Origin of the sequence: Shinella agrisoli (genome assembly GCF_046557955.1) — a bacterium.
Lineage (GTDB): Bacteria > Pseudomonadota > Alphaproteobacteria > Rhizobiales > Rhizobiaceae > Shinella.
The window spans coordinates 1-53,219 of record NZ_JBJIEP010000029.1; the positions used below are offsets into that span (position 1 = coordinate 1).

Below are 53,219 nucleotides of genomic sequence, written 5' to 3' on the forward strand. Positions count from 1 at the left end.
TCGCGAACCATGACGGTGCGCTCGGCATCGGAGATCGCCTGCATGGCGCGCACCCAGCGCTCGTCCTTGATGTCGTATTTCCTCAGATCGAGGATCTTCTGCCGGTCGAGCTTGCCCTTCTTGTCGACCTCGAATGCGCCGAGGACGAGCGTCTTCAACTCGGCCGTCGCCTCCGATGTGATCTCGCGCAGGTATTCGTCGATAAGGGCCTTGGCCATGTGGATTTCAGGGCCTAACTCCATGAATTTCCCGACCTTGAGCTCTACCCGCTGCAAGTCGTCGAATGTGCGGAGCGTGAAGTTCCCGCCTGGCCCGCCGATCGTCACGCGATATTCCTGCTCGAGAAGCGCGATGACGCCGTCGAGGTCCGCCCCGGTATGGCGGCGGAAGCGGGATACCTGCGCGGATAAGTCCAGGGCATAGGTCATGATCTTGCGCACGACCTCGTCAATGAGCTGATCCTTCGGCTTCACCAGGGACCAATCGATCCAGCGGCCCTCGGCGTCCTGGACGTGGGGACGGCCGTTGATCTCGACAATCCCGACCGGGGGCGAGAGCTCCTCGTACTGGTCAGCCGGAATGAGGCGGCCGCGAATGTCCTCGATGTACGTCTTGCCGTTGACCTCGAAGGTCGGCCGGGCGGGCTTCTGATCTGCGATGATGCAGGCTTCCATGTTCAAAGTCCTTTCAAAGCTGGTTTGAAGGGGCGGCACGGCGCCGCCCTGGTGAAGTCCGGATGTCGGGGAGATGGCGGCGATCATGCGCGGCCGCCTGGAAACTTGACGATGTTGCTGCCCGGCGCGTCGATGGCGTTGGCGAGCTCTTCGCGGGCCTCGCGCTCCTGGCGGGCGCGCATGTTCCACCGATGGCGCGAGACCTCGCACTCAAGCAGGACGGATGCATCGGCAAGGTGGCGCAGGCGCCGGGCGAGTTTTCCCACCTCGTCTCCGGACATCACCAGGCCCTCGTGGTCATGATCGCTGAGGCGCCGGGCGAGCGCCTTCAGCTCTTCGGAAAGATAGTCGCTCACGATGCGGTCTCCTCGGTTGCGATACGGCTGTGGGGGCACCCGTCACGGCAGGCGCGAAACATCGCTACGCGGTGCGACGAGGTCGCCGCGTAGGGCTTGGCCTGCCATTCCAGGCATTCCTTTTTCGAGAGCGGCCCGAGCATGGGGCAGGACACGGTTTCGCCGATCAAGGCCCACCGCACCGCCGCCTCGACGCGCTGTAGGTTGCCGAGATAGGTGTTGCCGAGGACGGCGCTGATCGTCGGCGCCGAGTAATCGACCTTCCTGGCGACGGCGCTCTGGCTGGATTTCGCGCAGGCCTCGGCCAGCACGAGCACCCAATCCGGGGCGCTGTCGCCCCAGGCGGCCCTGACCTTGGCGACATAGTCGATGACGGGACGAGCGGTCGGGATAGAGGTCATGGCGAAACCTCCTCGGCATCGACGCGCCCGAGGACGCAGCCCTTGTTCTCGTCGAAAACGAAAGTGCTCCGGTAGCGCCGCGGCGGTTTCGGCCCCGTGTTGCCCGAGCCCAGCAGCACATAGACCATGCGCCCCGTGCTTCCCTTGCCCGCCGGCAGCATCTTCAGGACGCCTGCGCGGTGCAGGACGCGGCAATAGCTGTAGGCGTTTTCGTAGCTGACCGCGCAATCGTCCGTCGACGCCTCGATCGCGAGGTCCGATACGGTGAAGCCGTTCCGGGCGCGGCGCATGACGTTCCACATGTTCTGCAGGCCAAGCCCCGCGGTGCTCGGGCCTCGCCCGTCCGTCCGCAGGACTGGCGTGTCCGTCTGGCGCTTCAGCAGGCGGTAAGGCCGGGCGCTGGAAGGTCCGTCTGCGGTGAGCCGTTCCAGAAAACCGCAGGAAACGAGCTTGGCGAGATCCTTGCTGACGCGGGTGCGATGCGCCGGGTCATAGCGGCCAATGACATCCCCGTAGCTGAACACATCGCTCTCACGCGTGAGATCGAGGATCAGGGACCAGAGGTAATCCATGCCATGGCGCACCGGCTTGGCGCCGGAAATGTTGAGCTGCAGCACTTTCCGCATCTCACTTCCTCCTCGGCGCGCGGCCGGTGAAGATCGGGCCGCTGTACTGCTCGCGGCCGATCTCGGATAGCTGGTGCGCCCGCGCGAACTGGCCTACCTCGGCAAGCGTCGTGACGACGCGGGAAGTGACGCCGTTCGTCTCTTTGACGATGTAGGAAAGCAGATCGTCATGGATGCGGAGCTGACGCTGGTAGATTGCGGCAAGCGCCTGGGCGTCCCCGAGATCGCAGGGATTGGCCATGCCGAAAGCCGTCACGCGGTTCTCGCACCGCTCGTAGGCCAGCAGCTTGTCCGGCAGGCGTTCCTCACCTACGAGGAGCACCGGAATGCGGGCGCCCTTGTAGATGTCGCGGATGTATTCGATGAACCCCTTGTCGACGAGCTTGTCCGCCTCGTCGACGATGAGAAGCCGGTTCGGGTCATCCTGGAGCAGCCGGAGGACTTGCCGCATCATGTCGGCGATCGAGCCCTTCGGCTTGTCGACGCCGAGCTCGGCGAGGATGCTCTCGACGAGCACCTTCTTCGTCCAGAAGTCGAAGACCTCGATATAGACGGCCTTGTGCTTGTTCTGAACGTACTGGCTGGCCTTGGATTTGCCATAGCCGGAAGGACCGTAAAAGAGGCCGAGCCCGTCGACGCCGGGCGGCCGGTCGATGATCTTCTGCGCGACGGCAAGGCATTCGGCCACGTTCTTCAGGGGCGCGACCGAGCCGCAGCCGGGATTGACAGGTTTCGTCATTGCATTCATCATTCAGTCCTCATTTCTTTTCTGACGTCCCGCCCGCTGATTGCCGCCAGCGGGCGTTTTCCTTTCAGGTACGCAGTCCCGGCGCCTGATCGCCGAAGTCTTCCCACATCACCCGCTGCGCCTTGTATTCCGCGCTCTCGCGGTAGGAGCCGAGCCAGATGAGCTCGTCTGCCTCGACCGGTTCGCCGGCCGCGTGCCGCCGCTCGATGTCGAGGGCGGTGCGGAAGCGTTGGGCCGGCGTCGGCTCGCTGCGGATGGGGGTCACGTTCTCGTACGGCCGCTGCGGCATCAGGTCGGCGAGCACGATCTCGCGCTGTGCGTCGCTGGCTGCGGACGGGGCGGTTCTCGGGCCGGTCCCGACATCGAGGGCGGCGGCGATCTGCGGCGTCTCGTGGCGCTCCTCGCGCCTCGGCAGCGGCACGACGTTGGGAACGTTGCGGGCGGCGACGGCGAGCGCGCGCTCGTGCAGCGCCGGCCCGCTGGTGATTTCCCGGATGCCCTTGCGGATCTCGGCGATCTTCTCGCGGATGATCTCCGCCTGCAGCTCCTTCTGCGCCCTGACCCATGTTTCCGGGTGGATGCCGGCGAGCTCGGCGCAGATGGCCTCGCCGAGATAGGTTCCGGCATCCAGCGAGAAGACATGGACGCGGCCCATGTCGTTCGGATCGCGGCGGACAAACACGTCGGTGCCCGGCAGGATCGAGGCGGCAAGGTAGTGGTTGTGGTCGATCCGGATGCCGAACTTGGTGACACGGCGGTGCCCGTCGTTGCCGGCGACCGGCATCAGGAGGACGTCGAGCGCGCGTTCGTCCACCATGCGAACCGGCGCGCTCGACGATGCGGCAACCTGGAATGGCGTGCGGCCGCCGAGACCGGCATGCGGTTCGTGCTCGTACATGGTGGTGGCCCACTGGTCGACGGCATCCTGCAGATCCGCGCCGGAGAGCGACACGCCGAAGGTCTCGGCCGTGTCCTGGCCGAGGCGCTCGGCGAAGCTCTTGCGGTCTTCGATCGCCTTGCGGTCGGCGACGGAGTGGCCGACATAACCGGGCAGCAGGACGGCAAACTTGTGCTGGAAGGTCTTGATCATCCGCTCGACATGCCCCTTCTGCTCGGGGCTGTAGGCGTCGGAGACGTCGGCCTCGATCGCGAGCGATGCGAAGAGGCGCTTGGTGTCGCGGGCGACGAAGTCGGAGCCGTTGTCCGTCTTGATCGTCGCAGGTACGCCCCAGGAGAGAATCGCCTTGCGGATGAGCAGGGCGACGGCCGAGGCGCGCGGCGTGCGCGAGACATACCAGATGGACCGGCGCGTCGCGATGTCGATGCAGCAATAGATGGCGTGCCGGCCATCGGTGCAGAGCGCGTCGACCGGCGAAGCGTCGATTTGCCAGAGCGTGTTCGGCTCCGTGATGTGGCGGAGCGTGCCGACGCCGGACAGCGCCATCGTCGAGCGGAACTTGTCCGGGTTCGTCAGCTTCGTGAGCTCAACGGCGTGGCTTGCCTTCAAAGCCTTCAGGAAATGCTGGAAGGTGCGAATCGGCGGCAGGTCGACCGTCCTTAGAGCGCCCTTTGAAACCACTTCGAGCGTGTCGCCGAAGGTGTATTGGCACTGCGTGCGGATTTCCGAGGCGGCAAGTTGCGGGGCCTTGGCGACCAACGCCAGGATGAAGCGGCGGACCTTCCCGTCGTTGGCTGTGTCGAGCACGCCCGTGCCGGCGCGCGCCTTGGAGCGATCGACGGCAAGCGCCTGCTCGGCGCCGTTCGACTTGAGGGATCGCCAGCGGGCAAGCGAGCGCTTCGAGACGGACGGGACGAGGTCCTTGACCCAATCGTCCACCTTGATCATGCCCATCTCGTACCTGTCGCAGAAGATCTGCATGCAGGCTCGCTGGTGAAGGCGCATGCCGCGGGCGAACCGGTCGAAAGCGCCGAGCACCGCAAGGCGCGCATCGCGTTCCATGGCGGCGCGGTTGCTGACCGTCGCGGGAGACGGGACCACGGCCCGCATTTCCATCTCCGCCGTCTCCTCGCCAACGACCATGTGGCGCTGGACGTAGGCGACCTGAGCGAGGGTCGGCAAAAGGCGGTAATCATATTCGAGGCCACCGCCGGCCGCTGCGCGGTTGCGGACGAAGCAAGGGTGCGTGTTCCAGCCTTCGCGCTTTGCGAGGCGGATGACGGCGCTTTCGGTTTTCGGCAGATCGGGGAGCTGCTGTTCGGCGATTTCGCGTGCGGTAAGCCAGGTCTTCATGCCGCACCTGCCTTTTTGGCGGCGAGATACTCCTCGAAACCGGCTTTGTGCTGCTGGCAGAATTCCAGCGTCTTGAGGACAGCATGGATACGCTGCATCAGCATTTCAGCCTCCTCGCGGCGCATTTTCCCGGCGTTCACGAGCTGGCCGTAGCGCTGCTCAAGATCGCCGATCAGGCGTCTGACCTCCGCAATCTGGCCGACGATGGAGATCTTGCTCATTCTTCCCTCCGGAAGGTGCGGCGGACATCCTCGATGATCCAGCGGATGAAGCTGCGCCGGCCGGTAAGGTGGACCGCGATCAGCGTGGCGCTGATCGCCCACACGGCGGTCCAGAACAGCAGGGTGAGGAGAAGGATGTCGCGCTCGCTCATCGGCCGGCCCTCACGGCGTGGATGATGTCGGCAATCTCGGCCGCATAGCCGAGGAACATGATGAGGAAGGCGACGATGGCGGCGAACGCCACGATGTCGCGAAATTCGAGGTATCGGAAAAGCTGCATTAGCGTCTTGCCCTCCATTCGGCATCTGCGGCCTTCTCCTCGCGGTCGAGCATTTCGCGCATTTCCCGTGCGCGCTCGCGGCGGAGGAGAGCCTCGTATTTCTTGGGAACGACGATCAGGCCGGCCTCTTCCAGAAGGACATTGAAGGCGCGGGCATCGCCGGTGACGGCCACGAGTGCGGCCAGGCGCAAAGCGGAAATCGAATGCTGTTCGCGGGCCTGGCTGGCATAGGCGTCCAGCATGGCCTTGGAGACGGAAGCCTTGGTGATTTCCGACATTTCAGCGGCGAGCTGCTCGCGCGGCTTGCCGCTCTCTTCCATCGTCAGCGCGACCGCCTTCGCCAGTCGACCGGCCAGCGACCACGCCTTGACCTCGTCCTCGTCGAACCTGTCGACGACGGGGGCCGGCGTGTAATCGCGGAAGAGGTCGACCGTGAAGGGGTCGCGCTTGCGGGCCATCAGTTGCTCCGCTTCGCGAGCCAGCGCTCGATCGCTGCTGCGTGGAGATCGAAGAACCGTTCCTGATCAGGCTCCTTCATCAGCGTGAAGCGCTGGGAGAACCGTTCCCAGGGTGCCAGCGCTGGCGTCGGCAGCTTGCCGTCGATCACGTAGATCGCACCCGCCACGCTGCTGGCGCCCGCTGGCTGAGACAAAAGCAGGTCGGCGATCGCCGCCTGCCGGTCCGCCGCCTCTGCGGCGAGCGCCAGCAGCTCCGATTGGTTGTCGGCGATGGCATGGAGTGCAATGCGGTCGATGACGGCGGCGTCGATCCTGGCGATCCGCAGGTAGCGCTTGACCGCGTCCTTATTCAGCCCGAGCGCGCGTTGCGCCGCCTCGCTGAACGTGCCCGTGAAGATTTCCGCGTGCTCGTCGAGCGCTTCATCCGAATTAGGGGCAAGTTTGCCCCTAATTGCCTTTCGGCCGGGGCGGATGACGCCAGCCGTGGTCTCGTAGATCGATCGCCATGCCGCGACATTCACGGCGCGGTCGAGCACGGACAGTTCGCGGCGCATGATCTGCGCGGAAATCTGTTCCATGCGCAGCGCGGCTTCCGAGCTGAATTCGGAAGCGGACTGGACGAAGGCATCGACATGGATCAGCCCGAGCTGTTCGACCGCGAGCATGCGGCGCAGGCCCTTGATGAGGCGGAAGCGCTCGCCGAACTCGACGACCTGAATGGGTGTATGCTGGCCGATGCGGGCCATATCCTCGCGGAGGGCCACGACCCAATCCTGATCGGGCTTGCGGTGGGTCGGCGAGACGTCGATGGAAGCAATCTCGATCTCCCGCACGCTACCGCTGGTCGGCTGCGGAACGATGTTCACGGTGCGGGCGAGATTTGACACTGCAGTCATGCAACGCTCCTGGCGTTGTCGACGGCGCTGCGCGGCTTTTGACTATCTACCGGTCCCCATTTTTTGCTATCGAAGACTCGGGAAGAATTCTTAGGGTAGCGATCCGGCCACAACTCTTCGGCCGAGCACCCGATGAAGCTCGCTACGATAGCTTCATTGATGGTGTTGGGTCTTTTCCAGATGTGGCGAAAACTGTTCGGGTTCCGGCCGTGGCGACGAGCGAGTTGTTCGAGCGTCATTCCACGCTCGTGAATCTCGCACAGGATACGCTTCGGGGTCCATTTGCTGGACTCACTCATATGAATCTCCTGTGAAAAGCGGATGTTGGCGCATCCGCTTTTCATTGATGGTGTTTGAACAATCGCGGCCCTCTGATGTGGGCCGCCAACAGGGATAACGATGATTTGTCGTTTTGTAAACGATGAATTGTCGTTTTACGGTATGGCGCGACCTTTTAAGCCCCGGACGGCCCTTGCTCGACGACTAATCGAAGCGCGGGAGAAAGCTGGTTTTTCCAGTCGGGAAGACTTTGCAGCCCTTCTCGGCGTTCCGACTGACACGCTCGGAACATACGAACGAGGCGTCTCGGAGCCTAAAACAGAGCTACTGGCAAAGTACCACGAGGTAACAGGGCTCAATTTGACGTGGCTCATCACCGGGATAGGAGAACCCTTCCCGCTGCTTGATCGTGCCACCCCTTCTGCTTCAGGCCGCTCGGAAACCCTTAGGGAGGTGATGGATCAGGAGCGAAGCACGCAGGAAGTCACAGTGGGACGAATTGCGTCGCTCATTGAGGCGGTACATGAGGAATATCGGGTGCGGCTGCCCACTGAACGCAAGGTTGCGCTTGCGTTGCGCTCTTACAACCGCATGATTGCCGAAGGTGCCGATTTCGGTGATAGTGCCGAACTGGTGGCACGGTTGGAGGTCCTAAGAATTAGGCTGAGAAAGTACCTCAGTAATGCCGTCGATGAGCCTGGTTCCGGCAAACACTCGGCTTGATGATCGTCAAAGGTTTCATTGTGCTGCCGGTTGCGGCTTCTAGGTGTATCGATGCTGTTCGTCAACTATGCTTTTGTTCCTTTTCGTGGTTCATTTAACGTCAGTCCTGGCTACGCCATAAAGCAAGCTGGAAATGCAGAATTAACGCGTAAAATCAATAACGTAAATCATAATTTCACCGGTGCCCGGCGCTCTGACGGCGCGTCAGACTTCTAGTATCTCGCGCTGGCGGGATAGGGCATCCCTACCTCGCCCACCGCGTCTATGGTTCGTCATACGTTGTAAGGAGGGAATGGTGGCAGTATGCAAGGAGTGCAATCTGCACAAGCCGGACAATCAAATGCAGCTTGGCGTTTGCTATGACTGCTTCAACTACGGCGCTTCGAAGGCGACAATGCCGGTTGTTGGAAACAGAAATGCTGTTCCTGATCTTATCCTCACGACTTCTATTAATGTTCCCAAGCGAGAGATTGAGGCGATCTTGGGTATAGTCGCGACCGAGGTCGCGTTAGGTATGAGCATTTTCCGCGATATCGCCAACAGCTGGCGGGACTTTATCGGTGGCAGGTCCGCTACATCAGAGCAGTCCCTCAACGAAGCAAGGGTTGCCTGTCTGAACAAGTTGAAGGCGGAGGCTGCGGCCCTCGGCGCTCATGCGGTGATCGCTGTCGATTTGAATTATAGCGAGATCAGCACTAGCAGCGGTGGTATTCTTCTGATCGCAGCGTCGGGAACGGCCGTCACGCTCGCGCCCTGGAGTGCCATTTGATCTTGCGCGCCGTTATTGCCAGCTGTCGCCGTTCCCGCGCGCCGAGCGCCTGATTTTTCGGGCCTCTCCCGCCTGTTCCCGTTAAATCCCGGATATTCCCGGCTGTGCCATATGATCTTGCGGGTTACACCTCGTTCCGGCCGGCGGGGTGATGGCATGCGGCCGGGTATGGGCCTATGAAGGGCGGACACACGCTTGGAATCACCCGCATGAACTCCTCCGGAAACGCCAGGGGCGCGCTCTTCATGGTCATCGCCATGGCGGCCTTCACCTGCAACGACGCTCTCGTCAAATCCGTCACCCACACCATGAACACGGGCCAGATCCTGTTCGTGCGCGGCCTGATGACGAGCGTGCTCGTCCTCGTCATCGCCCGGTGGATGGGAGCGCTCGGCTCCTGGCGGGTCATTCTGCAACCCGCCGTCGCGCTGCGCCTTTCCGCCGAGATCGTCGCCTCGCTCGCCTATGTCTCCGCGCTCGGCGCCATGCCGCTCGCCAACACCTCGGCCATCCTCCAGTCCCTGCCGCTCGCCGTGACGCTGGGCGCCGCGCTCTTCCTCGGCGAGCAGGTCGGCTGGCGGCGCTGGCTTGCCATCGCCGCGGGCTTTGCCGGCGTGCTCATCGTCATCCGTCCGGGGCCGGACGGCTTTTCGCTGGCGGCGGTCTACGTCATCGCCTCGGTCGTCGGAGCGGCCGCACGCGATCTTTCCACGCGGAAGATCAGGCGCGACGTGCCGTCGATCTTCATCAGCGTCGTCACCGCCATCGCGATCACCGTCGTCGGCGGCGCGCTGGTCGCGCCGATGGGCGGCTGGCAGCCGATGTCGCTCGAAGTGCTCGCCCGGCTGGCGGGGGCGAGCGTGCTGCTGCTCGTCGGCTACCAGACGATCGTCAGCGCCATGCGCCTCGGCGAGATCTCCTTCATCGCGCCCTTCCGCTATACGAGCCTCATCTGGGCCATCGCCATCGGCCTCTTCTTCTTCGGCGAGGTGCCCGATCTCTGGATGACGGCAGGCGTCGCGATCATCGTCGCCTCCGGCCTCTACACCTTCTATCGCGAGAACCGCCGCGCGGCGCAAGCCGTCGCGCAGGAATCCAAGCCCGAATCCCCGTGACATCATAAGCACTTGCGGCCGCAAGCCGCAGCGAATAGACCGGATGCGGACACTGTCTGTCCCATGCGGCTGCGGAGGCGAGATGGCACTCAAGGAGGCGATACCGGGCGTGATCCTGGCCGGCGGCCTGTCCTCCCGCATGGGGCAGGACAAGGCGCGCATCCGCCTCGGCGGCGCGTCCCTGCTCGATCGCGCCGCGCGGCGCCTTCGCCCGCAGGTCTGCGCCCTCGCCGTCAACGCCAACGGCCCGGTGCTTTTCGAGGCCGGCGGGGAGCTGCCGGTCTTCGCCGACCTCGACGCCTCGCGGCTGGGACCGCTCGGCGGCGTGCTCGCGGCGCTCGACTATGCGAGGCGCGCGCACCCCCGGGCGAGCCATGTCGCCACCGTGCCGACGGACAGCCCCTTCTTCCCCGCCGATCTCGTCGCGCGGCTTTCCCGCGCCGTCGACACGCCCGAGCGCATCGCGGCGGCACGCTCGCCGGGCGGCCTCCACCCCGTCTTCGCGCTCTGGCCCGTCGCGCTTGCCGGCGACCTTGCCGACTGGCTCGCCGGCGGCGGCGCCTTGCGCGTGCGCAGCTACCTCGAACGCCATCAGGCGCGGGAGGTCGCCTTCCCGATGGTCGAGACGCCGCGCGGGGCCCTCGACCCCTTCTTCAACATCAACACGCCGGACGATCTCGACGCGGCGGAAAACTGGCTCTGGGTGCTGGAACGATGACGCGACCGAAGATCTTCGGCATTGCCGGCTGGAAGAATTCCGGCAAGACGGGCCTTGCCGTCCGCCTCGTCACGGAGCTGGTCGCCCGCGGCTACCGCGTCTCGACCATCAAGCACGCCCACCACGATTTCGACATCGACAAGGTCGGCGCCGACAGCTACCGCCACCGGCAGGCCGGCGCCCACGAAGTGACCATCGTCTCCGGCACGCGCTATGCCATCATGCACGAGTTGCGCGGCGCGCCGGAGCCTTCCTTCGAGGAAATCCTCGCCCGCCTCGCCCCTTGCGACCTCGTGCTCATCGAAGGCTACAAGCGCGAGCCGATCCCGAAGATCGAGGCCCGCCGGCTGGAGGCCGCCAACCGCACGCCGCTCGCGCCCGGGGACCCGCATATCGCGGCGATTGCCGCGGACCATCCCGTGACGGACACGGCGCTCCCCGTCTTCGACCTGGACGACACGAAGGCCATCGCCGATTTCGTCGTCCGCATCACCGGTCTTGCATCCCCGGCCTAGTTGAACGCGACGAGGCCGCGGGATTTCTTCCGCGGCCTCGTCTCCGTTCAGGAGCTTTGCGGTCAGTTCGCGCTGGCGACCGGACGCACCAGCGTCGTGACGCGGCGGATGGTGACGCGCCGGTTCTGCTGTTCGGCAGCCTCGGTGCGGACCTTCAGGAAGCGCTCGCCGTAGCCCTGCGTCTGCAGGTTCTCCGGCGGAATGCCGTAGACCTCGGTGAGCAGGCTTGCGACCGATTCGGCCCGCTCGTCGGAGAGCAAGAGGTTCGACTTGTCGGAGCCGACCGCATCCGTGTGGCCCTCGATCAGGAAGGTCTCGCCCGGATCCTTGTCGAGCACCTTCTGCATGGCCTCCGCGACCTTGCGCATGGTACGGGCCTGCGACATCGGCACCTCGGCGCTGCCCGTGGCGAAGGTGATCGTATCGAGGTCGATGCGGCGTACCTTGTCGCGCAGGCGCGCGGAGTGCTTCACCTCCTCGATCGTATAGACGCGCTCGACGCGCTCCACCGGCGGCTCGGAGAGGAACTCGTAGTAGTCGCGGTCCGGATCGCTCGACGTGTCGACGATATAGTCGCGGATCGGGATGCGCAGGCGCATCGGCGGCAGTTCGTAGCCGACGTCGACGATGGCCGGACGCGGCGAATCGTCTTCCAGCTCCGGCGCGTAGACGAGCAGGTGCTCACGCCCGTCCCGGCCGATGCGCGTGCGCTGGATGATGTCGCCGTAGCGGTTGTAGATCGTCACGAGCCGGACACCGCCGGGCCGCACGATCGTTTCGCGCGTGCGGCCGCGGGCGAGGTTGTCGTAGTAGACCTCCTCGGAATCGCGGCGCAGGCGCGGGCGCTCGTCGCCGCGCACGATCAGCCGGTCGCCGACTTCCAGAACCGTGCGGTTCTCGACCTGCTCGACCACGTTGACCTGCGTGACGTTGTTGTTCACCGTCGTGTTGTTGACCGTGTTGTTGTTGACGACCGTGTTGTTGATCACGGTGTTGTTGACGATGTTGGTCGTCTCCGGCACCTCGAAGGTGGGCGCGGCGTCGAGACGCTGCCCCTCCTCCTTGATCGCGGCCTCGATCTTCTGCGGCGCGGCTTCCCGCACCTCTTCGGAGATGGCGGCCTGGGCCGAGACGTCCGATTCGGGCAGCGGGGCGGCCTCTTCCTCGGCGCGCAGCTCCTCGCGCTTCTTGCGGCGCTCCTCGCGGCTCGTCTGGCCGCCGACGTTGTCGGCGTCCTTGTCGCTGTCGAGCACGGCCGCACCGTTCTCGACCGGCAGCACGACCGTCTCGTCGGTCTGGCTCGGGTCTTCGGCGATCTCCTGCTTCTGCTCTTCCGTCAGCGTGTCGACCACTTCCGGCACGGGCTCGCCCGCCGGCGTCTCGCCGGTTTCGGCCGTGGACGGCTGCTCGCCCGTTTCTCCCGCGGCGGGCTGGTCCGTGCCCGTCTCGGCCGTGGAGGGCTGCTGCTCGCCATCCGTTTCCGGCGTCGCAGGCTGCTCGGTGCCGGTTTCCGCGCTCGAGGGCTGCTCGGTGCCGGTCTCGGCCGGGGTCTCCTCGCCGGCGACCGCCGGCTGCTCGCCCTGTTCCTCGCCCGGCTGCTCGGCCTGCTGCTCTTCGGCCGGCTGCGACGGCTGTTCTTCGGTCTGCTGCTGTTGCGGCTGCTCCTCGGCGGCCTTCTGCTCTTCGGCCTGGCGCTGTTGCTCTTCCGCGGCGCGCTGGGCTTCCTCCTCGGCGGCCTTCTGCTCTTCGGCCTGACGCTGTTGCTCTTCCGCGGCGCGCTGGGCTTCCTCCTCGGCGGCCTTCTGCTGCTCGGCCTGACGCTGCGCCTCCTCGTCGGCGGCCTTCTGCTGTTCTTCGGCCTGGCGTTGAGCCTCTTCTTCCGCAGCCCGCTGCTGCTCTTCGGCCTGACGCTGGGCCTCTTCCTCAGCGGCACGCTGCTGCTCTTCCGCCTGGCGCTGCTGTTCCTCGGCCTGGCGCTGCGCCTCTTCCTCGGCCGCGCGGCGCTGCTCCTCCTGCTGCTGTTGCAGAAGAAGCTCTTCTTCGCTCGGCTGGCCCTGGTCGGAGCTTTCCTGCGCAACCTCGAACGGTTTCATCAGCGCATCGGCGAGGGCTGACGTCGCGACCAGCGACGTCGACAGCACCGGCAGCGCCACGGTTGCGAAAAGTCTTGAGCGGAAAGTCATCGTTTTGTCCTCACGGTGTCCCGTCTTGTTGTTGAAGGCGCCGCCTTGCCGGCTCTTGCGGCCGGTCAGCGAAGCACCCGTCTGTCCCGAAGGCCTAGCCATCGTCGCCTGAACCCCGGCTGAACGACCTTCGGGTGACCGGCGAGATAGGTCACGCCATCGGCAAAGCCAGAGGCGGGCAAAGAAATTGTCGGGGAAACGGGGCGGAATGACGGCGGAAAACCAGTTGATTTTTGGGCAGGAACCAGTCGATTATCCGACCCAAGCGGGCAGGCCTGCCCGCTTTGCTTCAAGGCCCGGACAACAAGAAAAACCGGAGAGCCTTCAACTGAGAGGATCAAAATGCGTATTTCCAAACGTCTCACGCTCGCAGCCTCGGCTGCGGTCATCGCGCTTTGCGCCTCGTCCGCCGCGATGGCAGAGGGCGAGAAGATCGTGATCGGCACGGAAGGCGCCTACCCGCCCTTCAACACGCTCGAATCCGACGGCACGCTGACCGGCTTCGACATCGACATCGCCAAGGCGCTGTGCGAGGAGATGAAGGCCGAGTGCACCTTCGTCACGCAGGACTGGGACGGGATCATCCCGGCGCTCATCGCCAAGAAGTTCGACGCCATCGTCGCTTCCATGTCCATCACGGAGGAGCGCAAGCAGCAGGTCGACTTCTCCAAGAAGTACTACAACACGCCGCCGGCCATCGTCGTGCCGAAGGATTCGGAGATCGCGGAAGCCACCCCGGAAGCGCTCGCCGGCAAGACGCTCGGCGCACAGGGCTCCACGACGCACTCCAACTATGCCGAAGCGCACATGAAGGACGCCGAGATCAAGCTCTACCCGACGGCCGACGAATACAAGCTCGACATCGCCAACGGCCGCATCGATGCCGTCATCGACGACGTGGTGGTGCTTTCCGAATGGCTGAAGACCGACGACGGCGCCTGCTGCAAGCTGCTCGGCACGCTGCCGATCGACCCGGTCATCAACGGCGAAGGCGCCGGCATCGCGGTGCGCAAGGGCGAAACCGAGCTTGCCGACAAGTTCACCAACGCGATCGCGGCGATCCGCGCCAGCGGCAAGTACCAGGAAATCAACGCCAAGTACTTCCCCTTCGACGTCTACGGCGACTGATCCGCGGCCTTCGGGTGTCATGCGGGTTTTTTCTGACCCCATCACCAGAATGCACGGGCGGGAGGGCTTGCCCTCCCGCTCCTTTTGCTTGAGAACTTGCAAACAAGAAAAGACGGGCGCACAAGGCGCCTGAACAAGAAGCGTAAAACGCGCATCGGGGGTTCTTTTGGCATGAGCGGGTTCTTCACCGCCATCGTCGAGGCGGTATCCGCATTTCTCGGGATCATCGATCCCCTCTGCGGTCCGGTCGGCATCTTCAATCTCTTCGCGGGCAACACGCTCCTGGCATGCGGCAGCGCGGGCTGGGGCGACGAGATCGCCTTCGGCTTCCTCGTCACCGCGAGCCTCGCCGTCGCGACCCTGCCGGTCGGCCTCGTCGCGGGCTTCTTCATCGCGCTGGCCAAGCAGTCGGACGAAAGGTCGCTGCGCCTCTCGGCGAACATCTACACCACGCTCTTCCGCGGCCTGCCGGAGCTCCTGACGCTCTTCATCGTCTATTACGGCCTGCAGATCCTCGTGCAGAACCTCATGGCCGCGGTCGGCTATCAGGGCGCGGTCGAGATCAACGCCTTCTTCGCCGGCATGATCGCGCTCGGCGTCGTGTTCTCCGCCTATTGCTCGGAGGTGCTGCTGTCGGCCTTCAAGGCCATCCCGCGCGGCCAGTACGAGGCCGGCTATGCGCTCGGCCTGCACCACGGCCGCACGATGCAGCTCATCATCCTGCCGCAGCTCATCCGCGTCGCCCTTCCCGGCCTCGGCAATCTGTGGATGGCGCTGCTCAAGGACACCGCCCTCGTCTCGGTCATCGGCCTGCCCGACATCCTGCGCCAGACGGGCGTTGCGGCGCGCGTGACCAAGGAGGCCTTCCAGTTCTACGCCATCGCCTGCCTGCTGTTCCTCGTCCTCGCCTTCCTCTCCTCGCTGGTCTTCTCCAGCATCGAGAGCTGGGCCAAGCGCTCGGAGGCCGCGCGATGAGCCACGCCACCACCCTCATCCCGCCGCAGGCCCCGCCCCCGGCGCCGCCGAAGCCGTTCACCGCCGGCCGCTTCTTCGGCAATATCTTCATGGGCGTCTGGCTGGCGCTCAGCGTCGGCATCTTCCTGATGATCGTCGGCGGCTGGGACCCGGAGAAGTTCACGCGCTACGGGCCGAACTACCATTCCGGCCTCGGCGTCACGCTGCTTCTCGTGGGGCTTTCGATCGTCCTCGGCGCCATCCTCTCGCTGCCGCTCGCCTTCGCGCGCATGTCGAAGAACCCGGTCTTCTCCTGGTTCGCCTATGCCTACGTCTATTTCTTCCGCGGCACGCCGGTGCTGACGCAGCTCTTCCTCATCTATTACGGCCTCGGCAGCTTCTCCGCCGAACTGCGGGCCTGGGGCCTCTGGTGGTTCTTCCGCGATGCGTGGAACTGCGCGCTGCTGACCTTCACGCTCAACACGGCCGCCTACCAGGCGGAGATCCTGCGGGGCGCGATCGAGAGCGTGCCGCGCGGCCAGCACGAGGGCGCCGCCGCCCTCGGCCTGCCGAAGAAGATCGCCTTCTTCAAGGTCGTGCTGCCGCAGGCGCTCATCGTGGCGCTGCGCCCCTACGGCAACGAGATCATCCTGATGATCAAGGCTTCGGCCATCGTCGCCATCGTCACGGTCTTCGACCTGATGGGCGAGACCCGCCGCGCCTTCTCGCGCACCTTCGATTACCAGGCCTATCTCTGGGCCGCGCTGCTCTACCTGCTCATCGTCGAGTTGCTGCGCAACCTCTGGGCCTGGCTGGAGGCCCGCCTGACGCGCCACCTGAGACGGTGAACATCTGGCAGCACTCATATGCAGGTGCTGCCAAACGCCTGATTTCAAAGAAATATTCCCGCTACGGGCCGGAATTTAACATTTCGTTAACCCTGCAGGCGCTCAATCATAGGGACCATCATTCACCACGCAATGAGGTCCCTATGACGAACGACATGGCAATGCAGCTCAAGGGCTACGGCGTGACGACGGCCCAGATCCTCTATCGCATGCCGGATCACCCGCAACTCCTGCAGACCTATATCTGGCAGCACTACGATCTCGCCCCGGATTTCCCGGAGATGCGAAGCTTCCTGAAGTTCTGGCAGGAGAAGCTGGACGGCCCGCTCCACTCCGTGCGCTACGTGCACCGCCGGCTGATCTCGGCGACGGAATGGCGCGCGCTGAAGGGCGAGTTCATCATCAACTGACGGTCAGACATGGACCGAGCCGTGCGCGAGTTCGGTGTCGGACATGTCCACCTTGAGCGAGCAGTAGGCGATGCCGGCGTAGAAGAGCGCCACGAAGCCGAGCACGAAGCCGCCGGGTACGGGCCCGAGCGCCGCATTGGCGACCACATGCTCGAAGGCGAGCGCGATGTCCTTGCCGGAGCCCGCCTGGGTCTGCATGGTCGAGGACGATATTTTCAGCGCCCAGGCCAGGAGCAGGATGAGATACATCCAGCAATAGTTCCGCCGCAGCCGCCGGCAGGCCGCGCCGCGGTAGCTGATCAGGAATTCCGGCTTGCGCAGGCTCTTGGCGATCGGCGCCGCCCAGTCGAGCGCAAGCTGCTCGCGCGGATTGAGGATCTCCGCGAAATAGAACCGCTCGAGCTGGCGCACCCGCGCCCGGTAGACGTCGAAGAAGCGGTAGCGCCGTGCCTCGATCATCAGCAGCAGCGTCACCAGCAGCATGGCGAAGAGCAGCACGCCGTGATGCGACGTCGGCGTGGAGAGCGAAACGGAAAGCAGCGCCGCCACCACCGTGATCGCCCAGTTCGTCGTGCGGTCGATCCGGTCGCGCCAGCCCGCCATGCGCCCGAGCTCGCCGCGATAGTAGTGCACCATCGTGTTGATCGTCTCCACCGGCGTCGCCGGCAGCGCGGGGCTTGTCGGACGCCTGGCTTCGGGGGAAAGCGACAAGGGGGTCATGTCGGCGGGCATGGATTCCTCCAAATGGTCTTTTTGGTCTTGGCAAGATCATGCTCCTCTTTCGCGGATTGATAAACGGCTATTTCGCTTTCAGCGCCTCGCCCGCTCATTTCTCTCTTGCATCTGCTTAACTTCCGGACAGAGAAGCACGGCCTCCGGAGCGCCCATTGCCAAACCCGCGCCCGGACCTTAAGAGACCGCCCATGAAGAAGATCGACGAAGACGCGCTCGCGGAAGCCTACAACCGCGCCCTTTCGCTGGAGAAGTCCGGCGATTTCGATGCCGCCGCCAAGGCCTATGCGCAAGTGCTGGCGCTCGATCCCGACGACCACGGCGGCGCGGCCGTGCGCCTTGCATCGATGGGCCGCGGCGACACGCCGGAAAAGGCGCCGGACGCCTATGTCGCCACGCTCTTCGACCAGCATGCCGAGGTCTTCGACAACGTGCTCGTCGACCAGCTGGGCTATTGCGTGCCGCTCCTCGTGCGCCAGCGTTTCCAGGCGCTCGGCCTCGGCCCGTTCGGGCGCGTGCTCGATCTCGGCTGCGGCACGGGCCTCACCGGCGGGGCGCTACGCGACATGGCCGAGGACATCACCGGCGTCGACCTTTCGGAAAACATGGTCGAGATCGCCCACGACAAGGACCTCTACGAGACGCTCTACGTCGCCGAGGCCGTCGACTTCCTCGACGACAACGACGACGAGCCCTTCGACCTCATCACCGCGACGGACGTGCTGCCCTATCTCGGCGCGCTGGAACCGCTCTTCTTCGGCGCCGCCGACAATCTCGCGCCCGGCGGCCACTTCATCTTCTCCTCCGAGACGCTGCCGGACGAAACCTTCGCCGGCCGTCCCTTCATGGTCGGCCCGCACCAGCGCTTCGCCCACGCCGCCGCCTACGTGCGCCAGCGCCTCGAGGAGACCGGCTTCGACCTCGTCGAGATGACGGACATCACCGTGCGCATGGAGGAAGGCGAGCCCATCCCCGGCCACCTGGTGCTGGCGAAGTACCGCGGCTGACGGAGAGGTTTGCGCGAAGGGGCGGATCCTCGGATCGGGCCCGAGGGTCCTCCCTCTGCACTACCTCCCTTTACGGGAAACACTTTCGCCGCAACCGATCATCCGCTACATCTCCTGCCAGAATTTGCAGGAGATTCAGCATGGCAAAGGTTGCGTTCATCGGTCTCGGCGTCATGGGCTATCCCATGGCAGGCCATCTCAAGGTCAAGGGGGGCCATGAGGTGGCGGTCTACAACCGCACCTTCGCCAAGGCGGAGAAATGGGCCGCCGAATTCGGCGGAAAGGCGTTCCGCACGCCGGCGCAAGCCGCCGGGGATGCCGATTTCGTCTTCACCTGCGTCGGCAACGACGACGACCTGCGCTCCGTCACGACGGCCGCGGACGGCGTGCTCGACGGCATGAAGCCGGGCGCGATCCTCATCGACAACACCACCGCCTCCGCCGAGGTCGCCCGCGAGCTCGACGCCGCCGCCAGGGCCAGGGGCTTCGGCTTCGTCGACGCGCCCGTCTCGGGCGGCCAGGCCGGCGCGGAAAACGGCGTGCTCACCGTCATGTGCGGCGGCGACGAGGCGACCTTCGAAAAGGCAAGGCCCGTCATCGGGGCCTATGCGCGCATGGTCGGCCTGATGGGCCCGGCCGGTGCCGGCCAGCTCACCAAGATGGTCAACCAGATCTGCATCGCCGGCCTCGTGCAGGGCCTTGCGGAAGGCATCCATTTCGGCCGGAAGGCCGGCCTCGACATGGAGAAGGTCATCGAGGTCATCTCCAAGGGCGCTGCCGGCTCCTGGCAGATGGAGAACCGCCACAAGACGATGATCGCCGGCACGTACGATTTCGGCTTCGCCGTCGACTGGATGCGCAAGGACCTCGACATCCTGCTTTCCGAAGCCCGCCGCAACGGCGCGAAACTTCCCGTCACGGCCCTCGTCGACCAGTTCTACGCCGACGTGCAGGAGATGGGCGGCAGCCGCTGGGACACGTCCTCGCTGCTCGCCCGGCTGGAAAGGAAATAGGGTGCCGCTCCGCCGCGCCGTCCTTGCCCTCGCCGCGTTCATCCCCCTTGCCGCCCCGGCGGGCGCAGACGATGCCGCCCGCCTGGCGCTCGCCTCGGCGCTGCACCGCAAGATCGCGCAGTGCTGGATGGTCCCGGCGGACCTGCCCGCCCATGTCGGCACGGTCCGGGTGAAATTCTCGCTGACGGAGGCGGGCGAACTCGAAGGCTCGCCGGCGGTCGAAGGCCCGCTCGGCGGCGATGCGGCGACGAAGGCCTTTGCGGCAAGCGCGGTGCGCGCCGTCGTACGCTGCGCCCCCTACGGCGAGCTGGCGCAGCTTGGCCCCTACGCGGCCTGGAAGACGGTCTTCGTGAACTTCAAGCGGCCGGACCTGTAGAACCCGCTCAGTCGTCGCCGCTCTTCTGGTTGTCCACGACCATGTAGTCGAGCGGCAGCTCGGTCGTGTACTTGATCTGCTCCATCGCGAAGGCGGAGGAGACGTCGCGGATCTCGATGCGGGCGATCATGCGCTTGTAGAAGGCGTCATAGGCGGCGATGTCCGGCACGACGACGCGCAGCAGGTAGTCCACCTCGCCGCTCATGCGGTAGAACTCCACCACTTCGGGGAACTCGACGATCACCTCGGAGAAGCGCTTCAGCCATTCCGTGGAGTGCGAATTGGTGCGGATGGAGACGAAGACGGTCACCTTCGTGTTGATCTTGCCGGGATCGAGCAGCGCGACGCGCTTGCGGATCACGCCGTCCTCTTCCATCTTCTGGATGCGCCGCCAGCAGGGCGTGGTCGAAAGCCCCACCTTCTTGGCAAGGTCCGCCACTGCGAGCGTGGAATCTTCCTGCAAGAGACGCAGGATTTTGCGGTCCAGACGATCCATCGAACTCCCCTAAAACAGGTCCGGCAAATGTGCGAAGCGGTTCTGCGCCCGGACCTGCGTGAAACAAAAGAAATTTAATTCCCTCATATACCGAGATAGCAGCAAATTGAAAGAATTACATTTCATTCCGTAAGCGTTTTCACCCGCTTTCGCAACTCCGGCAGAACCTCTTCCTCGAACCAGGGGTTTCGCTTGAGCCAACCGGTGTTGCGCCAGCTCGGATGCGGCAGCGGCAGCACGGCCGGCCGTTCGTTGCGCCCGAGATGCCGGCGCCAGCCGCGCACCGTCTCCGTCATGCTCGACGCCTTGGCCGCGCCGAGATGCCAGGCATGCGCATACTGGCCGATCGCCAGCACCAGCTCGACCTGCGGCATGGCGGCGATCGCGCGCGGGCGCCAGAGCGGCGCGCATTCCCGCCGCGGCGGCAGGTCGCTGCCGTGGGCGTCGTAGCCCGGAAAGCACAGACCCATCGGCACGATGGCGAATTTTTCCGGATCGTAGAATTCCTCCCGGCTCACCCCCATCCAGCTGCGCAGCCGGTCGCCCGAGGCGTCGTTGAACGGCAGGCCGCTCTCGTGCACCCTGAGCCCCGGCGCCTGCCCGGCGATGAGGATGCGGGCGGTACCGGAGATGACGGCGACCGGCCGCGGCTCGTGCGGCAGTGTGTCCCCCGCCCGCGCCGGCGCGTCGCGACAGAGCCGGCAGGCCGCGATCGCCGCGCGCAGCGCGGCAATCCCGCCTGAAGGGTTCCCGTCGTCCATCGCACCGCCCGTCACGTCAGTCCCAATGCATCCAGAATGCCGCCGAGAACGCCGGGTTCCGCCTCGTGGACGTCCTGCGGCCGGCCGTTCATCCTGCGCCAGTCCTGCGGCATGTCGAATTCGGAGCCCCAAAGCCCCTTGCGCTCGGCCCTGGCGAACCGCTCCTCGTCCTCATAGCCGCCGTAGGCGACGGCAAGGCCCTCGCGCACCATGCGTTCGCCGAGGTCGCCGCCCGCGGTCTCGCAGCGCGCCAGCCAGCGGTCGTACCGGTCCGTGCCCTGCGTCCGGCAGGTGACAGGCCCCGCGCGCAGGAGCTCGGCGAGCCGCGAGCGCGCGGCGACGCCGCAGCGCCAGTCCGCCCCGTCCCGCTTGCACACCTGCGTCATCTCCGGGGTATCGATGCCGACGAGGCGGACGCGGTGGCCCTCCAGCGTGAGCGTGTCGCCGTCCGCCGCCCGCGCCGTGCCGGCGATCGTCTCGCCGCCTTCGCCGCTCACGCGCGCCACGACGAGCGCCGTCAGCGCCAGGATCGCAACCGCCACGCCGATGTCGCGCGCCCGTCTGGAAAGTCCCATGGAACTTCGTTTCCCAATTCGATTCTTGACGTTGCGTCATATGCCGAAAGGCCGCCGACTTCACGTTACGGAAAATGCCGGAATGGTTCGCAAATGGTTTATGCGCGGCAGCATCTTCTTAAGGATTCCGGCCTAGAATTCAACGCTGTCCGCAACAGTTGCAACCGTGATGAGTACCGGCGTCAGTACCTCGACCGACAAGATCATCGTCGACAAGTCGCGCAGCCATCGTAACAAGGCTGTCACGCGCGCTGTCCGCGCGACTCGCGAGCGGTTGCAGACGGCCACGGGCACCTCGCCGGGCTTCGAGCGCGAGATGATGCAGCTGCACATCGATTCGACCGTGCAGGGCGCGCTCGCCGTGCCCATGGTCGTCGTGCTGATCGCCGCCGGCGGCATCTATCTGACGCAGGAGGCCGGCCTTGTCGCCTGGGCCGTGCTCGCGCTCAGCGTGCATGCGATCGGCATGGTCGTCGCGCGCAGCGCGCGCAGGCAGGACATCACCGGCGACAACGTGCGCCGCTGGCAACGCCGGTTCCTCGCCGCGCAGGTCCTCATGGGCATCGCCTGGGCGACCTTCGCTCTGCAGGGCTGCGGCCGGTGCGCCGGCGTCACTTTCGAGTTCTACAAAGGCTCCTCGCTGCTCGTCGCGCTCGCGGTGACGGCCATGAGCACGCTGATGCTGCGGCATGCGATCCTCTGCGCCTTCGCGCCCACCGTCGCGGCCCTCGCCGCCTCCGCCCTGCTGCGCCCCGACCCGGCGACCGTCGGCATGACGGCGATCATCGGCGCCGCCCTCGTCTTCCTCGTCTTCATGACGCACCGCCTGCGCCATACGAGCGCGCAACTCCTCTCCTCCCAGTCCGAAAAGGACGACCTGATCGCCGAGCTGGAGGTGGCCAAGTCCATGTCGGACGAAGCCCGCCGCCGGGCGGAGGAGGCGAACCTCGCCAAATCCCGCTTCCTCGCCTCCATGTCGCACGAGCTGCGCACGCCGCTGAACGCCATCCTCGGCTTTTCCGAGGTCATGTCGACCGAGGTGCTCGGGCCGCTCAACAATCCGGTCTACAAGGAATACACCTCCGACATCCACCGCTCCGGCCAGCATCTCCTCAACCTCATCAACGAGATCCTCGACCTCTCCCGCATCGAGGCCGGCAAGTACGACCTGTCGGAGGATTCGGTCCAGCTCGTCGACATCGCCGAGGATTGCATCGGCATGGTGCAGCTGCGCGCCCGCGCCAAGAACATCACCATCTCCGAGCAGGTCGAAAGCGGCATGCCGGCCGTCTGGGCGGACGAGAAGGCGCTGCGCCAGGTCGTTTTGAACCTGCTCTCCAACGCCGTGAAGTTCACGCCTCAGGGCGGCGAGGTCGTCGTCAAGGCCGGCTGGACGGCCGGCGGCGGCCAGTACATCTCGATCAAGGACAACGGCCCCGGCATTCCGGAAGACGAGATCCCGGTGGTCCTCTCGGCCTTCGGCCAGGGCTCCATCGCCATCAAGAGCGCCGAGCAGGGCACCGGCCTCGGCCTGCCGATCGTGCAGGCCATCCTCGCCAAGCACAACGGCGAGTTCATCTTGAAATCCAAGCTGCGCGAGGGCACCGAGGCGATCGCCATCCTGCCCGCCAAGCGCGTCCTCCAGAGCCTGCCCGCCGTCAGCGAAATCCAGGCCGTCGCGCCGCGGAAGAAGAGCTTCGCCTGAGGCGTAGCGGTTTGCCGCGTGGATCCTCGGGTCAGGCCCGAGGATGACGACAGAAGAGAAATGTGACGGCAAAAAGCGACAGCGTGCCGCAGCGTTCAATGGGCAGGCAGCCTCTCCTCCCCTCCGTCATCCTCGGGCCTGACCCGAGGATCCACGTGGCGAATGCCTATGCCTCAGATGAACTTGGAAACCACCACATAGCCGGCATAGCCGGCATTGGCGACGATCAGGCAGAAGACGGCGAAGGAGCCAAGGTCCTTGGAGTGCTTGCCCATCTCGGAGATCTCCGGCGACACCCGGTCGACGATCTCCTCGATCGCCGTGTTCAGCGCCTCGAAGGCGACCATCAGCAGGAAGAGGATCGCCATCGCCACATACTGGAAGAACGACGCGCCAACGGCCGCGAAGAGCACCATGGCGACGGCGAAGGCGATCAGCTCGTGGCGGAAGGCGGATTCGCTCAGCAGCCGGCGCGCGCCGCCGGCGGAATAGCTCGCGGCCGCCAACAGGTGGCTGAAGCCCTTCTTCTTCCTGATTGGTCCCCGATCCATTCCGACAATCCCGTTCTCGTTCGCCATGCCCTGGCGGTCTCCATCCACGCCATTGAGGCTTTTTGCCGGCCGCTCCGTCACGACCGGTTGCTGACGCCCGCCTGGGCGAAGGTCGCCATGCCGGAATGGCAGGCGGCCGCGGCCTTGACGATGCCGGCGGCGAGCGCCGCGCCCGTGCCCTCGCCGAGCCGCATGCCGAGCGCCAGCAGCGGCGTCTTGCCGAGCTTCTCGATCGACTTCAGGTGGCCCGGCTCGGCCGAGACATGGCCGATCAGGCAATGGTCGAGCGCGGCCGGGTTGGCCGCGCGCAGGATCGCGCCGGCCGCCGTTGCGACATAGCCGTCGATGATGACGGGGATCTTCTGCATGCGGGCGGCGAGGATCGCGCCGGCCATCGCCGCGACCTCGCGCCCGCCGAGGCGGCGCAGCACCTCGAGCGGATCGGAAAGGTGGTCGCGGTGCAGTTCCACCGCCTTCTGCACGGCGGCGATCTTGCGTTGCAGGACCTCGCCTTCCGAGCCCGTGCCGGGGCCGACCCACTCCTCCGCCGTGCCGCCGTAGAGCGCGAGGTTGATCGCCGCGGCGATCGTCGTGTTGCCGATGCCCATCTCGCCGACGCACAAGAGGTCCGTGCCGCCGGCGACCGCCTCCATGCCGAAGGCCATGGTGGCGGCACAGTCGCGCTCGGAAAGGGCCGGCTCCTCGGTGATGTCCGCGGTCGGGTAGTCGAGCGCCAGGTCGAAGACCTTGAGGCCGAGGTCGTGCGTCACGCAGATCTGGTTGATCGCCGCCCCGCCGGCCGCGAAGTTCTCCACCATCTGCGCCGTGACGGAGGACGGATAGGGCGTGATGCCCTGCTTCGTCACGCCGTGATTGCCGGCGAAGATGGCGACGAGCGGGCGCGTCACGGCGGGCGGACGGCCCGTCCAGGCGGCGAGCCAGAAGGCGATCTCCTCCAGCCGCCCCAGCGCCCCCGGCGGCTTCGTCAGCTGCGAGTCCCGTTCGCGCGCGGCGACCAGCGCGGCCGAATCCGGGCCGGGCAGGTTGCGCAGCAATTCACGAAAGTCATCGAACGGCAGGCCGCTGGCACTCATCTTGGGGAATTCCTCGGTTTGGGCTTTCAAAGGCGGGTGTTTGGTGTTGTCAGTTGGTTTTTTACGCAGTTCCGGGCTGCGCACTTTTGCTGGAACTGCTCTAATAGAGCGAGGGCGCGAATCCGACAACCGCATTTGCGGCGGCGTTTACCGCCTTTTGCGGCGATGTGCCGCGCGGGTGGATCCCCGGGTCGAGCCCGAGGATCGCCCTCGCCTCCGATGACGGAACAGCAGGGGCAAACGTGGTGACGACCATCCAGGACTACATCGACGACACCGCCCGCTCGGTCGCCTTTCTCTCGCGCGTGCCGGTGCCGCAGCGCCACTTCATCGGCCATGACGGGCGGCTGTCGCGCGCCGTGCGGGCCTTCCCGCTCGCCGGCGTGCTGATCGTGCTTCCGGCCGCCGCGCTCGCCGCCGTCCTGTCGGCCCTCTCCGCCCCGCCCCTGCTCATAGCCTTCGCCACGCTCGCCCTGCAGGTGCTCGTCACCGGCGCGCTGCACGAGGACGGGCTCTCCGACAGTGCCGACGGCATCGGCGGCGGGCGCGACCGGGAAAGCGCGCTTGTCATCATGAAGGACAGCCGCGTCGGCTCCTATGGGGCGGTCGCGCTCATCCTCTCCTTCGGCCTGCGCGCCGCCGCCGTCGCGGCGCTCGCCGCCGCGCTCACGCCCTCCGGCCTCGGCATGGCGCTGCTCGCCGTCGCCGCCGCCAGCCGCGCCGCGATGGTCTGGCACTGGTCGCTGCTGCCGCCCGCCCGGCGCGACGGCGTCGCCGCGTCGGTCGGCGAGCCGGAGAGCCGGGCGACGGCCGCGGCGCTCGCAAGCGGCATCCTCATCGCCGCGCTCCTCATCCTGCCGCACGGCACCGTGCTTGCCTTCCTCCTCGCATCGGCCGGCGCCGCCCTCGCCGTCCTTTCCTTCAACCGCATCGCCATGCGCAAGATCAGCGGGCACACGGGCGACACCATCGGCGCGGCGCAGCAGCTCGCGGAAATGTCAGTGCTGTTCGCCCTTGCCTTGACGCTCTGAGCTGCCGATATAGAGGACGTAGTTCCTGGAGACGCGATGGAATCGCCCTGCATTCTCGTCTGTTCGATCGACATGGTGACCGGCTACTGTTTCGGTTGCGGGCGCACGCGCGAGGAGATCGGCGCCTGGACGCTCTACAGTCCCGAGCAGCGCCGCGCGATCATGGCCGAGCTGCCGGCGCGCCTCGCCACCGTCGAGCGCAAGCCCCGGCGCGAGACCCGGCGCGCCCGCATGGCGCGGGAGCGCGGCGACGCATGAGGTTCTATCTCCTTCTCGGCATCCTTGCCGTCGGCCTCGTGCTTCTCATCCTCAACCACGACAGCGGCCGCACGCTCGGCATCGCCAACGACGATTTCGGCCGCCTCGTGACGCTCTCCGCCATCGGCACGATGCTCGCAACCGGCATTCTCGCCAGCCGCCGCCAATGGGGCGAAAGCCTGCGCCAGGCCGGGATCTGGCTGCTGCTCGTCCTCGCCCTCGTCACCGCCTATCTCTACCGCTACGACCTGCAGGAGGTCGGCAACCGCCTGACCGCCGGCCTCATCCCCGGCCGCGCCGTGGTGACGACGAACGCCGGCGGCGAGCAGATCCTGGTGATCCACAAGGGCGTCTCCGGCCACTACGAGGCCGACGTGTCGATCGACGGCGTGCCGCTGCGCATGCTGGTCGATACCGGCGCAAGCTCCGTCGTGCTGTCCTACGAGGACGCCATGCGCCTCGGCATAAACCCGGACAACCTGATCTTCTCGATCGACGTCTCCACCGCCAACGGCCGCGCGCTCGCCGCGCCGGTCACGCTGCGCCAGGTCGCCATCGGCCCCATCCTGCGCGGCACGATCCGCGGCATGGTCGCCCAGGAGGGCCGCCTCGACCAGAGCCTGCTCGGCATGAGCTTCCTTGGGACCCTCGGCTCCATCGAGATCACCCGCGACGAGTTGCGGCTGAAGGACTGATCAGGCCGCGTGCTCGAACCGGTAGTGCAGCCGCACACAGCCCTTGTCAATGACCTTGGCGCTGACCAGTGTCGGGCTGGCGCGAAACCCGGTCAGCGGAAACAGCGCCCGCCCGCCGCCCAGCATTTCCGGGATGACATAAATCTCGATCTCGTCCAGCGCCCCGCGCTCGAGGAAGGCCATCTGCAACTGCCCTCCGCCCAGCATCCAGACATCGCCGTCGTCGAGCGCTCTGAGTTCCGCAATGAGCGCATCGATATCACTGCGTGTTTCGAGCGGCCCCTTCGGTGTCACGATGGGACGCGAGGTAACGACGAAGGTCCGCTGGTCCCCATAGGACCATGGCGAGGCTTCGCGCGCGATGAAATCATAGGTTCCGCGCCCCATCACGACGGTGCGGATGGTCTTGAGAAAGGATCGGTAGTCGTGCTCGCCGAGGTCCATGCCGTCATATTTGAAAAGCCAGTCAAGATTGTCGTTCTCGTCGGCGATCAGCCCGTCGAGACTGGCGGCGATATACCCTATGATCCTGGCCATCCTGGAATCTCCTTGAATAATAAACGAACGTACATTTATATATAGCCATGGCACGACACAAGACAATCCCGGACGAACAGGTCCTCGACACCCTCCTCGACACTGTGATGGAAACCGGCCCCGCCGGGCTGACCTTCGCGCGCGCCGCCAAGGCGGCGGGCCTTTCGCCCGCGACGCTCGTGCAGCGCTACGGCGACCGGGAAAAAATGCTTCAGGCAGTGCTGCTGCGCGCCTGGGACAGGCTGGATGCGGAAACCGAGGCCGCCGACAGCGAAGCAGCGCCGACCCCTCCCGGCGCGGTCGACATGCTGATGCGCCTGATACCGCCTGATACCGCCGAGCAAAACGCCACGGACGGCCTACTTATCCTGCGCGAAGACATTCGCGACCCCGTGCTGCGCGCCCGTGGCGCCGCCTGGAGCTACCGTATCGTCGCCGCCCTCGCCCGCCGCCTTTCCGACGACGCCGAGGAGGGAAAACGCCTCGCCTGGCAGATGGCGAGCATCTGGCAGGGTGCGCATACCTGGTGGGCGTTCACGCGGGAAGAGCCCGCCGAGACGGCCATCCGGCGCGTGCTGGAAAGCTGGCTGAAGGGCGGGGCGCCCCTCAGTTCTTCAGCTTGTACCCCGTCTTGAAGATCCATGCCGTGATCGACAGGCACACGACGAGGAAGCCCAGCACCGTCACGAGGCTGACGGCGGGGTTGACGTCGGCGATCTCGTAGAAGCTCCAGCGGAAGCCGGAGACGAGGTAGAGCACGGGGTTGAAGTGGCTGACCGTCTGCCAGAAGGGCGGCAGCATGTCGATGGAGTAGAAGCTGCCGCCGAGGAAGACGAGCGGCGGGACGATCAGCATGGGGAAGAGGTTGAGCTGCTCGAAATCCTTCGCCCAGATGCCGATCATGAAGCCGAACAGGCTGAAGCTGACCGCCGTCAGCACGAAGAACAGGATCATCATCAGCGGATGCTTGATGGATATGTCGACGAACAGCGAGGCGGTGAGGAGGATGATCGTGCCGACGATCAGCCCCTTGGTCGCCGCCGCGCCGACATAGCCGATGACGATCTCGATCATCGAGATGGGCGAGGAGAGGATTTCGTAGATCGTGCCGGTGAATTTCGGGAAGTAGATGCCGAAGGAGCCGTTGCCGATGCACTGGTTGAGCAGCGTCAGCATGATGAGGCCGGGCGCGATGAAGGCGCCGTAGGGCACGCCCTCCACCTCCTGCATGCGCGAGCCGATCGCCGCGCCGAAGACGATGAAGTAGAGCGAGGTGGTGATGACCGGCGAGACGACGCTCTGCAGCAGCGTGCGGCGCGTGCGCGCCATCTCGAACCCATAGATGGACTTGATCGCCTCGAAGTTCATTTGCTTGTCCCCACCAGCTCCACGAAAATGTCCTCCAGCGAGCTCTGCTCGGTGGAGATGTCCTTGACCCGGAGGCCCGCCTGCGAGAGCGCCGAGAGCAGCGAGGAGATCCCCGTCCGCTCGCCGGAGGAATCGAACTCGTAGACGAGCCGCGCGCCCTCGTCCGAAAGCGTCAGCCCGAAGGGCGACAGCGTGTCGGGGATCGCGTCCACCGGCTCGGCGAGCTCCACGGTCATCTGCTTGCGCCCGAGCTTGGCCATCAGCGCCTTCTTCTCCTCCACCAGCAGGATTTCCCCGTGGTTGATGACGCCGATGCGGTCGGCGATCTCCTCCGCCTCCTCGATATAGTGCGTCGTCAGGATGATCGTGACGCCGTTGGCGCGCAGCCGCTCGACGAGCTGCCACATGTCCTTGCGCAGGCTGACGTCCACGCCCGCCGTCGGCTCGTCGAGGAACAGCACCTTCGGCTCGTAGGAGAGCGCCTTGGCGATCAGCACGCGCCGGCGCATGCCGCCCGAAAGGTGGCGCAGCATCGTGTCCTTCTTGTCGTAGAGCGAAAGGTCGCGCAGGATCCGCTCGACCAGCGCGGGGTCCGGCGGACAGCCGTGCAGGCCGCGCGAGAAGGACACCGTGTTCCATACGGTCTCGAAGGCGTCGAGCGTCAGCTCCTGCGGCACGAGGCCGATGATCGCGCGGGTCTTGCGGTACTCGGCGAGGATATCGTGCCCGCCGACGGTCACGGTGCCGCCGCTCGGCGTGACGATGCCGCAGATGATCGAGATCATCGTCGTCTTGCCCGCGCCGTTCGGCCCGAGCAGCGCGAGGATCTCGCCCTCCTCGATGTCGAGGTCGACGCCCTTCAGCGCCTTGAACCCCGTTGCGTAACTCTTGGTGAGATTGCGGATGGAAACGATGGGCGCCATGGGACGGTCCGGAGAGAGGGAATTTCATGCGGAAGGACACCCTATATGGCGTATCCTTTGTCAATTTTCACCCGCGAGACGGAAAAAAGTTGCTCATCCGTAGATGCTGTATAGGAAGCGCAGCGAGACCAGGATCAGGAAGACGCCGAAGCCGGTTTCGAGCTGCCGCTTGCTCATGGCATGCGCCAGCCGCACGCCCCAGGGCGTCACGATCAGCGCGATCGGCGTGATGAGCGCGACGGCGATCCAGTTGATGAAGCCGGTGGAGCCCGGCGGCAGGCCCGGCGCGCCCCAGCCGGCCCAGGCATAGCCGAAGATGCCGGGAATGGAGATCAGCACGCCGACGCCCGACGACGTCGCCACCGCCTGGTGGATCGGCCGGCCGAACGAGGTCATGTAGGTGTTGTTGAGCACCCCGCCGCCGATGCCCATGAGGCCGGAGAGCGTGCCGATCGCCACGCCGGCGGCCTGGTTGACGAGGCCGGCCGGCAGCCTGTCCCCCACCCGCCAGCTGTCCCGGTTGAAGAGCATGCGGATCGCCACGAGCAGCGCGATGCAGACGAAGACGAGGCGCAGGCCGACGCTCGATATCGCCGCGGCGATCACGGAGGCGAGGATCGCGCCGAGCGGCAGCGCGATGAGCCAGCTCCTCAAGAGGTCGACGTCCACCGCGCCGCGCAGGCGATGCGAGGTGAAGGAGCGCACCGACGTCGGCACGATGATGGCGATGGAGGTTCCGACGGAAAGGTGCATGCGCACGGCCTCCGGCACGTCGAGGTAGCCGAACACCTGGTAGAAGACCGGCACGAGGATGGCGCCGCCGCCGATGCCGAAGATGCCGGCAAGCAGGCCGGAGACGACGCCTGCGGCAACGAGCGCGAGCGCGAACAGGGCAAGATCGGCGAAGGGCGGCATGGAAGGCTTCCGGGGATTGTCGGGCGGGGCGGCGACTCGCGCAAATTTCGCGCGGGCGGCGGCCAACTGTCATCAAACCGTGACCGATTTCAACCATCGTCTGCGCGAGGCCGAAGGGAACGGTTTGCACCCCGCTCACTCCCCTTTCCCTGCCCCGGCAGCGGCCTTGCTCCCGGACCCTGAGGGAGCCCATCGGCGGCCCCATCCGCCTGCTTCCTCCGCGGAAGCCCGCATGCATCCCCGCCGGCCCGCCGGCGCGGATGATGGAATGTGACGTTCCAGGCAGCCGCCGCCCCTAGGCGTTCTGCCGCCCCCTTTTCGACCGGCGTCCCGCCGGTCTTTTTTTGCCCGCGGCAAACATGTCGCCTCACCCGGCCGACGCGTTGGTGAACACCGCGAGCTGATCGGCGAAGGCGCGCTTGTAGGCGGGCCGCGCCTCGCCGCGGGCGATATAGGCGGCAATGTTCGGAAACTCCTCCAGCAGGCCGGAGCGCTCCAGCCGGCGCAGCACTGTCACCATCATCAGGTCCCCGGCGCTGAATGCCCCGTCCAGCCAGTCGGCATCGCCGAGACGGCGGGAGAGTTCGTCGAGCCGGGTGCGCACGCGCTGATCGAGGAGCGGCTGGCGCTCGGCATACCAGGGCTTGTCGCGCTCCACCAGAAAGGCCATCGAGTGCTCGATGATCAGCGGCTCCACCGTGCTCAGCGCGGCGAACATCCACATGATCGCGCGCGCCCTCGCATCTGCATCGTCGGGCAGCAGGCCCGGATGACGCTCGGCGATGTGCAGCACGATCGCCCCGGATTCGAACAGGGCGAGATCACCGTCCTCATAGGTCGGGATCTGCCCGAAAGGATGAAGCGAGAGATGCGCGGGCTTCTTCAGCGCCGCGAAGGAGACGAGGCGAACCTCGTAGGGCTGGCCGACCTCCTCGAGCGCCCAGCGGACGCGCATGTCCCGCGCCAGTCCCCTGCCGCGGTCGGGAGAGCTTTCGAATGCGGTAATCGTCACGGTCATCATAGCCTCCATGGCTTGTCGCCTGGAAGACGCTCTGCCACGCACGTTTCCGACATCCGGGCCGAAGCAATTTGCGCGGGGCTACGACCCTACAGGCTGCAATGCCGGTAGCCGGACTTGCGCACGCGCAGGTCGAAGTGGAAGTGGTCCTTGTGGTAGCGGTCGCTGCCGGGGCCGAGCACGGTGGAGAAGTATTTGCAGCTGTCGCCGCGCACCGCCTTGAGCAGGCCCTTTTCGCGGAACGCGAAGAAGCCCTTCCTCTCGATGGCGATCGCCTTGCCGTTCTTCAGCACGATCTTGCCGACGTCGATGGCGTTGCCCTTGGCGTGTTCCGACATTGCGGCGCCGCGCCGCGAGTTCATCGTGCGGCAGGAATAGGACGACATCTGGTGGATGGCCGAAACGCCCGACAGGTAGCGCAGGCGCGCCGAGGGAACGAGCTCCTGCTTCACCCAGCGGGCGAAGGCTTCCGTGATCTGGCAGTTGACCTGCGCCGCCGGCTTGATCTGGATGCCGCCGGAAAGGCCGGAAAGCTCGACGGGCCATTGGATGCCGCAGGAGCGCCCGCGCGAGATGCGCGGCACGTCGCGGAACTTGACGCCGAGCTTCTTAAGCCTCTGGCGGCAGGCCTTTTCCGAGGCAGGCATGCCGCCCATGGTTTCGGGCGTCTGCATCGGGTTGTTGAGGCGCGGCAGGAAGGCGACCTGCTCCTCCTCCGCCGCCCGCGGGCGACGCCGGGTCGCGGCCTCGTCCGGCACGCGCAGGTACCCGCCGCCTTCCGCCGCGGCGCCGAGATCCATGCCCGCCTCGGACATCGGGATCATGTCAGGCTGGCCGATCTGCTGGGGCGTGTCCGTGCCGATGCCGTCGACCACGACCTGCGTCGCGTTGCCCTCGGCGATCTCGCCGGCCTGCGCTTCGGCAAGGCCCTCGACGCGCCCGACGCCGAGCCCTTCGTCCATGTTCACGCCGCCTTCGGGAACGGTGAGCATGCCCGAGGAGGCCTGCACGGGCTCGCCGACGCCCATGGCCTCGTCGCTGTCGATCATCGGCAGGCGCTTCCTTTCCGCGGCGGGCGTCGCCATCGCGGTATCGGCGGGCCCGCCGAAGTCGCCCGAAGGATAGGCCGCCGGATCGCCGCCGGCATCGCCCATGTCGGCCGGCACCCGCGCCACCTCCTCGGCCGGCACGATGGCGCTGACGCCGGCGCCGTCTATGTCGTCGGGCGGCGCCATGCCGCCGGAACAGGCGACGAGCATCGCCGGCAGGAGAAGCAGCCCGAGCGGCCTGCGGAGACGAGAAACAAACGCAATACCCATTGTCACTTCCGCCTGGCGTCCGCCTCCGCCCGATGCGGAGTCCCGGTTGCGCACATTCTTGTCCGGCGATGGTGCAGGCGGCTTTTGTCCGCATTCGGACGCCGGGCCTGAAAAACCGGATCGCAAGCCGACATGCCTGCATTTCCAGAAGATTTTGTCGCAACAGGGTAAAGGAAACGTTCCCGCCCGCCCCGCCGGAAACGAAAAACCCCGGCGCGTCCGGCGCCGGGGCAAGGGTGTCCGGAGATCGTCTTTTCGGTTATGCGGCGCGGCGCCGGTGGTCCGCCGCTCCGGCCGGGTTCAGCCGGAAGTTCCCGAGCAAGGCCTTCAATTGCTCGCTTTCCTGGGTCAGCGTCTGGCCGGCGGCATTGGTCTCCTCGACCATGGCGGCGTTCTGCTGGGTCATCTGGTCCATCTGGTTGACCGCCGTGTTCACCTCGGCAAGGCCGGTCGCCTGCTCGCGGGCCGCCGTCGCGATCGACGTCACCTGCTCGTTGACCTTGTTGACGAGAAGCTCGATCTCGGTGAGCGCGTCGCCGGTCGAGCGCACCAGCGCGACGCCGGTCCCCACTTCGGCGGCCGAGTTGCTGATGAGGCCCTTGATCTCCTTGGCCGCATTGGCCGAGCGCTGGGCAAGCTCGCGCACCTCCTGCGCCACGACCGCGAAGCCACGGCCCGCCTCGCCCGCCCGCGCCGCCTCGACGCCGGCATTGAGCGCGAGCAGGTTGGTCTGGAAGGCGATCTCGTCGATCACGCCGATGATCTGGCTGATGCGGCTGGAGGCGTCCTCGATGCGGCTCATGGCGGCGACGGCATCGCGCACGATCGTGCCCGAACGGCCGGTCGACTGCTTCGTTTCGGCCACCATGCGGCTCGCCTCGGCGGCGCGTTCGGAGGCGCTGCGCACCGTCGCCGTGATCTCGTCGAGCGCGGCCGCGGTTTCCTCGAGCGAGGCGGCCTGCTGTTCCGTGCGGTGCGAGAGGTTGTTGGCCGCTTCCGCGATGCCGCCGGCGCTGCCGTGCACGATGTCGGTGGAACGGGCGATCGCGTGGATCACGCTGGAGAGCGCGTCGACCGCGCGGTTGAAGTCGTCGCGCAGCTTGGCGTATTCCGGCGCGATCGCATCGATCGAAACCGTCAGGTCGCCGTTGGCAAGGCGCTCCAGCGCGCTGCCGACGACGTGCATGGCATCCGCCTGGACCTGGCTGATCTCGCGCTGGCGGCGCTCGCTCTCGCTGCGCTCCTCGTCGAGGCGAACCTGCTGCTCGCCCTCGCGGGCCCGCAGCTCGGCGCGCTCGGCGACGGAGCGGCGCAGGACCGAAACCACCTTCGCCATCTCGCCGATCTCGTCCCTGCGGTCGGTCTCCGGCACGTCGCCGGAAACGTCCTCGTCGGCGATCGCCTGCATGGAGGCCTTGAGGCGGCGCACGGGGTCCGTCACGCTCTTCACGATCGCATAGGCCGCCAGCATGATCGCAAGGCCGCCGATGCCGAGGATCACCGCCGTCTCGATCGCGTTGCGGCGGAACATGGCGGAAAGGTCGTCGGCATAGACGCCCGTGCCGACGACCCAGCCCCAGGGCGCGAAGCCGGCGACGTGGGAATATTTCAGCACCGGCTCCTCGAAGCCCGGCTTCGGCCAGTAATAGTCGACGAAATCCTGGCCGGTCGGGCTCGCCTTCACGGCCTTGACGAATTCCTGGAAGATGTGCTTGCCCGTCGGGTCGGCCATGCCGGACTGGTCCGTGCCGTCGAGTTCCGGCTTGATCGGATGCATGACGATGACGGAGCTCATGTCGTTGATCCAGAAGTAGCCGCTGTCCTCGTAGCGCAGCGCCCGCACCGCGTCCTTCGCCCGCGTCTGCGCCTCTTCGCGCGTCAGGGCGCCCGCCGTCTCCAGCTCGTGGTAATGTTTGAAGAGCGTCAGCATGCTCTGGTCCATCGCGGCGAGCTTCGACTTGCGCTCGGCGACCATCGCGCCCTGATAGTGGTAGAGACTGTAGACGAGCGCCCCGGCAAAGATGGTCAGGGCCAGCCCGACAAGCAACGACAGGCGCGTGGATATTCTGAGATTCTTCACCGGGTCCTCCTCGACGTCCCGGGGCGCAGTGCCCCTTGTGCTCAAAGGTCCGGGAAACACTTTAAAATCATCTAAAATTGCAACTATCAGTTTTTAGAGATTGAGCATGCCCTGAAATGCCGGGGCCGGCCTTCCAGCTCCGCATCCTCCCCCTTTCTCCGTCCGGCGCATTCGGCTAGACCGGAAGGAACCATGGAGAGGACCGCATGACCGATACCCATATGCCGAACGGACAGCTCACCCTTCGCACGCTCGCCATGCCGGGCGACGCCAATGCCGCCGGCGACATCTTCGGCGGCTGGGTCATGGCGCAGATGGACCTTGCCTCCGGCATCCGCGCCGCCGAGCGGGCGCGCGGCCGCGTCGTGACCGCCGCCGTCAAGGAGATGGCCTTCGAGCTGCCGGTCAAGATCGGCGACACGCTCAGCATCTATACGGACATCGCCCGCGTCGGCCGCACCTCGATCACGCTCACCGTCGAGGCCTGGGCGCAGCGCTACCTCAGCACGACGCTGGAAAAGGTGACGGCCGCGACCTTCGTGATGGTCGCGCTCGACAGCCAGGGACGGCCGACGCCGGTTCCCGTCGAATAGACCGCCCGGGAGGGGCCGAATGGAACACGACATGCCGCCGGACCCGGCCGTCTTCGCGCATATCCGCGTGGTCATCGGCATGGTCATCAGTCTCAGCCTGGCCCGCGTGCTGACCGGGATCGCCGTGTTCATCCAGCATCCGGGAAAGACGAAGGTCTATCCCGTCCACCTTGCATGGGCGGGTTTCCTGATCCTCTACCTGCTGCATTTCTGGTGGTGGGAATTCCGCCTTCAGGTGCTGACGCCGATCGACTTCGGCGTCTACCTCTTCGTCGTCAGTTATTGCTGCCTCTTCTTCATGCTGGCCGTCCTGCTGTTTCCGACGACCCTCGACGACTACGCGGGCTACGAGGACTATTTCTACTCGCGGCGCAAATGGTTCTTCGGCGCCTTCGCCCTCGTCTTCGCCGTGGACCTTCTGGACACGGCGCTGAAGGGGATCGATTACTTCGACTCGTTCGGCTACGAATATCCCGTCCGCAACGTCGCCTTCATCGCTTTCTGCCTGCTTGCGGCATGGACGGCCGACCGCCGCTTTCACGCAACGTTCGTCACTCTCGGCATCGCATACCAGTTCAGCTGGATCTTCCGGGCCTTCGACCTCCTGAACTGAAAAGCCTCAGCTCTTGAAGACGAAGGCCGCGCCGGCGGCGATCAGGATGAAGCCGATGGCGTGGTTGAAGGTCAGGCTCTCCTTCAGCCAGAACACGGAAAAGCCGGCGAAGACCGCGAGGGTCACGACCTCCTGGATCGTCTTCAGCTGCGCGGCCGAATAGACCGCGTGGCCCATGCGGTTGGCCGGCACCGCCAGGCAATATTCGAAGAAGGCGATACCCCAGCTCGCCAGCACCGCCACGAACAGCGGCGCGGACTTGAACTTGAGATGGCCGTACCAGGCGAAGGTCATGAAGACGTTGGAGAGGCAGAGCAGCACGATCGGCCAGACGGCCGCGGGGTTGAGGCTGAAGGGCATCGGCGAATCCTGAAAGAGGGGAATATGCCGACGGCATAGCCGACCCGCCGGCGCCGTCAAGGCCGCGCCCTCGTGGATTCTCGCGATCCCCCGTTAAGACAATCTTATGCCCGCCGCCACACCATCCGCGCAGACCGCGAAACGGCGTGCCCCCCGGGCCGGGAACGAGAATGACCGACACCAGCCGGCTGATGCCGGTGGATGAATCGACAAGACGCCAGATTCTGTCCGCACAGGCGCTGTCCGTGCTGGACGGCATCATGCTGTCGCTCGCCGCCAACAGCTTCCTCGCCGTCACGACCGCCGCCGTGCTCTGGCTCGACGGCCCCAGCATGCAGATCCTGCTGTGGCTCGCCGCCGCGCTCGCCGTCAACCTCGCCCGCTATATCGGCGTGCGCATCGTCCGGCGGCTGAACTGCGCGGTCGAACGGCCGGAGCGCGCGCTCTTCGTTCTGTCCCTCAGTGCGCTCGGCGGCGGCCTGGTGTGGAGCCTGTCGCCCTTCATCGGCGCCGCGCATGGAACCGACGGCCTCAATCCCTACCTCATCTTCATCATCGGCGGCATCTGCGCCGGCTCGCTGATGCAGAGCACCGCCTATGCCCGCACCGCCCTTCTCTTCTCCGGCCCGCCGCTTGCCACGGCCTTCGTCTCGCTGCTGATCATCGGCACGACGGAATCCCTCGTCATCGCCGCCGATGCGCTGCTGCTCGCCGCCATGATGCTGCGCGCCAGCCAGCTCAGCGAAGCCGGCTTCATCCGCAGCCAGATCGACCGGCTGAAGGCGGTCGCGCTCGCCTCCTCGCTCTCCGACGCCAACGCGGAGATCCGCCAGTCCTATCACCAGCTCGCCTCGCTCGCGAACCGCGACCCGCTGACCGGCCTCGGCAACCGGGCGCTCTTCAACCAGCGCCTGCGCGGCCTGCTCACCGGCGCGCCGCCGGAGGGGACGATCGCCCTTCTCGCCATCGACCTCGACCGCTTCAAGGCGATCAACGACACGATGGGCCACGGCGCGGGCGATGCCGTGCTGATCGAGATCGCGCGCCGCCTCGCCAGCCTCACCGGTCCGACCGACACGGTCGTGCGCCTCGGCGGCGACGAGTTCGCCGTCATCGTCGAGGGCGACGGGGCGGAGGCCCGCGGGCGCGAGATCGGCGAAGGCATCGTGCGGCTCGCCGGCGACCCCATCTTCGTCGGCGACCGCCCCATCACGGTCGGCGCCAGCGCCGGCCTCGCCCTGCATCCGCAGCACGGCGAGACGGCCGACGATCTCTTCGCCAGCGCCGACATCGCGCTCTATGCCGCCAAGGAGGGCGGCCGGCGCCGCCTCGGCCTGTTCAATCCGGAGCTGAAGGCCCGCATCGAGCGCCAGCGCCTCATCGAGGCGACGCTGACGGAAGCCATCGAGAACCGGCAGCTGCTCGTGGTCTTCCAGCCGCAGGTCGAGCTGGCCACCGGCAGCGTCACCGGCTTCGAGGCGCTGCTGCGCTGGACGCATCCGGAGCTCGGCCCGGTCAGCCCGCCGGACATCGTGCGCGCCGCCCATGCCCTGCATATCTCGACGGCGCTGACCGGCTACGTCGCCACCTGCGCCGCCGAGCTGCTGCGCACGCTGCCCCGCCTCGGCCTGCCGCAGGCCGCCGTCGCGGTGAACGTCTCGCCGCGGGAGTTCTCCGGCGACACGCTGTCGCGCCTCCTGACCGAAATCGCCCGCGAGCACGAGGTCTCCCCCGCGCTGATGGAGATCGAGATCACCGAGGAGGCGACCCTCGACACCCAGGCCGCCGGCGCCGAGCTCGCCCGGCTGGAGGCCGCCGGGTTCCGCCTCGCGGTCGACGATTTCGGCGTCGGCCATTCCTCCCTCGCCTATCTCGTCAGCCTGCACATCGACCGGCTCAAGATCGACCGCAGCTTCGTCAAGGGCATCGCCGCGAGCCGCGAGAACCAGGCGCTCATCGCCGCCCTCGTCGGCATCGGCCGCGCGCTGTCCATCGACATCGTGGTGGAAGGCGTGGAGGAGGAAGAGGAGGCCGAAGTGCTGCGCATGCTCGGCTGCCGGCACGCCCAGGGCTATCATTTCGCCCGCCCCATGCCGGCGGCGGAGATCCCGCGCTGGCTGGACCAGCACGCCGCGCGCATCGCCCGCGGCGCCGACGGCAAGCCCTAGCGGCCGTGCCGACGGCAGCAAACCGCCGGCGTCACGGTTCAACCCCAGGCTTCCGCAAGGTAGCGCCGCATGTGCTCCTTGCGCCATGTCTCGAGGATCGCCGCATAGTCCCTGGCCGCGCCGTGCAGCGAAAGGTCGTCGAGCTTGTCCGCCCGGTAAAGGAGGAACGGCGGCTGCCACGGCAGGCCGCAGCGGTGGGCGGTCGCCTCCAGCGGGCGCAGCAGCTCCGCCATCGTGAAGCGGTTTGCGCCGGTCGGCGCATAGGCCTCCGGCACGTTGCCCGCCGTCGCCACCACGAGCAGGGGCTTGCCCTCCAGCAAGCGGCCTTCCGCCTCGTAGGCGACGTAGTACATGCGGGTCAGCACCGCATTCTGCCAGGCCTTGAGCAGTGGCGGCGCGCAATACCACTGGATCGGGAACTGCAGCACGATGCGGTCGGCCGAAAGCAGGCGCGCCACCTCCCGGCCGGCGTCGATGCGGCCGTCCGGATAGAGCGCATACATGTCCGCCACCTCGACGCCCGGCAGGCGGGCGGCGGCGCGGGCGAGCGCCGCATTGGCGCGCGAACGGTCGAGATCGGGATGGAAGAGGAGGATCAAGGTCTTGCTCATGGCGTCGTCTCCTGTGTTGACGCACGGAGAATGCCGTGATCGATTAAATCATTCCAATGGATGATTCATATATGCTATTATCGATCGCATGAATTTAAGATCGATCGACCTCAACCTTCTCGTCGTGCTCGACGCCCTGCTGGACGAGGCGCATGTCTCGCGTGCCGCCGCGAGGCTGAACCTCTCCCAGCCGGCAACCTCCAGCGCGCTGGACCGGTGCCGCCACCTTTTCGGCGACCCGCTCCTGGAGCGCGGCAAGGGCGGCATGCGGCTGACGCCGAAGGCCGAGGCCTTGCGCGATCCGATCAGGAACCTGCTCGTCGACATCGCCGCCGTCGTCGATGCGCCGGAGGAACCGCTGCGCGAGATCCACCGGACCGTCCGCATCACCACCGCCGACCATCCCGGCATCATCCTCGCCGGACCGCTGCACCGGGCTCTTGCCGGTTCCGCCCCCGGTATCGACCTCGTCATCCAGCCCTGGCACGGCGCGCCGGCCGCGCTCGATTCCCTCGCGCGGGGCGCCAGCGACATCGCCGTCTCGGTCTTCCCGGCCGTCGAGGAAGCCGCCTTCCATTGCGAAACGCTGCTGCACGAGCACTACGTCATCGCCATGCGGAAGGGCCATCCCGCCGCCGCCGCATTCTCCCTCGACCGCTGGCTCGAGTTCCCGCACATCCTCGTCTCGGGTCGCGGCGACGTCCGCAGCCCCCTCGACGACCAGCTCGCCGCCCTCGGCAGGTCCCGCCGCGTCGGCATCGTCGTGCCGAGCTTCCTGATGGTCCCGCCCCTCCTCGATGACAGCGACCTCATCGCCATGACGCCGGGCCACACCCTGCCGCCGGACGCGGCCGGACGCCTCCACATCCTCCCGCCGCCCATCCCCGTCCCCGGCTTCCCCCTCCATCTCGCCTGGCATCGCCGCCGCGACAAGGACCGCGCGGTGCAGCATGTGGCGAACGAGCTGCGGAAGGTCTTTGCCGGCCTCGGCGCCTAGCCGATCTTGTTGACCAGATGCGCGGTCGCCAGCAGCGTGACGAGGTCGCGGATCATCGGCCGGATATGGCGGTCGAAGTCGATGGCCGTGTCGAGCGGCGGCAGCTCGAAGAAGTCCTTCCTCGTCGGCACCAGCAGGTAGCAATCCCGGCCGCGCAGCGCGATGCGCACCACGTCGTCCCGCCATTCGGTCGCCAGGTAGTCGAGCGCCTTGGCGAGCGTGCCCTGCACGAGGGGCGTGGCGGCGTCCGGCCGGTCGGTGCGGAATTCGTGCGAGGCGTCCACCTCCGGATTGCCGCTGGTCACCGGCGCCAGGCCGGAGCCGCCGAAAAGGTCCCGCATGAAGCGCCGGAGCGCATTCGGCCTGCGCGCCGCCAGCAGCAAGCCGGGAAACACCTCCTCCCGCGCGAAATGGAAGATCACGCCGTTGAAGGTGGTCTGCCTGCTCTTGCCGCTGCCGGTGCTCAGTTCCGTTTCCGCAAGGGTGAAGACCAGCCCCTCGTGCGCGCCGGCGATCATGTCGCCGTGCACGCTGCGGTCGCGCGGCACGAAGTCCTTGCCCGGCATGCCGTCCATGAAGCCCGGCGTCCCGCCGTGCGCGTACCGCACCCCCTCGACGAAGCCGAAGACGAGCGGCAGCATGCGGTCGCGCAGGGCCTGCTGGAAACGCTTCGCCGGCGCGACGGCGAACTGCCAGACGACGCCGCCCCCGAGGGCCAGGAAGACGAGCACGATGCCGAACCAGTTCATCTCGAACCTGGTCAGCGCCATACGGGCGAGGAAGCCGGCGAGGAGGAGATAGGAGCCGAAGATCAGCAGCAGGCGCATGCGCATCTCGCGCGCCACCTTCGGCCGCTCGGCGTTGTAGGCCGTCACCGCCGCGCGCAGGGTCCTCAGCGCGGCCTCCTTCGGCATCAGCGCCGCATCGTCCACAATCGCGTCCATGACCGCCCCTCCCCAAGCCAAAAGGATAACGGCCGGGGCCGGCGGCAAATTCGTTTCCCTTTTGTACTCATCACCCCTTTCCTTTCGCGCTGACTCTCTCCATATTCCCCGCATGGCCAGATCACCGAAGAAATCCGCCGCCTCGAACCCCGGTTTCGAGGAAGCCCCGCAATCGCCCTTCGAGGGAGAGCCGCTCTCGGGCAGCGTCTCCGACTGGGTGAGGCAGCTCGAGGCCGAGGCGGAAGCCTCCAGCGTCGAGAGCCGCCGCGAGGTCGCCTCCAAGGCCGGAAAGCACCGCAAGACGGTGGAGAACGCCGCGCGCCGCCACACCGAGCAGGTCGAGGCGGAGGCCAGAGCGAAGCGCGGCGGCCATGCGGCCGTGAGCGCAAGCAAGACCTCCCGCGGCGTCTCGATCGGCGGCTCGTCCGACCCGAAGACCCGCGCCGCCGCCGGCCTCAACCCGGTCTCCGGCCTCGACGTCTCGCTGGAGGACGCCGCCGCGCTGGAGAAGGGCTCCGGCGTCACCGCCACCGTGGAGGCCCTGTCGAAGCTCATCGAGAGCGGCAACCCGCTGTTCAAGGACGGCAAGCTCTGGACGCCGCACCGCCCGCCCCGGCCGGAAAAGTCGGAGGGCGGCATCCCGATCCGCATGGTCAGCGACTACCAGCCGGCCGGCGACCAGCCGACGGCCATCCGCGACCTCGTCGAGGGCCTGAATTCCGGCGAGCGCAGCCAGGTCCTGCTCGGCGTCACCGGCTCGGGCAAGACCTTCACCATGGCAAAGGTGATCGAGGAGACGCAGCGCCCCGCCGTCATCCTCGCGCCGAACAAGACGCTGGCCGCCCAGCTCTACAGCGAGTTCAAGAACTTCTTCCCGGAGAACGCGGTCGAATACTTCGTCTCCTACTACGACTACTACCAGCCGGAGGCCTACGTCCCGCGCTCGGACACCTATATCGAGAAGGAGAGCTCGATCAACGAGCAGATCGACCGCATGCGCCACTCCGCGACGCGCTCGCTCTTGGAGCGCGACGACTGCATCATCGTCGCCTCGGTCTCCTGCATCTACGGTATCGGCTCGGTCGAGACCTACACGGCCATGACCTTCCAGATGCAGGTCGGCGATCGGCTCGACCAGCGCCAGCTGCTGGCCGACCTCGTCGCCCAGCAGTACAAGCGCCGCGAGGCCGATTTCCAGCGCGGCTCCTTCCGCGTGCGGGGCGACACGATAGAAATCTTCCCCGCCCACCTGGAGGATGCCGCCTGGCGCATCTCCATGTTCGGCGACGAGATCGACGCCATCACCGAGTTCGACCCGCTGACCGGCCACAAGACCGGCGAGCTGAAATCGGTGAAGATCTACGCCAACAGCCACTACGTCACCCCGCGCCCCACCCTCAACGGCGCCATCAAGGCCATCCGCGAGGAGCTGAAGCACCGCCTCGCCGAGCTGGAGAAGGCCGGTCGCCTCCTGGAGGCGCAGCGCCTGGAGCAGCGCACGCGCTACGACCTGGAGATGCTGGAGGCCACCGGCTCCTGCGCCGGCATCGAGAACTATTCGCGCTATCTCACCGGCCGCCGCCCCGGCGAGCCGCCGCCGACCCTCTTCGAATACGTGCCGGACAACGCCCTCATCTTCATCGACGAGAGCCACGTGACGATCCCGCAGATCGGCGCCATGTACCGCGGCGACTTCCGCCGCAAGGCGACGCTGGCCGAATACGGCTTCCGCCTGCCCTCCTGCATGGACAACCGGCCGCTGCGCTTCGAGGAATGGGACGCCATGCGCCCGGACACCATCGCCGTCTCGGCGACGCCCGGCGGCTGGGAGCTGGAGCAGTCCGGCGGCGTCTTCGCCGAGCAGGTCATCCGCCCGACCGGCCTCATCGACCCGCCCGTCGAGGTGCGCCCGGCGAAAAGCCAGGTGGACGACGTGCTGGGCGAGATCCGCGCCACCGCACAGGCCGGCTACCGCACGCTCGTCACCGTGCTCACCAAGCGCATGGCCGAGGACCTCACCGAATACCTGCACGAGCAGGGCGTGCGCGTGCGCTACATGCACTCGGACATCGACACGCTGGAGCGCATCGAGATCATCCGGGACCTGCGCCTCGGCGCCTTCGACGTGCTGGTGGGCATCAACCTCCTGCGCGAGGGCCTCGACATTCCCGAATGCGGCTTCGTCGCCATCCTCGACGCCGACAAGGAAGGTTTTCTGCGCTCGGAGACCTCCCTCATCCAGACCATCGGGCGTGCGGCGCGAAACGTCGACGGCAAAGTCATCCTCTATGCCGATACGATCACCGGCTCCATGCAGCGCGCCATGGACGAGACGGCCCGCCGCCGCGAGAAGCAGATGGCCTACAACGAGGCCAACGGCATCACCCCGGAATCGGTGAAGGCGAAGATCTCCGACATCCTCGACTCGGTCTACGAGCGCGACCACGTGCGCGCCGACATCTCCGGCGTCTCCGGCAAGGGCTTCGCGGATGCCGGCCACCTCGTCGGCAACAACCTCAAGGCCCATCTCGAAGCGCTCGAAAAGCAGATGCGCGACGCCGCCGCCGACCTCGACTTCGAGGCCGCCGCCCGCATCCGCGACGAGATCAAGCGCCTCAAGGCCGCCGAACTCGCCGTCCTGGACGACCCGATGGCGCGGGACGAAGCGAGGGCGCAGGAAGGCGGCAGGGGCGGGAAAGCCCGCCGCGAGTCGATCTCCCCCCTTGAGGGGGAGATGTCCGGCAGGACAGAGGGGGGTGGTCCTTCCGGCACCCCCTCGGCGAAATCCCGCCCCACCTCTCCTCCGTCATCCTCCTCCTCGGGCCTGACCCGGGGATCCACGACCGCATCCACTTCCCTCTTCCAGAAACCCTCGCTCGACGACATGGGCCCGGGCACCGACACCGAACGCCCGCTCTTCCGCAAGCCGCATCTGGACGAGATGGGCCGCGACGTCGCCACCCCGGCCGGCAAGTCGCTCTTCCGCAGGAACACCCTCGACGAAATGACCGTCGGCCGCACCGAAAAGCCCGTCACCGGCGACCTCCCGGAACGCCCGCCGGAAACCCTCTCCACCAAGAAACGCCCGGCGCCGGCAACCGAAGGCCAGCCGGAGCGCATGACCTCTCCATCGTCATCCGCCTCTCCGCCGTCATCCTCGGGCTCGACCCGAGGATCCACCGACGACGCAAAACCCGCCCGCCGGGGAAAGATCGGCGTGGGGAGCTACGAGGATGCGGGCGAGGTGAAGCGCAAGGGGCGGACGAAAGGCAAGACCGGCCGGCCGGGGCGCTGAGAAATCACTTATGAAGAATGGCAGGTGAAGGCGCCCTACTCCGCCGCCTCGCCCTTCACCTCTTCCATCCGCACCGGATCCGGCGGTGCGGCGAGCTCGTAGGAATAGCCTTCCAGCATGGCGTAGGCCTGCTCTATGGCCTGGATCTGGCCCTCCGCGTTGCGGATCGCCTCGGTGATCGACTGCGAGCGGGCGCGCAGCATGGAGCCCAAAAAGTCCGTGCCGGACTTGCGGCCGAGCCGGTCGATATGCTGGCGCACGCGGTTGCGGTGGCGTTCGAGCTCCAGGATGTGGAAGCGGCTCTTGACGATGTCGTCGGAGAGTTTTCGCCGCATAGCGGCGAGCGGATCGAAGCTGCCGGGCTCGCGCTCGTCGAGGATGACGTCGTTGACGAGCGGTTCGAGCAGCATCAGCCCCTTGAGGTCGCGCGGGTCGGCGAGCTGCGGGTCGAAGCCGGTGTCGTCGAAGACTTTTCGCCGCACGGGGTCGCGCAGGAGGTCGTAGCAGGCCTGGAGGCGGGCGAACTGGTCGGCGTCGCCGCCCGAATCGGGATGCATGCCCTTGGCGGCCTTGCGGTAGGCGGCCTTCACCGCGCTGTCGTCGGCATCGCGCTCTATTCCGAGCATGGCGTAGGGATCGATCACGCGGCCACCTGTCTATGTCTCTGCATTGCCTGTCTGTTCCTTACGCCGTTTTCCGACCCCGAGGGGACGAAATTGTGGTGACGCCAAGGCCGATACACAGAAAGCGCTATTCCGCCGCCTCGACCCCGGTTTCGGCGGGAGCACGCGCGGAGAGCACCGCCGCGAAGGCCGCCTCGATCACCTCCGGCCCGGCCCCCGGCTTCGTCGCCTCGGCCGAAAGGATCTGCCGGTAGCGCCGCGCGCCCGGAAAGCCCTGGAAGAGGCCGACCATGTGCCGCGTCACATGCGCCACCCGTCCGCCCCGCGCGATGACATCGCCCGCATAGGCCGCCATCGCGTCGCGCACCGCCTCCCAATAGGCGGCGGGAAGGTCCTGCGGATTGGAGGGAATGCCCAGAGGTCGGCCTCCCAGAAGCGGATGCGGAAAAAGATGATCCACGCCCGTCAGAACGCCGCTATCCTGATAGGCAGCCCTGCCGAGCATGACACCATCGAGGCCGTCCATCTCCTCAACAGCCTGGCTCAATGTGTGAAGCCCGCCGTTGAGGCCGATGAAAAGGTTCGGGTTTTCCGCCTTCAGCCGGCGCACGAGGCCGTAATCGAGCGGGGGGATGTCCCGGTTCTCCTTCGGCGACAGGCCCTGCAGCCAGGCTTTCCTAGCATGGACCCAGAGGGCGTCCGCGCCGGCGGCCGAGACGCGCGAGACGAGGCTGCGCAGCGCCACCTCCGGGTCCTGGTCGTCGACGCCGATGCGGCACTTGACGGTGACGGGGATGGCGACCGCCGCCTTCATCGCCGCCACGCAATCGGCGACGAGGTCCGGCTCGCGCATCAGGCAGGCGCCGAAGGTGCCGGATTGCACCCGGTCCGAAGGGCAGCCGACATTGAGGTTGATCTCGGCATAGCCGAAGCCCTCGCCGACCCGCGCCGCCTGCGCAAGCTTGCCCGGATCGTTGCCGCCGAGCTGGAGGGCGACCGGATGCTCCACGGCGTCGAAGCCTAACAGCCGGTCGCGGTTGCCGCGCAGGATCGCGTCGGCGACGACCATCTCGGTGTAGAGCAGCGCGTTCCGCGTCAGCTGCCGCGCGAAGACGCGGTAGTGCCGGTCCGACCAGTCGATCATAGGCGCGGTGGCGAAGATCTTCGCCCCCGTCTCCAGGGCCCGCCGGTAGAATGTGCCTGCATTCGTCATGGCCGGGCTCTTACTCCAAACGCGGCGGAAAAACCACCCTCGGCCTTTCCCCGCCCCGCCGGGCCGGTGCTAGAGTGCCTCGCAGGGAATCAAACCGCCGGAGGACGCCCATGCCGCTCTATGCCCTCGACGACCGCACGCCCACCCTTCCCGCCGAGGACCGCTACTGGGTGGCGCCCGACGCCAATGTCATCGGCAAGGTCATCCTCGGCGAGGATGTCGGCATCTGGTTCGGCGCGACGCTGCGCGGCGACAACGAGCCGATCATCGTCGGCGCGCGCACCAACATCCAGGAGGGCGTCGTCGTGCATACCGATCCCGGCAAGCCGGTCATCATCGGCGAGGGATGCACGATCGGCCACGGCGCCATCGTCCATGGCTGCACCATCGGCAACAATTCGCTGATCGGCATGGGGGCGACGGTGCTGAACGGGGCGGTGATCGGAAGCAATTGCCTCGTCGGCGCGGGTGCGCTTGTGACGGAGGGCAAGGTCTTCCCCGACAATTCCCTGATCGTCGGCTCGCCCGCCAAGGCGATCCGCACGCTGGACGCGGAGGCCGTCGAGGGCCTGAAGAGATCCGCCGAAAGCTACGTGCGCAACTGGCAGCGCTTCCGCAAGGGGCTGAAGCCGATCGGCTGAGGTCAGGCGCATCCCGCGCAGGTGCCGCGGATCTCGATCGTCGTCTTGCCGGTCTTGAAGTTGCGGTCGCGGGCAAAGTTCTTCAGCCGCTCCTCGATCACGTGGTCGTGGAACTCGGTGACCTGGCCGCAGGTCTCGCAGATCGTGAATGCCGTAAGGCCGTGCGCGTGGCAGCCGTCCTCCGGATGGGCGCAGGCCACGAACGCGTTGATGCTTTCCAGCCGGTGCACGAGGCCGAATTCCAGGAGCTTGTCGAGCGCCCGGTAGACCTGGAGCGGCGCGCGGAACCCGCTGTCGCGCAGCTTGTCGAGGATCGAGTAGGCGCTGAGCGGGCCGTCGGCATGCGAGAGCACGTCGAAGACGAGGCCCTGGTTGCGGGTCAATTGCTGCGTGGTCACGGAATGTGTGGTCATGCCCGGCCTCCCTGGCTTGCCGCCGAATGTTCCGCTCCGCCCGTCCTCGGCCGCGTCAGCAGGCTTAGAATGAAGAGCCCGAGCGCTGCAACCACGATCGAGGGACCGGAAGGCGTGTCGAATTTCAAGGAACCGAAGAGCCCGCCGACGACGGCCAGCGCCCCGATGAGCGAGGCGAGCACCGCCATGATCTCCGGGCTCGTGGAAAAGCGCCGCGCGGTGGCGGCGGGGATGATCAAGAGCGAGGTGATCAGCAGGATGCCGACGATCTTCATGGCGATGGCGATGACGAGCGCCATCAGCAGCATGAAGGCGAGCCGCGCCCGTTCCGGCTGCAGGCCCTCGGCCTCCGCCAGCTCCGGGTTGACCGTCGAGGCGATCAGCGGCCGCCACATCCAGACGATGGCGAAGGTGACCAGGATGCCGCCACCCCAGACGAGGTCCACGTCGGCGCGCGAGACGGCGAGGATGTCGCCGAACAGGAAGCCGACGAGGTCGATGCGCACCCAGGTCATGAAGGAGACCATGACGAGTCCGATCGCCAGCGTCGCATGCGAGAGGATGCCGAGCAGCGCGTCGGTGGAGAGCGTGCCGCGCTTCTGGAGGAGGAGCAGCAGCAGCGAGACCGTCGCCGCGACGATGAAGACGCTGAGGAGCAGGTTGACGTCCATCAGCAGCGACAGGGCGACCCCGAGCAGCGCCGAATGGGCCATCGTATCGCCGAAATACGCCATGCGCCGCCAGACGACGAAGCAGCCGAGCGGGCCGGCGGTGATGGCAAGGCCCACCCCGGCGACGAGCGCGCGCGTGAAGAAATCGTCAAGCATCGCGCCGCTCCCCGCCGGCGGGCGCCGGGCCGTGGTCCTCGCCGCAGCCGCAGTCCGGCCCGTGCGCATGCACGATCCGCATCGGTCCCGCCCGGCCGCCGGCCGGCAGCACCTGGTCGTGGTGGCCGTCGCCATGGTGCCCGTCATCCGGCCGGCAGTCGTCGGTGATCGAGCCGTCGGCATGCAGCACGCGACCGTCCGGCAGATGCGTGTGGTCGTGGTGATGGCTGTAGAAGGCGAGCGTCTGGCCGGCCCGCGCGCCGAAGAGCCGCAGGTATTCCGGGCTCTGGCTGACGGTTTCCGGCGTGCCGCGGCAACAGACATGGCCGTTGAGGCAGATGACGGTATCCGTCTCCGCCATCACGACATGCAGGTCGTGCGAGATGAGGAGGATGCCGCAGCCGGTCGTGTTGCGGATGGTCTTGATGAGGTCGTAGAGCGCGATCTCGCCGGAAAAGTCGACGCCCTGCACCGGCTCGTCGAGCACCAGGAGGTCCGGCTTGCGGGCGATGGCGCGGGCGAGCAGCGCGCGCTGGAACTCGCCGCCGGAAAGGTGCTGCACCTCCGCGCGGGCGAGATGGCGGATGCCGGTCGCTTCCAGCGCCGCGTCGATCTCCGCCCCCTTCAGCGGCGCGGTCAGCGTCATCAGCCGGTCGACGGTGAGCGGCATGGTCCAGTCGACGGCGAGCTTCTGCGGCACGTAGCCGACCTTGAGGCCCGCCTTGCGCTCCACCCTGCCCTCGTCGGCCTTCAGGACGCCGATCGCCGCCTTGGCGGTGGTCGACTTGCCCGAGCCGTTGGGGCCGATCAGCGTGACGATCTCGCCCGGCGCGATGGAGAACTCCACGCCGCGCACGAGCCAGCGCCCTTGCCGGCGCACGCCGACGCCCGCAAGCGAGACGAGCGGCTGGACGGTCTTGGTTGGGGTTTGCAGCATCATTTTTTCCGAAAGCCTGTTGCCACCTGCTATGGCACACGTTATAGCGTAACGCAATTGATGTAATAACATTACGCTCACATTCAAGACGGAGATCCCCATGCAAAAGGCCGTTCGCGCCCTCCTCCTCTCCACCGCGCTCCTTGCCGCCGGCGCCTCTGCCGCCAAGGCCGAAACGCCGAACGTCGTCGTTTCGATCAAGCCGATCCATTCGCTCGTCGCCGCCGTCATGCAGGGCGTCGGCGAGCCGGGCCTGATCGTGGAGGGCGGCGCCTCGCCGCACACCTATTCGCTGAAGCCGTCCAATGCCGCGCTGCTGCAGGATGCGGACGTCATCTTCTGGGTCGGCCACGGACTGGAGGCCTTCCTCGAAAAGCCGCTGGAGACGCTGGGCAGCAAGGCGACCGTCGTCGAGCTGGAGGACGCGCCCGGCCTCGAAAAGCTGCCCTTCCGCGAGGGCGGCCCCTTCGAGGCGCATACGCACGAAGGCGAGGAAGGGCATGACCATGCTCATGAAGGCCATTCCCACGACGAGGACGGCCATGATCAGGCCGGCAAGGCCGAGGAAGGCCACGACCACGCCCACGGCGAGGAAGCCGGCCACGAGGGCCACGGGCACGGCGCGTTCGACATGCACCTGTGGCTGAGTCCGGACAATGCCCGCGCCATCGCCGCGCAGGCGGCCAAGGTGCTCGCCGAAAAGGACCCGGCCAACGCGGACGCCTACAACAGGAACCTCGCCGGCCTGAACGAAAAGCTCGCCGCGCTCGACAAGGAGGTCGCCGAGACCGTCGCACCGGTGAAGGAGAAGCCCTTCATCGTCTTCCACGACGCCTACCAGTATTTCGAGCATCACTACGGCGTCCAGGCCGCCGGCTCCATCACCGTCAGCCCGGAAAACCTGCCCGGCGCCGAGCGCCTGAACGAGATCCGCGAGAAGGTGAAGACCCTCGGCGCGACCTGCGTCTTCGCCGAACCGCAGTTCGAGCCGAAGCTCATCAACGTGGTGATCGAGGGCACCGACGCGAAATCCGGCACGCTCGATCCGGAGGCGGCGACGCTGGAGCCCGGCCCGGACCTCTATTTCACCCTGATGAAGGGCATCGCCACGTCGCTGCGCGATTGCCTCGGCGGCGGCAGCTGAGGGCACGGCGGCGCGGGCCGGGCTACGGCAGCAGCATCGAACACAGGCGAGGTCATCCCGCCTCAACGGGTTGACGGACCTTGCGCCAAGCACGCGTCACCCTCGGGCTTGCCCCGAGGGCCGACCGTGACGAAGGAGGGCTGGGCGGACTTTGCCGGCATTCCGAGGCGGGACCATCCCGCCTTTTTCGGACGAAAAAATGTAATGATATAACATTAAGGAAATGACCATGGACAACCGCCTCCCCGTGACCGTCCTCTCCGGCTTCCTCGGCGCCGGCAAGACGACGCTTCTGAACCATGTGCTCAACAATCGCAGCGGCCTGCGCGTCGCCGTGATCGTCAACGACATGAGCGAGGTCAACATCGACGCCGCGCTCATCCGCGACGGCGTGGCGGATCTCTCACGCACGGACGAGCAGCTCGTCGAGATGACGAACGGCTGCATCTGTTGCACGCTGCGCGACGACCTCCTCAACGAGGTGCGGCGCCTCGCGGAGATGAACCGCTTCGACTACCTGCTGATCGAATCGAGCGGCATTTCCGAGCCGCTGCCCGTCGCCACCACCTTCGACTTCCGCGACGAGAACGGCTTCAGCCTGTCGGATGTCGCCCGTCTCGACACGATGGTGACGGTGGTCGATGCGGCGAACCTGCTGAAGGACTACGGCTCGCAGGATTTCCTCGCAGAGCGCGGCGAGACGGCCGGCGAAGGCGATACGCGCACGCTGGTGGAGCTGCTGGTCGAGCAGATCGAGTTCGCCGACGTGGTGGTGCTCAACAAGGCCGGCGCCGCCCGCCCCGCCGACCTCCTCGCTGCCCGCCAGATCGTCGGCGGCCTCAATGCCTCGGCCCGCGTGATCGAGACGGATTTCGGCCGCGTCGAGCTTTCCGACATCCTCGGCACCGGCCGTTTCGACTTCGACAAGGCGAGCGAGCATCCGCTTTGGTTCAAGGAGCTGTACGGCTTCAAGGACCATGTGCCGGAAACGGAGGAATACGGCATCCGCTCCTTCGTCTACCGTGCGCGCAAACCCTTCCATCCGGCCCGCTTCAAGGCTTTCCTCGACGAGAGCTGGCCGGGCGTCATCCGCGCCAAGGGCTTCTTCTGGCTCGCCACCCGCCCGCACCATGTCGGCGAGATGAGCCAGGCGGGCGCGCTCGTCAGGAGCGGCCGGCTCGGCCTTTGGTGGGCGTCCGTGCCGCGCCAGCACTGGCCCGCGGACAAGGCCGCGCTCGACGCCATCGCGCGCGCTTGCGATCCCGTCTGGGGCGACCGGCGGCAGGAACTCGTCTTCATCGGTGCGGACCCGATGGATGAAGCCGGGATCCGCCGCCGGCTCGATGCCTGCCTGCTGGCGGCGGAATCGTTCGAGCCGGCGCGCTGGGCGAACCTGCCGGACCCCTTTCCGCTGTGGGTCCGCCAGGCCGGCTGATCAGGCAAGGCCGGTATAGGCGAACCGCGCGAAATCCGCGGGCGCCGCCCGTCCGGTAATATCGAAGGCGAACATGCCGACGAAGGCGCCGGTGAAGGAGCCATGCTCTCCCCGCCCGCCCTCGTCGGAAACGACGCCGGCATCCAGCACCGGGCCGATCGCCTGCCAGGCATCGGCGCCGGCCGGACGCCAGAAGAACCGGAGATCGTTGCCGCGCACCTCCGCCGCAAGCTCCAGGGGCCCCTCGCCGACCGTAACGCCGCTGCCGGCCGGGAAGGTGAGGCTTCCGTCCGGATAGTCGCCCGGGCAGGACAGGATGGTCAGCACGCGGCCGAGCGTCTCGTGCATCGTCAGCCCGAGCGCGTGGAACTTGTAGCGGTTGTAGTAGTGCGTCAGCCCCGCGACCTGCTGGTAGACCTCGGGCGCGGCCTCGATCACCGTCTCGGCGCGGAAGGCGTGATGCTCCTGCCGGCGCGCCACCAGCGCCTGCTCGAACCAGCTGCCGATGCTTTCCCGGCCGAAAAGCCTGAGATGGCCCGGCCGTGCGCAGAGCGAGAAGATGCGCTCCGGCTCCGGCGTGCGCAGCCACTGGAAGTCGGCGGGCAACGTCCCTTCGGAGAAATCGTGGGAAACGCTGCCCGGTTTGCCGACGCCCGCCGCACCGTCCGGCGCGGGCACCTCCACCGCCGGCACCGGCGAGCCATGCTCCAGGTAGAGCCAGCCGTCCTCGCGCCAGGTGCATTTCTGGAGCGCCGTTTCGCGCCCCAGCGTGCAGCGGCGCCGCGGCGGCAGCGGGCGGCCGCACAGATGGGTGTGGTAGGCCCCGCCGTCCGGCGTCTCGACATATTGCCCGTGCCCCGCCCGCTGGAGCGGCGCGTCCGGATGGTCCTTCGCGGTGATCAGGTGGATGTCCGGGTGCATCTCGTACGGCCCGTCGACCGTCCTGGCGCGCGCCATCGTCACCGCATGGTCGTAGCCGGTGCCGCCCTCCGCCGTGGTAAGATAGTACCAGCCGCCCCGCTTGAAGAGATGCGGCCCTTCCACCAGGCCCTGCCTGCTGCCCGAAAAGATGTTCTTCACCGGGCCGACCAGCCGTTTCGTCGCCGGGTCCCATTCCTGCAGCAGGATGCCGTCGAAGGCGTTGTGTGCGGCGCCGCTGTGGCTTTCCGGACGGTGGTTCCACTGCATGTTGAGGAACCATTTCCGCCCGTCCTCGTCGTGGAACAGCGAGGGATCGAAGCCGGAGGAATTGACGTAGACTGGATCGGACCATTCCCCCTCGATGGCCGGCGCCGTGACGATGTAGTTGTGCGCGTCCTTGAAGGCGCCGTCGAAGCGCTTGACGTCGGTATAGACAAGCCAGAACAGCCCGTCGGCATGGGAAAGGCAGGGCGCCCA

General features: G+C 66.7%; 61 protein-coding genes (1 of these 61 running past the window's edge). 26 read left to right on the forward strand and 35 right to left on the reverse strand.

The window, feature by feature from the left end; genetic code table 11:
- The 12 genes from ACIIOY_RS23265 to ACIIOY_RS23320 all read right to left on the reverse strand — a co-directional run.
- A partial coding sequence (locus ACIIOY_RS23265; RefSeq protein WP_411037052.1) for a DUF3164 family protein occupies window positions 1-674 on the reverse strand: 674 nt, incomplete at its 3' end.
- Between the two features lie 83 nt (window positions 675-757).
- On the reverse strand, window positions 758-1,030 hold the full coding sequence (locus ACIIOY_RS23270; protein ID WP_411037053.1) for a hypothetical protein: 273 nt from the start codon (window positions 1,028-1,030) through the stop codon (window positions 758-760).
- On the reverse strand, window positions 1,027-1,431 hold the full coding sequence (locus ACIIOY_RS23275; RefSeq protein WP_411037054.1) for a transcriptional regulator: 405 nt from the start codon (window positions 1,429-1,431) through the stop codon (window positions 1,027-1,029). The genes ACIIOY_RS23270 and ACIIOY_RS23275 overlap by 4 nt, the downstream gene beginning before the upstream one ends.
- Window positions 1,428-2,057 (reverse strand): hypothetical protein, encoded by a 630-nt coding sequence (locus ACIIOY_RS23280; RefSeq protein WP_411037055.1) that lies wholly within the window; start codon window positions 2,055-2,057, stop codon window positions 1,428-1,430. The genes ACIIOY_RS23275 and ACIIOY_RS23280 overlap by 4 nt, the downstream gene beginning before the upstream one ends.
- Window position 2,058: 1 nt before the next feature.
- Window positions 2,059-2,796, reverse strand: coding sequence for an AAA family ATPase (locus ACIIOY_RS23285; RefSeq protein WP_411037056.1), 738 nt, complete (start codon window positions 2,794-2,796; stop codon window positions 2,059-2,061).
- 73 nt (window positions 2,797-2,869) lie between these two features.
- Window positions 2,870-5,056 (reverse strand): TnsB C-terminal domain-containing protein, encoded by a 2,187-nt coding sequence (locus tag ACIIOY_RS23290; RefSeq protein ID WP_411037057.1) that lies wholly within the window; start codon window positions 5,054-5,056, stop codon window positions 2,870-2,872.
- A complete protein-coding gene (locus ACIIOY_RS23295; RefSeq protein ID WP_411037058.1) occupies window positions 5,053-5,277 on the reverse strand; it encodes a hypothetical protein in 225 nt (74 codons plus the stop codon). Before ACIIOY_RS23295 ends, ACIIOY_RS23290 begins: the two co-directional genes overlap by 4 nt.
- Window positions 5,274-5,429 carry a hypothetical protein gene (locus ACIIOY_RS23300; protein ID WP_411037059.1) on the reverse strand — a complete coding sequence of 52 codons (156 nt, stop codon included), beginning with the start codon at window positions 5,427-5,429 and terminating at the stop codon, window positions 5,274-5,276. Before ACIIOY_RS23300 ends, ACIIOY_RS23295 begins: the two co-directional genes overlap by 4 nt.
- Window positions 5,426-5,557, reverse strand: a complete 132-nt coding sequence (locus ACIIOY_RS23305) for a hypothetical protein (protein ID WP_411037060.1) — start codon at window positions 5,555-5,557, stop codon at window positions 5,426-5,428. Before ACIIOY_RS23305 ends, ACIIOY_RS23300 begins: the two co-directional genes overlap by 4 nt.
- On the reverse strand, window positions 5,557-6,015 hold the full coding sequence (locus ACIIOY_RS23310; protein WP_411037061.1) for a hypothetical protein: 459 nt from the start codon (window positions 6,013-6,015) through the stop codon (window positions 5,557-5,559). The genes ACIIOY_RS23305 and ACIIOY_RS23310 overlap by 1 nt, the downstream gene beginning before the upstream one ends.
- Window positions 6,015-6,911, reverse strand: coding sequence for a ParB/RepB/Spo0J family partition protein (locus ACIIOY_RS23315; RefSeq protein ID WP_411037062.1), 897 nt, complete (start codon window positions 6,909-6,911; stop codon window positions 6,015-6,017). The genes ACIIOY_RS23310 and ACIIOY_RS23315 overlap by 1 nt, the downstream gene beginning before the upstream one ends.
- On the reverse strand, window positions 6,908-7,210 hold the full coding sequence (locus ACIIOY_RS23320) for a helix-turn-helix domain-containing protein (protein ID WP_411037063.1): 303 nt from the start codon (window positions 7,208-7,210) through the stop codon (window positions 6,908-6,910). The genes ACIIOY_RS23315 and ACIIOY_RS23320 overlap by 4 nt, the downstream gene beginning before the upstream one ends.
- Window positions 7,211-7,310: 100 nt before the next feature.
- Between ACIIOY_RS23320 and ACIIOY_RS23325 the strand changes: the two genes are divergently transcribed.
- From ACIIOY_RS23325 to mobB, 6 genes are all read left to right on the forward strand, one after another.
- Window positions 7,311-7,913 carry a helix-turn-helix domain-containing protein gene (locus ACIIOY_RS23325; RefSeq protein WP_411037064.1) on the forward strand — a complete coding sequence of 201 codons (603 nt, stop codon included), beginning with the start codon at window positions 7,311-7,313 and terminating at the stop codon, window positions 7,911-7,913.
- A gap of 51 nt (window positions 7,914-7,964) precedes the next feature.
- Window positions 7,965-8,129 (forward strand): hypothetical protein, encoded by a 165-nt coding sequence (locus tag ACIIOY_RS23330; protein ID WP_411037065.1) that lies wholly within the window; start codon window positions 7,965-7,967, stop codon window positions 8,127-8,129.
- A 79-nt stretch (window positions 8,130-8,208) separates the two neighbouring features.
- The gene (locus ACIIOY_RS23335) at window positions 8,209-8,682 is read left to right on the forward strand and encodes a heavy metal-binding domain-containing protein (RefSeq protein WP_411037066.1); all 474 of its coding nucleotides are present in this window, start codon (window positions 8,209-8,211) and stop codon (window positions 8,680-8,682) included.
- 209 nt (window positions 8,683-8,891) lie between these two features.
- Window positions 8,892-9,797: a DMT family transporter gene (locus tag ACIIOY_RS23340; RefSeq protein WP_411037067.1), complete on the forward strand. Its 906-nt coding sequence runs from the start codon at window positions 8,892-8,894 to the stop codon at window positions 9,795-9,797.
- A gap of 82 nt (window positions 9,798-9,879) precedes the next feature.
- Window positions 9,880-10,515, forward strand: a complete 636-nt coding sequence (mobA, locus tag ACIIOY_RS23345; protein WP_411037068.1) for a molybdenum cofactor guanylyltransferase MobA — start codon at window positions 9,880-9,882, stop codon at window positions 10,513-10,515.
- A complete protein-coding gene (gene mobB, locus ACIIOY_RS23350) occupies window positions 10,512-11,030 on the forward strand; it encodes a molybdopterin-guanine dinucleotide biosynthesis protein B (RefSeq protein ID WP_411037069.1) in 519 nt (172 codons plus the stop codon). Before mobA ends, mobB begins: the two co-directional genes overlap by 4 nt.
- Window positions 11,031-11,092: 62 nt before the next feature.
- Here mobB and ACIIOY_RS23355 read toward each other — a convergent pair whose 3' ends face one another.
- Complete coding sequence (locus ACIIOY_RS23355) at window positions 11,093-13,213, reverse strand: OmpA family protein (protein WP_411037070.1); 2,121 nt, start codon at window positions 13,211-13,213, stop codon at window positions 11,093-11,095.
- A 342-nt stretch (window positions 13,214-13,555) separates the two neighbouring features.
- Between ACIIOY_RS23355 and ACIIOY_RS23360 the strand changes: the two genes are divergently transcribed.
- The 4 genes from ACIIOY_RS23360 to ACIIOY_RS23375 all read left to right on the forward strand — a co-directional run bounded on the left by ACIIOY_RS23360 (window position 13,556) and on the right by ACIIOY_RS23375 (window position 16,553).
- On the forward strand, window positions 13,556-14,341 hold the full coding sequence (locus ACIIOY_RS23360; RefSeq protein WP_411037071.1) for an ABC transporter substrate-binding protein: 786 nt from the start codon (window positions 13,556-13,558) through the stop codon (window positions 14,339-14,341).
- Window positions 14,342-14,512: 171 nt separating this feature from the next.
- Entirely contained in the window at window positions 14,513-15,316 is an 804-nt protein-coding gene (locus ACIIOY_RS23365; protein WP_411037072.1) for an ABC transporter permease, read from the forward strand.
- Complete coding sequence (locus ACIIOY_RS23370; RefSeq protein ID WP_411037073.1) at window positions 15,313-16,143, forward strand: ABC transporter permease; 831 nt, start codon at window positions 15,313-15,315, stop codon at window positions 16,141-16,143. Before ACIIOY_RS23365 ends, ACIIOY_RS23370 begins: the two co-directional genes overlap by 4 nt.
- Before the next feature lie 143 nt (window positions 16,144-16,286).
- Window positions 16,287-16,553, forward strand: a complete 267-nt coding sequence (locus ACIIOY_RS23375; RefSeq protein WP_411037074.1) for an usg protein — start codon at window positions 16,287-16,289, stop codon at window positions 16,551-16,553.
- 3 nt (window positions 16,554-16,556) lie between these two features.
- Here ACIIOY_RS23375 and ACIIOY_RS23380 read toward each other — a convergent pair whose 3' ends face one another.
- Window positions 16,557-17,285 (reverse strand): DUF2270 domain-containing protein, encoded by a 729-nt coding sequence (locus ACIIOY_RS23380; RefSeq protein WP_411037075.1) that lies wholly within the window; start codon window positions 17,283-17,285, stop codon window positions 16,557-16,559.
- Between the two features lie 191 nt (window positions 17,286-17,476).
- Here ACIIOY_RS23380 and ACIIOY_RS23385 point away from each other — a divergent pair, with 191 nt between their 5' ends.
- From ACIIOY_RS23385 to tolA, 3 genes are all read left to right on the forward strand, one after another.
- The gene (locus ACIIOY_RS23385) at window positions 17,477-18,292 is read left to right on the forward strand and encodes a class I SAM-dependent DNA methyltransferase (protein ID WP_411037076.1); all 816 of its coding nucleotides are present in this window, start codon (window positions 17,477-17,479) and stop codon (window positions 18,290-18,292) included.
- Between the two features lie 122 nt (window positions 18,293-18,414).
- Window positions 18,415-19,305 carry an NAD(P)-dependent oxidoreductase gene (locus ACIIOY_RS23390; RefSeq protein ID WP_411037116.1) on the forward strand — a complete coding sequence of 297 codons (891 nt, stop codon included), beginning with the start codon at window positions 18,415-18,417 and terminating at the stop codon, window positions 19,303-19,305.
- A gap of 1 nt (window position 19,306) precedes the next feature.
- Window positions 19,307-19,681, forward strand: a complete 375-nt coding sequence (tolA, locus tag ACIIOY_RS23395) for a cell envelope integrity protein TolA (RefSeq protein WP_411037077.1) — start codon at window positions 19,307-19,309, stop codon at window positions 19,679-19,681.
- 7 nt (window positions 19,682-19,688) lie between these two features.
- Here tolA and ACIIOY_RS23400 read toward each other — a convergent pair whose 3' ends face one another.
- The 3 genes from ACIIOY_RS23400 to ACIIOY_RS23410 all read right to left on the reverse strand — a co-directional run bounded on the left by ACIIOY_RS23400 (window position 19,689) and on the right by ACIIOY_RS23410 (window position 21,513).
- Window positions 19,689-20,177: an Lrp/AsnC family transcriptional regulator gene (locus ACIIOY_RS23400; RefSeq protein WP_411037078.1), complete on the reverse strand. Its 489-nt coding sequence runs from the start codon at window positions 20,175-20,177 to the stop codon at window positions 19,689-19,691.
- Window positions 20,178-20,299: 122 nt separating this feature from the next.
- Entirely contained in the window at window positions 20,300-20,938 is a 639-nt protein-coding gene (locus ACIIOY_RS23405; RefSeq protein WP_411037079.1) for a uracil-DNA glycosylase family protein, read from the reverse strand.
- An 11-nt stretch (window positions 20,939-20,949) separates the two neighbouring features.
- Window positions 20,950-21,513: a thermonuclease family protein gene (locus ACIIOY_RS23410; RefSeq protein WP_411037080.1), complete on the reverse strand. Its 564-nt coding sequence runs from the start codon at window positions 21,511-21,513 to the stop codon at window positions 20,950-20,952.
- A gap of 169 nt (window positions 21,514-21,682) precedes the next feature.
- Between ACIIOY_RS23410 and ACIIOY_RS23415 the strand changes: the two genes are divergently transcribed.
- Window positions 21,683-23,218: a sensor histidine kinase gene (locus ACIIOY_RS23415; RefSeq protein ID WP_411037081.1), complete on the forward strand. Its 1,536-nt coding sequence runs from the start codon at window positions 21,683-21,685 to the stop codon at window positions 23,216-23,218.
- 173 nt (window positions 23,219-23,391) lie between these two features.
- Here ACIIOY_RS23415 and ACIIOY_RS23420 read toward each other — a convergent pair whose 3' ends face one another.
- The gene (locus ACIIOY_RS23420; RefSeq protein ID WP_411037082.1) at window positions 23,392-23,769 is read right to left on the reverse strand and encodes a diacylglycerol kinase; all 378 of its coding nucleotides are present in this window, start codon (window positions 23,767-23,769) and stop codon (window positions 23,392-23,394) included.
- 77 nt (window positions 23,770-23,846) lie between these two features.
- Entirely contained in the window at window positions 23,847-24,863 is a 1,017-nt protein-coding gene (cobT, locus tag ACIIOY_RS23425; RefSeq protein WP_411037083.1) for a nicotinate-nucleotide--dimethylbenzimidazole phosphoribosyltransferase, read from the reverse strand.
- A 245-nt stretch (window positions 24,864-25,108) separates the two neighbouring features.
- Here cobT and ACIIOY_RS23430 point away from each other — a divergent pair, with 245 nt between their 5' ends.
- Genes ACIIOY_RS23430 through ACIIOY_RS23440 form a run of 3 tightly spaced genes read left to right on the forward strand, consistent with a single transcriptional unit; the run spans window position 25,109 to window position 26,847 of the window.
- Window positions 25,109-25,894, forward strand: a complete 786-nt coding sequence (locus tag ACIIOY_RS23430) for an adenosylcobinamide-GDP ribazoletransferase (RefSeq protein WP_411037117.1) — start codon at window positions 25,109-25,111, stop codon at window positions 25,892-25,894.
- Window positions 25,895-25,930: 36 nt separating this feature from the next.
- A complete protein-coding gene (locus tag ACIIOY_RS23435; RefSeq protein ID WP_411037084.1) occupies window positions 25,931-26,152 on the forward strand; it encodes a DUF1289 domain-containing protein in 222 nt (73 codons plus the stop codon).
- Window positions 26,149-26,847, forward strand: coding sequence for a retropepsin-like aspartic protease family protein (locus tag ACIIOY_RS23440; protein ID WP_411037085.1), 699 nt, complete (start codon window positions 26,149-26,151; stop codon window positions 26,845-26,847). The genes ACIIOY_RS23435 and ACIIOY_RS23440 overlap by 4 nt, the downstream gene beginning before the upstream one ends.
- Here ACIIOY_RS23440 and ACIIOY_RS23445 read toward each other — a convergent pair whose 3' ends face one another.
- A complete protein-coding gene (locus ACIIOY_RS23445; RefSeq protein WP_411037086.1) occupies window positions 26,848-27,384 on the reverse strand; it encodes a dihydrofolate reductase family protein in 537 nt (178 codons plus the stop codon).
- 47 nt (window positions 27,385-27,431) lie between these two features.
- Between ACIIOY_RS23445 and ACIIOY_RS23450 the strand changes: the two genes are divergently transcribed.
- Window positions 27,432-28,019: a TetR/AcrR family transcriptional regulator gene (locus ACIIOY_RS23450; protein WP_411037087.1), complete on the forward strand. Its 588-nt coding sequence runs from the start codon at window positions 27,432-27,434 to the stop codon at window positions 28,017-28,019.
- On the opposite strand, the gene ACIIOY_RS23455 is transcribed toward ACIIOY_RS23450, so the two are convergent.
- From ACIIOY_RS23455 to ACIIOY_RS23480, 6 genes are all read right to left on the reverse strand, one after another.
- Entirely contained in the window at window positions 27,991-28,752 is a 762-nt protein-coding gene (locus ACIIOY_RS23455) for an ABC transporter permease (protein ID WP_411037088.1), read from the reverse strand. The genes ACIIOY_RS23450 and ACIIOY_RS23455 overlap by 29 nt on opposite strands.
- Window positions 28,749-29,675 (reverse strand): ABC transporter ATP-binding protein, encoded by a 927-nt coding sequence (locus ACIIOY_RS23460; RefSeq protein WP_411037089.1) that lies wholly within the window; start codon window positions 29,673-29,675, stop codon window positions 28,749-28,751. The genes ACIIOY_RS23455 and ACIIOY_RS23460 overlap by 4 nt, the downstream gene beginning before the upstream one ends.
- 93 nt (window positions 29,676-29,768) lie before the next feature.
- Window positions 29,769-30,590, reverse strand: a complete 822-nt coding sequence (locus tag ACIIOY_RS23465; protein WP_411037090.1) for a sulfite exporter TauE/SafE family protein — start codon at window positions 30,588-30,590, stop codon at window positions 29,769-29,771.
- A gap of 367 nt (window positions 30,591-30,957) precedes the next feature.
- Window positions 30,958-31,608: a glutathione S-transferase family protein gene (locus ACIIOY_RS23470; RefSeq protein WP_411037091.1), complete on the reverse strand. Its 651-nt coding sequence runs from the start codon at window positions 31,606-31,608 to the stop codon at window positions 30,958-30,960.
- A gap of 89 nt (window positions 31,609-31,697) precedes the next feature.
- On the reverse strand, window positions 31,698-32,921 hold the full coding sequence (locus ACIIOY_RS23475) for an extensin-like domain-containing protein (protein WP_411037118.1): 1,224 nt from the start codon (window positions 32,919-32,921) through the stop codon (window positions 31,698-31,700).
- Between the two features lie 265 nt (window positions 32,922-33,186).
- Window positions 33,187-35,007, reverse strand: coding sequence for a methyl-accepting chemotaxis protein (locus ACIIOY_RS23480; protein WP_411037092.1), 1,821 nt, complete (start codon window positions 35,005-35,007; stop codon window positions 33,187-33,189).
- Window positions 35,008-35,213: 206 nt separating this feature from the next.
- Between ACIIOY_RS23480 and ACIIOY_RS23485 the strand changes: the two genes are divergently transcribed.
- On the forward strand, window positions 35,214-35,600 hold the full coding sequence (locus ACIIOY_RS23485; protein ID WP_411037093.1) for an acyl-CoA thioesterase: 387 nt from the start codon (window positions 35,214-35,216) through the stop codon (window positions 35,598-35,600).
- Between the two features lie 19 nt (window positions 35,601-35,619).
- The gene (locus ACIIOY_RS23490; RefSeq protein WP_411037094.1) at window positions 35,620-36,213 is read left to right on the forward strand and encodes a hypothetical protein; all 594 of its coding nucleotides are present in this window, start codon (window positions 35,620-35,622) and stop codon (window positions 36,211-36,213) included.
- A 6-nt stretch (window positions 36,214-36,219) separates the two neighbouring features.
- Here the strand turns inward: ACIIOY_RS23490 and ACIIOY_RS23495 are convergent, their stop codons facing one another.
- Window positions 36,220-36,573: a DMT family protein gene (locus tag ACIIOY_RS23495; RefSeq protein WP_411037095.1), complete on the reverse strand. Its 354-nt coding sequence runs from the start codon at window positions 36,571-36,573 to the stop codon at window positions 36,220-36,222.
- Window positions 36,574-36,743: 170 nt separating this feature from the next.
- Here ACIIOY_RS23495 and ACIIOY_RS23500 point away from each other — a divergent pair, with 170 nt between their 5' ends.
- Window positions 36,744-38,741: a putative bifunctional diguanylate cyclase/phosphodiesterase gene (locus ACIIOY_RS23500; RefSeq protein ID WP_411037096.1), complete on the forward strand. Its 1,998-nt coding sequence runs from the start codon at window positions 36,744-36,746 to the stop codon at window positions 38,739-38,741.
- 38 nt (window positions 38,742-38,779) lie between these two features.
- On the opposite strand, the gene ACIIOY_RS23505 is transcribed toward ACIIOY_RS23500, so the two are convergent.
- Window positions 38,780-39,352 carry an NAD(P)H-dependent oxidoreductase gene (locus ACIIOY_RS23505; protein WP_411037097.1) on the reverse strand — a complete coding sequence of 191 codons (573 nt, stop codon included), beginning with the start codon at window positions 39,350-39,352 and terminating at the stop codon, window positions 38,780-38,782.
- 88 nt (window positions 39,353-39,440) lie between these two features.
- Between ACIIOY_RS23505 and ACIIOY_RS23510 the strand changes: the two genes are divergently transcribed.
- A complete protein-coding gene (locus ACIIOY_RS23510) occupies window positions 39,441-40,349 on the forward strand; it encodes a LysR family transcriptional regulator (RefSeq protein WP_411037098.1) in 909 nt (302 codons plus the stop codon).
- Here ACIIOY_RS23510 and ACIIOY_RS23515 read toward each other — a convergent pair.
- A complete protein-coding gene (locus ACIIOY_RS23515) occupies window positions 40,346-41,293 on the reverse strand; it encodes a DUF3137 domain-containing protein (RefSeq protein ID WP_411037099.1) in 948 nt (315 codons plus the stop codon). The genes ACIIOY_RS23510 and ACIIOY_RS23515 overlap by 4 nt on opposite strands.
- A gap of 112 nt (window positions 41,294-41,405) precedes the next feature.
- On the opposite strand from ACIIOY_RS23515, the gene uvrB reads away from it, so the two are divergent.
- The gene (gene uvrB / locus ACIIOY_RS23520) at window positions 41,406-44,588 is read left to right on the forward strand and encodes an excinuclease ABC subunit UvrB (protein ID WP_411037100.1); all 3,183 of its coding nucleotides are present in this window, start codon (window positions 41,406-41,408) and stop codon (window positions 44,586-44,588) included.
- A 35-nt stretch (window positions 44,589-44,623) separates the two neighbouring features.
- Here the strand turns inward: uvrB and ACIIOY_RS23525 are convergent, their stop codons facing one another.
- Together ACIIOY_RS23525 and dusA are read right to left on the reverse strand one after the other, a co-directional pair.
- Window positions 44,624-45,214: a DnaJ domain-containing protein gene (locus ACIIOY_RS23525; protein ID WP_411037119.1), complete on the reverse strand. Its 591-nt coding sequence runs from the start codon at window positions 45,212-45,214 to the stop codon at window positions 44,624-44,626.
- Window positions 45,215-45,338: 124 nt separating this feature from the next.
- A complete protein-coding gene (dusA, locus tag ACIIOY_RS23530) occupies window positions 45,339-46,424 on the reverse strand; it encodes a tRNA dihydrouridine(20/20a) synthase DusA (protein ID WP_411037101.1) in 1,086 nt (361 codons plus the stop codon).
- A gap of 110 nt (window positions 46,425-46,534) precedes the next feature.
- On the opposite strand from dusA, the gene ACIIOY_RS23535 reads away from it, so the two are divergent.
- Window positions 46,535-47,065 carry a gamma carbonic anhydrase family protein gene (locus ACIIOY_RS23535; protein ID WP_411037102.1) on the forward strand — a complete coding sequence of 177 codons (531 nt, stop codon included), beginning with the start codon at window positions 46,535-46,537 and terminating at the stop codon, window positions 47,063-47,065.
- A gap of 2 nt (window positions 47,066-47,067) precedes the next feature.
- On the opposite strand, the gene ACIIOY_RS23540 is transcribed toward ACIIOY_RS23535, so the two are convergent.
- Genes ACIIOY_RS23540 through ACIIOY_RS23550 form a run of 3 tightly spaced genes read right to left on the reverse strand, consistent with a single transcriptional unit; the run spans window position 47,068 to window position 49,242 of the window.
- Window positions 47,068-47,463, reverse strand: coding sequence for a Fur family transcriptional regulator (locus ACIIOY_RS23540; RefSeq protein WP_411037120.1), 396 nt, complete (start codon window positions 47,461-47,463; stop codon window positions 47,068-47,070).
- 11 nt (window positions 47,464-47,474) lie between these two features.
- Window positions 47,475-48,305 (reverse strand): metal ABC transporter permease, encoded by an 831-nt coding sequence (locus ACIIOY_RS23545; RefSeq protein WP_411037103.1) that lies wholly within the window; start codon window positions 48,303-48,305, stop codon window positions 47,475-47,477.
- Complete coding sequence (locus ACIIOY_RS23550; RefSeq protein ID WP_411037104.1) at window positions 48,298-49,242, reverse strand: ATP-binding cassette domain-containing protein; 945 nt, start codon at window positions 49,240-49,242, stop codon at window positions 48,298-48,300. The genes ACIIOY_RS23545 and ACIIOY_RS23550 overlap by 8 nt, the downstream gene beginning before the upstream one ends.
- Before the next feature lie 100 nt (window positions 49,243-49,342).
- Between ACIIOY_RS23550 and znuA the strand changes: the two genes are divergently transcribed.
- The gene (znuA, locus tag ACIIOY_RS23555) at window positions 49,343-50,386 is read left to right on the forward strand and encodes a zinc ABC transporter substrate-binding protein ZnuA (RefSeq protein WP_411037105.1); all 1,044 of its coding nucleotides are present in this window, start codon (window positions 49,343-49,345) and stop codon (window positions 50,384-50,386) included.
- 229 nt (window positions 50,387-50,615) lie between these two features.
- Complete coding sequence (gene zigA / locus ACIIOY_RS23560) at window positions 50,616-51,821, forward strand: zinc metallochaperone GTPase ZigA (RefSeq protein ID WP_411037106.1); 1,206 nt, start codon at window positions 50,616-50,618, stop codon at window positions 51,819-51,821.
- On the opposite strand, the gene ACIIOY_RS23565 is transcribed toward zigA, so the two are convergent.
- On the reverse strand, window positions 51,822-53,219 hold the 3' portion of the coding sequence (locus ACIIOY_RS23565; RefSeq protein WP_411037107.1) for a glycoside hydrolase family 43 protein. The gene runs 213 nt beyond the window's last position; 1,398 of the gene's 1,611 nt are visible here — the last part of the coding sequence; its start codon lies beyond the right edge, outside the window; it ends in the stop codon at window positions 51,822-51,824.

Bases quoted from the DNA above. Each gene is read 5' to 3' on its own strand.
- ACIIOY_RS23275 (WP_411037054.1), bottom strand. From the start codon at position 1,431: ATGACCTCTATCCCGACCGCTCGTCCCGTCATCGACTATGTCGCCAAG.
- ACIIOY_RS23280 (WP_411037055.1), bottom strand. From the start codon at position 2,057: ATGCGGAAAGTGCTGCAGCTCAACATTTCCGGCGCCAAGCCGGTGCGC.
- ACIIOY_RS23285 (WP_411037056.1), bottom strand. From the start codon at position 2,796: ATGACGAAACCTGTCAATCCCGGCTGCGGCTCGGTCGCGCCCCTGAAG.
- ACIIOY_RS23290 (WP_411037057.1), bottom strand. From the start codon at position 5,056: ATGAAGACCTGGCTTACCGCACGCGAAATCGCCGAACAGCAGCTCCCC.
- ACIIOY_RS23295 (WP_411037058.1), bottom strand. From the start codon at position 5,277: ATGAGCAAGATCTCCATCGTCGGCCAGATTGCGGAGGTCAGACGCCTG.
- ACIIOY_RS23300 (WP_411037059.1), bottom strand. From the start codon at position 5,429: ATGAGCGAGCGCGACATCCTTCTCCTCACCCTGCTGTTCTGGACCGCC.
- ACIIOY_RS23305 (WP_411037060.1), bottom strand. From the start codon at position 5,557: ATGCAGCTTTTCCGATACCTCGAATTTCGCGACATCGTGGCGTTCGCC.
- ACIIOY_RS23310 (WP_411037061.1), bottom strand. From the start codon at position 6,015: ATGGCCCGCAAGCGCGACCCCTTCACGGTCGACCTCTTCCGCGATTAC.
- ACIIOY_RS23315 (WP_411037062.1), bottom strand. From the start codon at position 6,911: ATGACTGCAGTGTCAAATCTCGCCCGCACCGTGAACATCGTTCCGCAG.
- ACIIOY_RS23320 (WP_411037063.1), bottom strand. From the start codon at position 7,210: ATGAGTGAGTCCAGCAAATGGACCCCGAAGCGTATCCTGTGCGAGATT.
- ACIIOY_RS23325 (WP_411037064.1), top strand. From the start codon at position 7,311: ATGATTTGTCGTTTTGTAAACGATGAATTGTCGTTTTACGGTATGGCG.
- ACIIOY_RS23330 (WP_411037065.1), top strand. From the start codon at position 7,965: ATGCTGTTCGTCAACTATGCTTTTGTTCCTTTTCGTGGTTCATTTAAC.
- ACIIOY_RS23340 (WP_411037067.1), top strand. From the start codon at position 8,892: ATGAACTCCTCCGGAAACGCCAGGGGCGCGCTCTTCATGGTCATCGCC.
- mobA (WP_411037068.1), top strand. From the start codon at position 9,880: ATGGCACTCAAGGAGGCGATACCGGGCGTGATCCTGGCCGGCGGCCTG.
- mobB (WP_411037069.1), top strand. From the start codon at position 10,512: ATGACGCGACCGAAGATCTTCGGCATTGCCGGCTGGAAGAATTCCGGC.
- ACIIOY_RS23355 (WP_411037070.1), bottom strand. From the start codon at position 13,213: ATGACTTTCCGCTCAAGACTTTTCGCAACCGTGGCGCTGCCGGTGCTG.
- ACIIOY_RS23360 (WP_411037071.1), top strand. From the start codon at position 13,556: ATGCGTATTTCCAAACGTCTCACGCTCGCAGCCTCGGCTGCGGTCATC.
- ACIIOY_RS23365 (WP_411037072.1), top strand. From the start codon at position 14,513: ATGAGCGGGTTCTTCACCGCCATCGTCGAGGCGGTATCCGCATTTCTC.
- ACIIOY_RS23370 (WP_411037073.1), top strand. From the start codon at position 15,313: ATGAGCCACGCCACCACCCTCATCCCGCCGCAGGCCCCGCCCCCGGCG.
- ACIIOY_RS23375 (WP_411037074.1), top strand. From the start codon at position 16,287: ATGACGAACGACATGGCAATGCAGCTCAAGGGCTACGGCGTGACGACG.
- ACIIOY_RS23380 (WP_411037075.1), bottom strand. From the start codon at position 17,285: ATGCCCGCCGACATGACCCCCTTGTCGCTTTCCCCCGAAGCCAGGCGT.
- ACIIOY_RS23385 (WP_411037076.1), top strand. From the start codon at position 17,477: ATGAAGAAGATCGACGAAGACGCGCTCGCGGAAGCCTACAACCGCGCC.
- ACIIOY_RS23400 (WP_411037078.1), bottom strand. From the start codon at position 20,177: ATGGATCGTCTGGACCGCAAAATCCTGCGTCTCTTGCAGGAAGATTCC.
- ACIIOY_RS23405 (WP_411037079.1), bottom strand. From the start codon at position 20,938: ATGGACGACGGGAACCCTTCAGGCGGGATTGCCGCGCTGCGCGCGGCG.
- ACIIOY_RS23410 (WP_411037080.1), bottom strand. From the start codon at position 21,513: ATGGGACTTTCCAGACGGGCGCGCGACATCGGCGTGGCGGTTGCGATC.
- ACIIOY_RS23415 (WP_411037081.1), top strand. From the start codon at position 21,683: ATGAGTACCGGCGTCAGTACCTCGACCGACAAGATCATCGTCGACAAG.
- ACIIOY_RS23420 (WP_411037082.1), bottom strand. From the start codon at position 23,769: ATGGATCGGGGACCAATCAGGAAGAAGAAGGGCTTCAGCCACCTGTTG.
- cobT (WP_411037083.1), bottom strand. From the start codon at position 24,863: ATGAGTGCCAGCGGCCTGCCGTTCGATGACTTTCGTGAATTGCTGCGC.
- ACIIOY_RS23435 (WP_411037084.1), top strand. From the start codon at position 25,931: ATGGAATCGCCCTGCATTCTCGTCTGTTCGATCGACATGGTGACCGGC.
- ACIIOY_RS23440 (WP_411037085.1), top strand. From the start codon at position 26,149: ATGAGGTTCTATCTCCTTCTCGGCATCCTTGCCGTCGGCCTCGTGCTT.
- ACIIOY_RS23445 (WP_411037086.1), bottom strand. From the start codon at position 27,384: ATGGCCAGGATCATAGGGTATATCGCCGCCAGTCTCGACGGGCTGATC.
- ACIIOY_RS23450 (WP_411037087.1), top strand. From the start codon at position 27,432: ATGGCACGACACAAGACAATCCCGGACGAACAGGTCCTCGACACCCTC.
- ACIIOY_RS23455 (WP_411037088.1), bottom strand. From the start codon at position 28,752: ATGAACTTCGAGGCGATCAAGTCCATCTATGGGTTCGAGATGGCGCGC.
- ACIIOY_RS23460 (WP_411037089.1), bottom strand. From the start codon at position 29,675: ATGGCGCCCATCGTTTCCATCCGCAATCTCACCAAGAGTTACGCAACG.
- ACIIOY_RS23465 (WP_411037090.1), bottom strand. From the start codon at position 30,590: ATGCCGCCCTTCGCCGATCTTGCCCTGTTCGCGCTCGCGCTCGTTGCC.
- ACIIOY_RS23470 (WP_411037091.1), bottom strand. From the start codon at position 31,608: ATGACCGTGACGATTACCGCATTCGAAAGCTCTCCCGACCGCGGCAGG.
- ACIIOY_RS23485 (WP_411037093.1), top strand. From the start codon at position 35,214: ATGACCGATACCCATATGCCGAACGGACAGCTCACCCTTCGCACGCTC.
- ACIIOY_RS23490 (WP_411037094.1), top strand. From the start codon at position 35,620: ATGGAACACGACATGCCGCCGGACCCGGCCGTCTTCGCGCATATCCGC.
- ACIIOY_RS23495 (WP_411037095.1), bottom strand. From the start codon at position 36,573: ATGCCCTTCAGCCTCAACCCCGCGGCCGTCTGGCCGATCGTGCTGCTC.
- ACIIOY_RS23500 (WP_411037096.1), top strand. From the start codon at position 36,744: ATGACCGACACCAGCCGGCTGATGCCGGTGGATGAATCGACAAGACGC.
- ACIIOY_RS23505 (WP_411037097.1), bottom strand. From the start codon at position 39,352: ATGAGCAAGACCTTGATCCTCCTCTTCCATCCCGATCTCGACCGTTCG.
- ACIIOY_RS23510 (WP_411037098.1), top strand. From the start codon at position 39,441: ATGAATTTAAGATCGATCGACCTCAACCTTCTCGTCGTGCTCGACGCC.
- ACIIOY_RS23515 (WP_411037099.1), bottom strand. From the start codon at position 41,293: ATGGACGCGATTGTGGACGATGCGGCGCTGATGCCGAAGGAGGCCGCG.
- uvrB (WP_411037100.1), top strand. From the start codon at position 41,406: ATGGCCAGATCACCGAAGAAATCCGCCGCCTCGAACCCCGGTTTCGAG.
- ACIIOY_RS23525 (WP_411037119.1), bottom strand. From the start codon at position 45,214: ATGCTCGGAATAGAGCGCGATGCCGACGACAGCGCGGTGAAGGCCGCC.
- dusA (WP_411037101.1), bottom strand. From the start codon at position 46,424: ATGACGAATGCAGGCACATTCTACCGGCGGGCCCTGGAGACGGGGGCG.
- ACIIOY_RS23535 (WP_411037102.1), top strand. From the start codon at position 46,535: ATGCCGCTCTATGCCCTCGACGACCGCACGCCCACCCTTCCCGCCGAG.
- ACIIOY_RS23545 (WP_411037103.1), bottom strand. From the start codon at position 48,305: ATGCTTGACGATTTCTTCACGCGCGCGCTCGTCGCCGGGGTGGGCCTT.
- ACIIOY_RS23550 (WP_411037104.1), bottom strand. From the start codon at position 49,242: ATGCTGCAAACCCCAACCAAGACCGTCCAGCCGCTCGTCTCGCTTGCG.
- znuA (WP_411037105.1), top strand. From the start codon at position 49,343: ATGCAAAAGGCCGTTCGCGCCCTCCTCCTCTCCACCGCGCTCCTTGCC.
- zigA (WP_411037106.1), top strand. From the start codon at position 50,616: ATGGACAACCGCCTCCCCGTGACCGTCCTCTCCGGCTTCCTCGGCGCC.